This is a genomic window from Alginatibacterium sediminis (assembly GCF_003610775.1).
GTDB classification, from domain to species: domain Bacteria; phylum Pseudomonadota; class Gammaproteobacteria; order Enterobacterales; family Celerinatantimonadaceae; genus Alginatibacterium; species Alginatibacterium sediminis.
On record NZ_RAQO01000004.1, the window covers coordinates 1,024,194 to 1,081,864 of the forward strand.

General features: G+C 43.2%; 54 protein-coding genes (2 of these 54 cut by a window edge). 21 read left to right on the forward strand and 33 right to left on the reverse strand.

The genetic code is table 11. The features are described 5' to 3' along the window. Both DBZ36_RS07640 and DBZ36_RS07645 read right to left on the reverse strand, forming a co-directional pair. A protein-coding gene (locus DBZ36_RS07640) for a LysR substrate-binding domain-containing protein (RefSeq protein ID WP_120354309.1) crosses the window boundary here: on the reverse strand, positions 1-364 show its 5' end (the start). The gene continues 578 nt to the left of window position 1, outside the view; the window shows 364 of its 942 coding nt (coding positions 1-364); it begins with the start codon at positions 362-364; the stop codon falls past the left edge of the window. Next, a complete protein-coding gene (locus DBZ36_RS07645) occupies positions 364-825 on the reverse strand; it encodes a GNAT family N-acetyltransferase (protein ID WP_120354310.1) in 462 nt (153 codons plus the stop codon). The genes DBZ36_RS07640 and DBZ36_RS07645 overlap by 1 nt, the downstream gene beginning before the upstream one ends. A gap of 208 nt (positions 826-1,033) precedes the next feature. Here DBZ36_RS07645 and DBZ36_RS07650 point away from each other — a divergent pair, with 208 nt between their 5' ends. The 3 genes from DBZ36_RS07650 (at position 1,034) to DBZ36_RS07660 (ending at position 5,141) form a co-directional block, all read left to right on the forward strand. Then, a complete protein-coding gene (locus tag DBZ36_RS07650) occupies positions 1,034-3,112 on the forward strand; it encodes a glycoside hydrolase family 52 protein (protein WP_120354311.1) in 2,079 nt (692 codons plus the stop codon). A gap of 82 nt (positions 3,113-3,194) precedes the next feature. Further along, entirely contained in the window at positions 3,195-4,271 is a 1,077-nt protein-coding gene (locus DBZ36_RS07655; RefSeq protein ID WP_158589045.1) for a LacI family DNA-binding transcriptional regulator, read from the forward strand. Positions 4,272-4,388: 117 nt separating this feature from the next. Next, positions 4,389-5,141: an SDR family NAD(P)-dependent oxidoreductase gene (locus DBZ36_RS07660; protein ID WP_158589046.1), complete on the forward strand. Its 753-nt coding sequence runs from the start codon at positions 4,389-4,391 to the stop codon at positions 5,139-5,141. Between the two features lie 53 nt (positions 5,142-5,194). Here DBZ36_RS07660 and cynS read toward each other — a convergent pair whose 3' ends face one another. The 8 genes from cynS to DBZ36_RS07700 all read right to left on the reverse strand — a co-directional run bounded on the left by cynS (position 5,195) and on the right by DBZ36_RS07700 (position 16,488). Continuing rightward, a complete protein-coding gene (gene cynS / locus DBZ36_RS07665; protein WP_120354314.1) occupies positions 5,195-5,635 on the reverse strand; it encodes a cyanase in 441 nt (146 codons plus the stop codon). A 36-nt stretch (positions 5,636-5,671) separates the two neighbouring features. After that, positions 5,672-7,405 (reverse strand): bifunctional protein-serine/threonine kinase/phosphatase, encoded by a 1,734-nt coding sequence (locus tag DBZ36_RS07670; RefSeq protein WP_233558102.1) that lies wholly within the window; start codon positions 7,403-7,405, stop codon positions 5,672-5,674. Positions 7,406-7,441: 36 nt separating this feature from the next. Next, entirely contained in the window at positions 7,442-8,284 is an 843-nt protein-coding gene (locus DBZ36_RS07675) for a formate/nitrite transporter family protein (RefSeq protein ID WP_120354315.1), read from the reverse strand. 502 nt (positions 8,285-8,786) lie between these two features. Continuing rightward, positions 8,787-9,794, reverse strand: coding sequence for a LacI family DNA-binding transcriptional regulator (locus DBZ36_RS07680; protein WP_120354316.1), 1,008 nt, complete (start codon positions 9,792-9,794; stop codon positions 8,787-8,789). Positions 9,795-10,027: 233 nt separating this feature from the next. Next, positions 10,028-11,029 (reverse strand): ABC transporter permease, encoded by a 1,002-nt coding sequence (locus DBZ36_RS07685; RefSeq protein ID WP_120354317.1) that lies wholly within the window; start codon positions 11,027-11,029, stop codon positions 10,028-10,030. Between the two features lie 14 nt (positions 11,030-11,043). After that, the gene (locus DBZ36_RS07690) at positions 11,044-12,594 is read right to left on the reverse strand and encodes a sugar ABC transporter ATP-binding protein (protein WP_120354318.1); all 1,551 of its coding nucleotides are present in this window, start codon (positions 12,592-12,594) and stop codon (positions 11,044-11,046) included. 89 nt (positions 12,595-12,683) lie between these two features. Beyond that, positions 12,684-13,610: a sugar ABC transporter substrate-binding protein gene (locus tag DBZ36_RS07695; RefSeq protein ID WP_120354319.1), complete on the reverse strand. Its 927-nt coding sequence runs from the start codon at positions 13,608-13,610 to the stop codon at positions 12,684-12,686. 676 nt (positions 13,611-14,286) lie between these two features. Further along, the gene (locus tag DBZ36_RS07700; RefSeq protein WP_120354320.1) at positions 14,287-16,488 is read right to left on the reverse strand and encodes an endo-1,4-beta-xylanase; all 2,202 of its coding nucleotides are present in this window, start codon (positions 16,486-16,488) and stop codon (positions 14,287-14,289) included. 287 nt (positions 16,489-16,775) lie between these two features. On the opposite strand from DBZ36_RS07700, the gene DBZ36_RS07705 reads away from it, so the two are divergent. The 5 genes from DBZ36_RS07705 (at position 16,776) to DBZ36_RS07725 (ending at position 22,300) form a co-directional block, all read left to right on the forward strand. After that, positions 16,776-17,864, forward strand: coding sequence for an ABC transporter ATP-binding protein (locus DBZ36_RS07705; RefSeq protein WP_120354321.1), 1,089 nt, complete (start codon positions 16,776-16,778; stop codon positions 17,862-17,864). A 64-nt stretch (positions 17,865-17,928) separates the two neighbouring features. Further along, positions 17,929-19,185, forward strand: coding sequence for an ABC transporter substrate-binding protein (locus DBZ36_RS07710; RefSeq protein ID WP_120354322.1), 1,257 nt, complete (start codon positions 17,929-17,931; stop codon positions 19,183-19,185). A gap of 78 nt (positions 19,186-19,263) precedes the next feature. Next, entirely contained in the window at positions 19,264-20,259 is a 996-nt protein-coding gene (locus tag DBZ36_RS07715; RefSeq protein ID WP_199711802.1) for a carbohydrate ABC transporter permease, read from the forward strand. A gap of 6 nt (positions 20,260-20,265) precedes the next feature. Beyond that, positions 20,266-21,099: a carbohydrate ABC transporter permease gene (locus DBZ36_RS07720; RefSeq protein WP_120354323.1), complete on the forward strand. Its 834-nt coding sequence runs from the start codon at positions 20,266-20,268 to the stop codon at positions 21,097-21,099. 115 nt (positions 21,100-21,214) lie between these two features. Further along, positions 21,215-22,300 carry a CobW family GTP-binding protein gene (locus DBZ36_RS07725; protein WP_147395010.1) on the forward strand — a complete coding sequence of 362 codons (1,086 nt, stop codon included), beginning with the start codon at positions 21,215-21,217 and terminating at the stop codon, positions 22,298-22,300. Here the strand turns inward: DBZ36_RS07725 and DBZ36_RS07730 are convergent. Beyond that, on the reverse strand, positions 22,297-22,524 hold the full coding sequence (locus tag DBZ36_RS07730; RefSeq protein ID WP_120354325.1) for a cysteine-rich CWC family protein: 228 nt from the start codon (positions 22,522-22,524) through the stop codon (positions 22,297-22,299). The genes DBZ36_RS07725 and DBZ36_RS07730 overlap by 4 nt on opposite strands. Before the next feature lie 61 nt (positions 22,525-22,585). Beyond that, entirely contained in the window at positions 22,586-22,969 is a 384-nt protein-coding gene (locus tag DBZ36_RS07735) for an SgcJ/EcaC family oxidoreductase (RefSeq protein WP_120354326.1), read from the reverse strand. Positions 22,970-23,410: 441 nt separating this feature from the next. Between DBZ36_RS07735 and DBZ36_RS07740 the strand changes: the two genes are divergently transcribed. Then, positions 23,411-23,974, forward strand: a complete 564-nt coding sequence (locus DBZ36_RS07740; RefSeq protein ID WP_120354327.1) for a dihydrofolate reductase family protein — start codon at positions 23,411-23,413, stop codon at positions 23,972-23,974. Between the two features lie 42 nt (positions 23,975-24,016). Here the strand turns inward: DBZ36_RS07740 and DBZ36_RS07745 are convergent, their stop codons facing one another. The 7 genes from DBZ36_RS07745 to DBZ36_RS07775 form a co-directional block, all read right to left on the reverse strand. Further along, positions 24,017-24,427, reverse strand: coding sequence for a VOC family protein (locus tag DBZ36_RS07745; protein ID WP_120354328.1), 411 nt, complete (start codon positions 24,425-24,427; stop codon positions 24,017-24,019). A gap of 30 nt (positions 24,428-24,457) precedes the next feature. Then, positions 24,458-24,913 carry a GNAT family N-acetyltransferase gene (locus tag DBZ36_RS07750; protein WP_199711803.1) on the reverse strand — a complete coding sequence of 152 codons (456 nt, stop codon included), beginning with the start codon at positions 24,911-24,913 and terminating at the stop codon, positions 24,458-24,460. Positions 24,914-24,965: 52 nt separating this feature from the next. Next, on the reverse strand, positions 24,966-25,247 hold the full coding sequence (locus DBZ36_RS07755) for a hypothetical protein (protein ID WP_120354329.1): 282 nt from the start codon (positions 25,245-25,247) through the stop codon (positions 24,966-24,968). Between the two features lie 251 nt (positions 25,248-25,498). Next, on the reverse strand, positions 25,499-25,873 hold the full coding sequence (locus DBZ36_RS07760; protein ID WP_120354330.1) for a hypothetical protein: 375 nt from the start codon (positions 25,871-25,873) through the stop codon (positions 25,499-25,501). Positions 25,874-26,024: 151 nt separating this feature from the next. After that, complete coding sequence (locus DBZ36_RS07765; RefSeq protein WP_120354331.1) at positions 26,025-26,561, reverse strand: hypothetical protein; 537 nt, start codon at positions 26,559-26,561, stop codon at positions 26,025-26,027. A 68-nt stretch (positions 26,562-26,629) separates the two neighbouring features. Next, positions 26,630-27,658, reverse strand: a complete 1,029-nt coding sequence (locus tag DBZ36_RS07770) for a S66 family peptidase (RefSeq protein ID WP_120354332.1) — start codon at positions 27,656-27,658, stop codon at positions 26,630-26,632. 63 nt (positions 27,659-27,721) lie between these two features. Continuing rightward, the gene (locus DBZ36_RS07775) at positions 27,722-28,639 is read right to left on the reverse strand and encodes a LysR family transcriptional regulator (RefSeq protein ID WP_120354333.1); all 918 of its coding nucleotides are present in this window, start codon (positions 28,637-28,639) and stop codon (positions 27,722-27,724) included. Between the two features lie 95 nt (positions 28,640-28,734). Here DBZ36_RS07775 and DBZ36_RS07780 point away from each other — a divergent pair, with 95 nt between their 5' ends. Next, positions 28,735-29,703, forward strand: coding sequence for an aldo/keto reductase (locus DBZ36_RS07780; RefSeq protein ID WP_120354334.1), 969 nt, complete (start codon positions 28,735-28,737; stop codon positions 29,701-29,703). Positions 29,704-29,790: 87 nt separating this feature from the next. Here DBZ36_RS07780 and DBZ36_RS07785 read toward each other — a convergent pair whose 3' ends face one another. Both DBZ36_RS07785 and trmY read right to left on the reverse strand, forming a co-directional pair. Further along, positions 29,791-30,081: a putative quinol monooxygenase gene (locus DBZ36_RS07785; RefSeq protein WP_120354335.1), complete on the reverse strand. Its 291-nt coding sequence runs from the start codon at positions 30,079-30,081 to the stop codon at positions 29,791-29,793. Between the two features lie 141 nt (positions 30,082-30,222). Then, complete coding sequence (gene trmY / locus DBZ36_RS07790; protein WP_120354336.1) at positions 30,223-30,819, reverse strand: tRNA (pseudouridine(54)-N(1))-methyltransferase TrmY; 597 nt, start codon at positions 30,817-30,819, stop codon at positions 30,223-30,225. Positions 30,820-31,112: 293 nt separating this feature from the next. Between trmY and DBZ36_RS07795 the strand changes: the two genes are divergently transcribed. From DBZ36_RS07795 to DBZ36_RS07810, 4 genes are all read left to right on the forward strand, one after another. Continuing rightward, positions 31,113-31,697 (forward strand): hypothetical protein, encoded by a 585-nt coding sequence (locus DBZ36_RS07795; protein ID WP_120354337.1) that lies wholly within the window; start codon positions 31,113-31,115, stop codon positions 31,695-31,697. 386 nt (positions 31,698-32,083) lie between these two features. Continuing rightward, positions 32,084-32,440 carry a ribosome hibernation-promoting factor, HPF/YfiA family gene (hpf, locus tag DBZ36_RS07800; protein WP_120354338.1) on the forward strand — a complete coding sequence of 119 codons (357 nt, stop codon included), beginning with the start codon at positions 32,084-32,086 and terminating at the stop codon, positions 32,438-32,440. 416 nt (positions 32,441-32,856) lie between these two features. After that, on the forward strand, positions 32,857-35,373 hold the full coding sequence (locus tag DBZ36_RS07805) for a beta-mannosidase (protein ID WP_120354339.1): 2,517 nt from the start codon (positions 32,857-32,859) through the stop codon (positions 35,371-35,373). A gap of 271 nt (positions 35,374-35,644) precedes the next feature. After that, entirely contained in the window at positions 35,645-36,325 is a 681-nt protein-coding gene (locus DBZ36_RS07810; RefSeq protein WP_120354340.1) for a PEP-CTERM sorting domain-containing protein, read from the forward strand. A gap of 31 nt (positions 36,326-36,356) precedes the next feature. Here the strand turns inward: DBZ36_RS07810 and DBZ36_RS07815 are convergent, their stop codons facing one another. Further along, positions 36,357-37,232 carry a LysR family transcriptional regulator gene (locus tag DBZ36_RS07815; protein ID WP_120354341.1) on the reverse strand — a complete coding sequence of 292 codons (876 nt, stop codon included), beginning with the start codon at positions 37,230-37,232 and terminating at the stop codon, positions 36,357-36,359. Between the two features lie 143 nt (positions 37,233-37,375). On the opposite strand from DBZ36_RS07815, the gene DBZ36_RS07820 reads away from it, so the two are divergent. Then, the gene (locus tag DBZ36_RS07820) at positions 37,376-38,455 is read left to right on the forward strand and encodes a linear amide C-N hydrolase (protein WP_120354342.1); all 1,080 of its coding nucleotides are present in this window, start codon (positions 37,376-37,378) and stop codon (positions 38,453-38,455) included. Between the two features lie 131 nt (positions 38,456-38,586). Here DBZ36_RS07820 and DBZ36_RS07825 read toward each other — a convergent pair whose 3' ends face one another. Continuing rightward, positions 38,587-39,021: a MarR family winged helix-turn-helix transcriptional regulator gene (locus DBZ36_RS07825; RefSeq protein ID WP_120354343.1), complete on the reverse strand. Its 435-nt coding sequence runs from the start codon at positions 39,019-39,021 to the stop codon at positions 38,587-38,589. Positions 39,022-39,237: 216 nt separating this feature from the next. Here DBZ36_RS07825 and DBZ36_RS07830 point away from each other — a divergent pair, with 216 nt between their 5' ends. Beyond that, the gene (locus tag DBZ36_RS07830) at positions 39,238-39,642 is read left to right on the forward strand and encodes a DUF2798 domain-containing protein (RefSeq protein ID WP_158589047.1); all 405 of its coding nucleotides are present in this window, start codon (positions 39,238-39,240) and stop codon (positions 39,640-39,642) included. Between the two features lie 214 nt (positions 39,643-39,856). Continuing rightward, complete coding sequence (locus DBZ36_RS07835; protein ID WP_120354345.1) at positions 39,857-40,852, forward strand: threonine ammonia-lyase; 996 nt, start codon at positions 39,857-39,859, stop codon at positions 40,850-40,852. On the opposite strand, the gene DBZ36_RS07840 is transcribed toward DBZ36_RS07835, so the two are convergent. The 3 genes from DBZ36_RS07840 to recR form a co-directional block, all read right to left on the reverse strand. Further along, complete coding sequence (locus DBZ36_RS07840; RefSeq protein WP_120354346.1) at positions 40,841-41,770, reverse strand: homocysteine S-methyltransferase family protein; 930 nt, start codon at positions 41,768-41,770, stop codon at positions 40,841-40,843. The genes DBZ36_RS07835 and DBZ36_RS07840 overlap by 12 nt on opposite strands. Before the next feature lie 157 nt (positions 41,771-41,927). Next, a complete protein-coding gene (htpG, locus tag DBZ36_RS07845; RefSeq protein ID WP_120354347.1) occupies positions 41,928-43,847 on the reverse strand; it encodes a molecular chaperone HtpG in 1,920 nt (639 codons plus the stop codon). Positions 43,848-44,033: 186 nt separating this feature from the next. Beyond that, on the reverse strand, positions 44,034-44,636 hold the full coding sequence (gene recR / locus DBZ36_RS07850; RefSeq protein ID WP_120354498.1) for a recombination mediator RecR: 603 nt from the start codon (positions 44,634-44,636) through the stop codon (positions 44,034-44,036). 305 nt (positions 44,637-44,941) lie between these two features. Here recR and DBZ36_RS07855 point away from each other — a divergent pair, with 305 nt between their 5' ends. Continuing rightward, positions 44,942-47,647 (forward strand): nitrate reductase, encoded by a 2,706-nt coding sequence (locus tag DBZ36_RS07855; RefSeq protein ID WP_120354348.1) that lies wholly within the window; start codon positions 44,942-44,944, stop codon positions 47,645-47,647. Positions 47,648-47,872: 225 nt separating this feature from the next. Continuing rightward, the gene (locus DBZ36_RS07860) at positions 47,873-49,246 is read left to right on the forward strand and encodes a PAS domain-containing protein (RefSeq protein WP_120354349.1); all 1,374 of its coding nucleotides are present in this window, start codon (positions 47,873-47,875) and stop codon (positions 49,244-49,246) included. Between the two features lie 109 nt (positions 49,247-49,355). Here the strand turns inward: DBZ36_RS07860 and DBZ36_RS07865 are convergent, their stop codons facing one another. The 6 genes from DBZ36_RS07865 to DBZ36_RS07890 all read right to left on the reverse strand — a co-directional run bounded on the left by DBZ36_RS07865 (position 49,356) and on the right by DBZ36_RS07890 (position 55,261). Beyond that, positions 49,356-49,997: a hypothetical protein gene (locus DBZ36_RS07865; protein ID WP_120354350.1), complete on the reverse strand. Its 642-nt coding sequence runs from the start codon at positions 49,995-49,997 to the stop codon at positions 49,356-49,358. A gap of 75 nt (positions 49,998-50,072) precedes the next feature. Continuing rightward, a complete protein-coding gene (locus tag DBZ36_RS07870; RefSeq protein WP_120354351.1) occupies positions 50,073-50,576 on the reverse strand; it encodes a GNAT family N-acetyltransferase in 504 nt (167 codons plus the stop codon). A gap of 80 nt (positions 50,577-50,656) precedes the next feature. Continuing rightward, on the reverse strand, positions 50,657-51,253 hold the full coding sequence (locus DBZ36_RS07875) for a DJ-1/PfpI family protein (RefSeq protein WP_120354352.1): 597 nt from the start codon (positions 51,251-51,253) through the stop codon (positions 50,657-50,659). Positions 51,254-51,563: 310 nt separating this feature from the next. Beyond that, a complete protein-coding gene (gene gltS / locus DBZ36_RS07880) occupies positions 51,564-52,763 on the reverse strand; it encodes a sodium/glutamate symporter (protein ID WP_120354353.1) in 1,200 nt (399 codons plus the stop codon). A gap of 266 nt (positions 52,764-53,029) precedes the next feature. Then, on the reverse strand, positions 53,030-54,109 hold the full coding sequence (locus DBZ36_RS07885; RefSeq protein WP_120354354.1) for a DUF3179 domain-containing (seleno)protein: 1,080 nt from the start codon (positions 54,107-54,109) through the stop codon (positions 53,030-53,032). A gap of 456 nt (positions 54,110-54,565) precedes the next feature. After that, complete coding sequence (locus DBZ36_RS07890) at positions 54,566-55,261, reverse strand: pseudouridine synthase (RefSeq protein ID WP_120354355.1); 696 nt, start codon at positions 55,259-55,261, stop codon at positions 54,566-54,568. A gap of 213 nt (positions 55,262-55,474) precedes the next feature. Between DBZ36_RS07890 and DBZ36_RS07895 the strand changes: the two genes are divergently transcribed. Together DBZ36_RS07895 and DBZ36_RS07900 are read left to right on the forward strand one after the other, a co-directional pair. Continuing rightward, positions 55,475-55,663: a hypothetical protein gene (locus DBZ36_RS07895; protein WP_120354356.1), complete on the forward strand. Its 189-nt coding sequence runs from the start codon at positions 55,475-55,477 to the stop codon at positions 55,661-55,663. Positions 55,664-55,687: 24 nt separating this feature from the next. Next, a complete protein-coding gene (locus DBZ36_RS07900) occupies positions 55,688-56,131 on the forward strand; it encodes a hypothetical protein (protein WP_120354357.1) in 444 nt (147 codons plus the stop codon). Positions 56,132-56,247: 116 nt separating this feature from the next. On the opposite strand, the gene DBZ36_RS07905 is transcribed toward DBZ36_RS07900, so the two are convergent. Then, positions 56,248-57,671, reverse strand: the 3' portion of a protein-coding gene (locus DBZ36_RS07905; protein WP_120354358.1) for a M3 family metallopeptidase. It continues 424 nt past the right edge of the window; 1,424 of the gene's 1,848 nt are visible here — the last part of the coding sequence; its start codon lies beyond the right edge, outside the window; it ends in the stop codon at positions 56,248-56,250.

Sequence of the window (57,671 nt, forward strand, 5' to 3'; positions counted from 1 at the left end):
CAATTAACTGCGGCGCTAACACAGATTCAACCATTTTAGGTGCACAAATGACAAACTGCTGCTCTGATTGACGACAGTCAAAATCAGTCTTTGCCATGAGTTCGCCGCTAAGTCGCTCCAACATTGGACGCACAACATCCGATAGTTCAAGCGCATATACCGTTGGTTCAATGCCTCGACCGACTCGAATAAATAGGGGATCGTCAAATGCGCTGCGCAAGCGGTCCATATTTTTACTGACACTAGCAACCGAAACATCTAGCGTTTCTGCTGCTTTCGAATAACTGCTTTTGCGCATGACCGTTTCAAAAACAATCAGTAAATTAAGATTAAAGTCATGAAGAATTTTGGAGTCAATTGGCACTATAGTTTACGCTCCATCGCAAAACTATCTTCGAGGTCTTTATCAAAACAAACACTGCTGGTTTGAACTAAATAAAAGCCTTGTCCTTCAAAAAACGCTTTAGCATGCTGACTTACGCGCATATGCAGACAATTAATTTTACGATGCTGAGCAACCCCAAGTAGTCGTCTAAGTAGCCGTTTAGCTATGCCATTGTCACCAATTTGTAGGCAGAAAAAGTGTTCTATGCTTCCGTCAGGATTTAAATCAGCAAAACCAACAATTTGCCCGTCTAAAGTAGCAACATAAGGTTTTACTTGAGCTAAGGTTTGTTGCCAACGTTCTGGATGAAACAGTTCGACATTCCATGGTTCTACTTGCAGCGGTTGTTTACTTTTTCCTGAATTTGTATCCATGGTTTCAAAAAATAAACTCCAAAGCTCTTGCTCGTCCCCATTTTGATATGCGCGAATTCGGATCATAGTTAATCACTCGTTTTAAAGGCTACGACTACTTTAGAAAGCATAGACCTTGGGTGCAAGACTTGTTTTAATTCTAAGCTAATTCTTAAAAACGTGAAGAAGCTCAATGTTAACGCTAACACTTAGTGATTCAATTACTAAATAGGCGTTTAAATTAACTACTAATGGTAATTAGACCAATTAATGTTACCGCTAATATGGAGAAATCATGTCACAGCATTCAAACTACTTCCATGCCCACCACTCCCCTATGGGGGCTCTTGCAAGTTTTACTTTGGGAGCCCAAGGTGAACAAGGCGGCTTAGGTCTAGAATTAGGCACTCCCTATCCTGGTAACGTTCACATTGGTTATCAAGATGATCATGGTACGATTCATCAGCTGCCTTTCTTTAAAGGCGCTTGTAGTCAAAGCGAACGCTATGTTCAAGATGCTGGAGCTAATAGCAGCCAAGAACATATTCTAGAGCTGAGTCAGCGTGAACTTAAATGGTCAAGTGATCGGTTTGTGGCTCAAAATCTAGAGCTTAAAATACTATCACCATTCTTTAGTATTCCAGAGCCCGAAATAGCCAATGATGGTGAATTAAAAAACGCATGCCGCCCTGCTGTATACGCGCAACTCACTGTAAATAACCCCAGCGACCATGAATGGGTCGGTTTTTTTGCTCTTCAGGGAGAGGACTTACGCTGGAATGCAATTCAACAACCAGGACAAATGGTTGGGGTTAGCGCTAAAGATGAACTAGGACTTGCAAGTAACAGTAACAATGTGAGTAGTTTTAGTCACTTCTCAATCGCAAGTTCTTTATCCGGCCTAGGTGATACTGAGAATTTTGGTCTTGGTCCCTGCGCTGGTCTCAAATTCACAATTCCTGCCGGCCAAAGTAAAACAATAGATATTGTTTTAGGCGTTTATAAAGAGGGAAATGCAACCTTCAATCGTAAAATGCAGTATTACTATACCACTCACTTCGCCAATCTAAATTCAGTCTTGATTGATGCCATAGAAAATTTTGACACTGCACTGGCAGTCACTCGCAGCAAAGATCTCGAGCTTGAGCAAAGCAATTTAAGTCCTGACCAACAGTTTTTGGTTGCCCACGCAACGCATAGTTATTACGGTTCGACTCAATGGTTAGTTGAAGCTGGTAAGTCGGTATGGGTGGTCAATGAAGGTGAATACCTGATGATGAACACCTTGGATTTAACTGTCGACATGTTATTTTTTGAGCTTAAGCTAAACCCCTGGACAGTTAAAAACACCTTAGAGCACTTTGTAAATCATTATCGCTACTACGACAAAATATTTTCTCCAGAAGAACCTGAGCAATTACTTGAAGGAGGCGTAAGCTTCACCCACGACATGGGGGTTAGCAATAATTGGAGTTCAAACGGCGTAAGTTCATATGAAATTTCTGGATTAGATCGCATTTGTTTTAGCCACATGACCTATGAGCAACTCACAAATTGGGTCCTTTGCTGTGGTGTATATGGTCACAAAACTCAAGATTACAATTTTTTAAAACGTCATCAGGGAGTACTCAAAGATTGCCTGCAATCTCTTTTGAATCGCGATCATCCAGTAGCAGATAAGCGTAACGGGATCATGAGTTTTGAATCGTCTAGAACCCAAGGTGGTGGCGAGATAACCACCTACGATTCACTAGATCATAGCCTCGGACAAGCCCGCGCGAACATCTATTTGGCTGGCAAAGCCTGGGCCTCTTACTTGGCCTTAGAGCAAATTTTTACCAAACTTGGCGATAATATAAGTTCGGTTCAAGCTAAGAACGCAGCTCTAATGTCTAGTGAGCTACTAAGTAACAGTTTTGATGAAACCTTAGGTTTTATCCCTGCAGTTTTAGAAAATGGAAATCAAAGCGCAATTATTCCGGCCGTTGAAGCCCTTGTGTATCCTTATGAAATGGGCTTATTCGACGCCGTAGATGAAAAAGGTCCATATGGTGCGTATGTCAGCACCCTAAAACGTCATCTGCAGTCTGTACTCGATTCAGGTATTTGTTTATATCCAGATGGTGCTTGGAAGCTCAGCTCAACCGCTGATAATTCTTGGGCTAGTAAGATATTTTTGAATCAGTATGTTGCCCGTCAAATATTAGGGCTAGATCTAAGCAACAACAGTCAACTGGCTGATAACGCACACGTAAGGTGGCAGCAAATTGGTGCAGCTGCCAGCGCTTGTTGTGACCAGTTTAGCTCGGGTAAGCCTATAGGCAGCCTCTATTATCCGCGCTGCGTTAGTAACATCTTGTGGATGCAGGAATAACTCTTCGGTAGAATCAGTGAGCTGCGGATTTAAGGTCTAAATTCGCGGCTCTTTTTAGCATTCAACAGATGAGGGAATTTACTTGAATTCAGGTCATAGCGTTACTTTGAAAGATGTTGCTACTCGGGCGGGAGTTTCACACCAAACCGTAGCTCGCGTTGTTAACAATGCAGGGAAAGTAGCCGCTGAAACTCGAGTTAAAGTAGAAAAAGCGATCGCTGAGCTTAACTATGTACCCAATCGTTTAGCACAACAGCTAGCGGGTAAAAAGATACTAAGTATTGGCTTTGCTTCCATTGATATTTCCTTACATACTATATCGGCGATCATGGCCGGCATTAAAGACCAAGCACAGCAGCATGGCTATAGTCTAGCCGTATCGGTAATGGACGGAACCGATCACCAAAGCTGCGTGCGCGCTGTTAACGAGTTGGTCGAACAGCGGGTAGACGGTATTATCATCAATTCTTTAGCTACCCACATGAGCACAGAGGAATTTAAACAGCTAAACTTGTCAATCCCGTGTGTATTCTTAGATGCAGATCCCAACCTTAATGCCAGTCAGATTAATCATGATCAAAGCCAAGGCGCGTACTTAGCTGCAAAGCACCTATTAGATTTGGGTCATAGAGATATCGCAATTATAAATGGGCCTGATCAAATCCGTGTTTGTGAGCTTCGTTTACATGGTTGGAGACAAGCGCTAACCGAAGCGAATATTGAACCAACAATGGTTCTCAACGGTGCTTGGGATGCTCAAAGCGGGTATGACTGCGCGTCACGTTTGTTATCTCAAGGGAACTCACTAAGCGCAATATTGGTTGGCAACGACCAAATGAGTCTTGGTGTACTGCGTGCTATATCAGACCGAGGGCTGCAAGTACCGCACGATATCTCGGTAGTCGGTTTTGATAATCAAGATGACTGTGCTTTTTACCACCCTCCTTTAACAACGATTACTCAAGATTCTGGTGAACTGGGTCGGCAAAGCGTTCGCTTATTGCTTAATCAAATCAGCGAACCAAGCTTAGATCAACATCAAAAGCTTGCCAACAGTATTGTGGTTCGAGGCTCCACCAAAGCCTTGGGTGAAGAAAATGGTAACAAACAGTTGATCGAAAGCTTAATGCGTCAGCTTAATTTGGCCTTACAACGTTAAATCGTTTGGTATAAACCTAAATTGATAGCAACAGCGTTTGTCGGCTGCGCGCTATGATCTTTATGGCTTGTTACGCCGTTAGTAATCGAAAGCAATCCGATAACAACAAGGCTAACCTTGCGATCTGTACAAGCATTTCATCGTCAACAACACGTAAAACATTATGTAGTTGTTGGGGGCAGCAGCACCATAGCCCAAGCAATTATCAGTGAATTAATTGAGCAAGACTCTTCGATAAAAGTCATCGTAATATCGCGCTCAAGTTGTCCCGATAAATTAAACATAGCTCAAGTTCACTGGACCCAATCCCAATACGATGAACAATCTCTTAGCCAGTGGATAAAGGATTACCGCGACCAAAACATCGTCGGCGTATTCATTTGTAATGGTCAGTTGCAATCGACAACCAAGCGTGCCGAAAAATCATTAAGCGAGTTTAATTGTGATAGTTTTTTGCAAAGCATGACAATTAATTGTGCTATTCCTCTACTTGCGCTACAACAGGTCATTCTACAAATTTCTCCCCAACAAAGGACCACAATCGTGGTGTTCAACGCTAGAGTGGGCAGTATTTCCGATAATAACTTAGGTGGCTGGTATAGCTATCGAGCAGCCAAGGCGGCGCTGAACATGGCCTTAAAAACTGCAGCGATTGAATTTGCTAGAACCCATAAACATCTAAGCTTAATTAGTTTTCATCCCGGAACTATCGACTCTCCTCTGAGTCGTCCTTATCAAAGCCGACTAAAGAAGGGTCAATTACGCTTGGCCAGTGATCTTGCAAAACAATTGTTGTTAATCGTGAAACTAAGTCCAGCCAATGGTGAGCTCAGTTTTATCGATTGGCGCGGGGATACCATTGGATGGTGAGCAAACCCAATGGATTCCAAATTTAGCGGTCTCAACTAGACGAGCGTCAGTGATTACCATTTTTTATACGGTAAAAACTTGCCGTCAAAGGTAACTTTTACCCTATCTCCTTTTGGGTCTTCAACTTTGTCGATTGCCATTGTGAAATCAATTGCGCTCATGATGCCATCGCCAAACTTTTCATGGATGATGGCTTTCATGGGATAGCCATAAACCTGCATAATTTCGTAAAAGCGATAAATCAAGGGATCGGTAGGTACACTTGGGCCAAGACCCTTAGATTGGCTTTGGCACAATGACGGGAACAAGTCCAAGCTCAACCCCAATACGCCCAAGACATGCTTAGCTTCGGTTTCATTGGCACTGGCCTGGCCGTAGCAAAGCGCAGCTATCCAAATCTCATCTCGCCCAATAGCTTCTCCAATTTGAGCGAAACTGAGTTTGCTGCGATATTTCGCATCTAGTAGCTTTTGGCTAATTTCATTGATGGTCATTCCGATATCCTTATCTAAGTTTAAAAAAAAATTAGTTTAATTAGTCAGTAAATACACAAGCGCTAGGGCTAAACCTAAGCTGGTACATTTCCAGAACAACAGCGGATTGCGCTCCATAATCGGCAAATGTTTACGTTTCAGAAAGTCTTCGCTGGGTTGGCGAAGTTCAAGCAGAAACTCTGATATCTCTTGATAACGATGGTTAGGTTTCGGATGCAAGGCTTTGCGCAGGGTTTCGTCAACCCAGATAGGAATTTCTCGTTCGTCATCAAGTACCGATACATACGCCAGTTTGTTTTGCGCTGCACGGGTACGGCTTTTTGGGACTTGTGCACCATATGGCAGACGCGCACTCAACATTTGATAGCAAATAACTGCCAAGGAGAATAGATCCGCATTTACTCCACCGGGTTCCCCGAGAAAATACTCAGGCGCCGTATACTGAACACTGCCGTTTATTTGATTTGCGCATGTAGAATTCATAGCATCACTGACGCCTGATACATATGCAGCGCCCAGATCGATTATTTTTACTCGCCCGTCTTTATCAATAATAATGTTCTCAGGCCGAAGATCTTGATGCAGTATTTGAGATCTGTGCAAGGACTGCAGCCCCCAAGCAACTTGCTCAATAATGTCACGAACTTGCTCAAGCTTAGGCTCAGGGTGATCGCGCATCCACTGCGCTAAACTCTGACCCGTTACATATTCCAACACCACGTAAAGATAGTTACGTTGGTGATTTAAACTAGGAGCACTCTGCACATATTTATTACTGACTTTGCGCGCAAGCCACTCTTCAAGTACCAAACGCTCTAGATGTTCAGGGTCATTTTCTTGCTCTATAGATGGTGCTTTTAGCACCAAAAGGGGACTTTTCTCATCGTCGGCTAACTGTGTCAAGTAAACATGACTTCGAGCACTGCTATACAGTTTCTTGATAATTTTATAGCCGTCAAATTCGCAAGGTGTTTCTAGCACCGGGGGAATTTCTAGCTGATTAAGATCGTCTATAAACCGACGTGCAGCACTAGCAGGAACAGACTTAACTTTGATGATCTGCAAGCTCAAATTGTCATCGCTACCGTTATCAACGGCCAAATTAACCAAAGTTTGGGCAAGTTGCTCGATGTCTTTAGTTGTGTTTTCTAAGGTTTGGATATGTTGCGCTAGATCCAGAAACTCATATACGCCGTCGGTGGCAAGAACAAAGGTATCACCGACTTCAATTGCACAACTATCGCTGTCTATCGTGAGCTGTAAGTCACAACCCATTGCACGGCTAAGATAGCTTTGTTCGGAAGACTCCCATACTCGGTGATCATGGGTTAATTGTTCAATGGCGCCAGCGCGAATCCGATAAATGCGCGAATCACCAACGTGGAACCAATAGGCAGAGCGTTCATGAAGTACCAAGCCACTAAAAGTACAAACGTAACCCCGATCACTTTGATAACGACCCGGCCCTTCTTGAGAGCGAGCGTATAGGCGAGCATTAACCGCTTGTAAGGCACTTTTAGCAGAACTTTGAATACTTGAGCTTGGAGAAGTGGCGTAATAGTCGTCGAAAAAATCCTCGACACAACATTGGCTTGCAATAGCGGAATACTCACTACTACTCACGCCATCTGCAATAGCCCAGCTTAACCCCTTAATACTGGCAGCCAAGGGTTTAGGCCGATAACAATCAACATAATCTTGATTACTTGCTTTACGACCGGCCACGCTATAGTGACCTGAAACAACTTTAAGTTGCGTTTCTATCGGCATAATGACAAAGCCCACGCTACACGTGGGCTATCAACCTTAGGCCGTTTTAGCGTTAATTGGGGCCGAAGTTTTAGCAACGCGCTTCGGCGCAGTGCGTACATGCGTGGTATAAAGCGTTAAGCCAGTAAATGCCAAACCACCCACTAAGTTACCTAATACGGTTGGAATTTCGTTCCAAACGAGGTAATCCATAACTGAAAAGTCACCACCCATGATCATGCCTGATGGGAACAAGAACATGTTTACAACAGAGTGCTCAAATGCCATATAGAAGAACAACATAATAGGCATCCACATTGCGATAACTTTGCCACTTACATTGGTTGAAATCATTGCTCCAACAACACCCATGGAAACCATCCAGTTACACAACACGCCACGGAAAAAGATTGTCATCCAACCTGCAAATCCATACTCCGCATAGCCCAAGGTACGCGCTTCACCTACCCCTGCTATTTTCTGGCCAACAGCACCCGGTTCAATCGAGAAGCCGTAGGTAAATACAAAGGCCATAATAAACGCAACCGTTAGTGCGCCGGCAAAGTTACCTACAAATACTAATCCCCAATTACGCAATACGCCATTAACCGTTACCCCAGGGCGTTTATCTAGTAAGGCTAAAGGTGCCAATACAAAAACCCCAGTTAGCAAATCAAATCCCATCAGGTACAACATGCAAAAACCAACCGGGAATAAAATTGAACCGGCTAAAAACGACCCCGTTTGCACAGAAACGGTAATCGCAAATACTGCAGCTAAGGCTAAGATAGCGCCAGCCATAAATGCACGAATTAAGGTGTCTCGAGTGGACATAAATATTTTGGATTCACCGGCGTCAACCATCTTTGTAACAAACTCTGCGGGGGCTAAATATGACATAGCAACACTTCCTTATGTTTAAAACTCAACGCTTTATATGCGCTGAAAAAGTAGACCTACATCACACTTTGCAACTGGCGTTCCATAAATTTCACATTTACCTACAAAGAGGTGTGTTTTTTTAACAATTATTGTTTAAATAGTCTATTTTGCGGTGTTATTAACCATTTTTTTCTACAAAAGGGTGCAGAATTTACGCTATCAATGTGTTGAACTGCTCCTGAACAGTGCTAACACGCACCATAGTGGACACGGTTCTCAAATTAAGAGAGTGATTTTTAGCGCGCTTTGATGTTACAGAGGAGAAATTGCTGATGCTAAGCTTAAACTAAGTGTTGTTTACTTAGAATCGATAAGGTCTGCCATTGACAAAAGGCTAAGGCTCAATCAATAGACAAACACTACTAACCAAGGTTTACAGTTCAGAGCTCAGTTTCAGGTTTTGGTCAAATCAATAAGAAACTGTAATTACAAAATCGCAATTCACAACTGGAAATTATGCTTAGGCTTTGAATTCGCATGTCGACTGCCGAACCACTAAGTTAGGCTCGATCATAACCACTGTTTCGGTTTCAGATGAACCCAAGATTCTCTTGATAAGTGTTTTGACCGCCAGCTCAGCCAACTCAGAAATATGTTGATTCACTGTAGTTAACGGGGGATTGAAATACTCTGAAAGCGAAATATTATCGTAACCCACTATCGATAAATCTTCAGGGATACGTAACCCCATTTGAGACGCAACACTAATTGCTGCCATCGCCATGACATCATTAGCCACAAATACAGCTGACGGAGGTTCACGAAGGCTCAACAGTTTTTTAATCGCCGCGGCCCCGCCTTCACATTCAAGGTCGGATTCGATAACCAAATCGCGATTTATGGGTAAGCTTGCATCGCGTAAAGCCTGACAATAGCCATCGAAACGTTGCTTTGCCGGTAGTTTGTTTTCAGGTCCTCCAATGTGGGCAATTCGAGTATGACCTAAGTTAATTAGATGCTCAGTGGCAATGAGTCCACCTCGGTAAGAATGGTCTTGAATTTTATCAATGTACTTAACCGTAGGGCCTGAATCGAGAACCACCATTGGTAACTTTTTCTGTCCTGCAATTGTTGAAAATGTGACATCGTCATAAGTGGTGCACAGAACAAGTATTCCGTCTACTTGCCTCTGACTGAGAACCTGAATGTATGATTTAGTTTTTATTGGATTTTTTTCGGTGTTACAGAGAATTAAGTCATAGCCTATTTCATGGCAATATTTTTGTGCTGCACTTATTATTTCGGCGTAAAAGGGATTGTCTGTTGAGGTTACTATCATGCCTAAACTTTTGGTCGTTTTGACCTTTAAGCTTCTGGCAACAACACTTGGTTGGTAGTGAAGAGCTTCCGCAGCTTCTTTGACTTTACGCTGAGTTTCACTGGAAACAAAACGCGTATTATTGAGAACATGCGAAACCGTAGATTTTGATACTCCAGCTAGTTTTGCTACGTCAAGGATTGCTGCCACTCTAATTCCCTTTGTTATCGTTAACTTTCAAACCAATAAAGCATTATCAGCTTGTATTTAGCTATATCAATCAGAACAAAGTCAGCCCGATTCTGATTCATTGACCCCAACTCTACACCATGACTTAAAGCGTAAAATTCAGTTAATGCTAACACGAACTAGGGTGGTGTTTGAAACGAAGCAAAATTATAAGGCAAGCTGCTTCAACTTGCCGCATTAACGTTATACAAAAACTAAGACCCCGTCGTCATCTTCTCTCGATAGTGATCTAAGACGACGGCAACAATGATGACCACCCCTGTTATCATCTGTCGCATGAAGTCATTTAGGCCTAATAAAATTAGACCATTGGCTAGGACACCAATGATAAATGCGCCCAGTAAGGTTCCATAAACACTGCCCCGTCCGCCCATAAGGCTAGTACCCCCGATTATAACTGCAGCGATTGCATTAAGTTCGAAACCAATACCCGCAATTGGGCTTGAAATGTTAAGCCTTGCCATATATACAATGCCCGCAATACCAGCCATTAAACCACAAATGGTATACGCCATAACTTTGTACCAAAATACCGGATGACCCGCTAAGCGAACAGCTTCCTCATTGTTTCCAATTCCATATATCATTCTGCCAAAAACTGTTTTGTGGAGAACAAACCCAGCAATACCGACCAGTAGCAGAGCCACCAAGAACACCACTGGAATACCAAATAGTGAGGCGGAACCAAAATCATTGAATTGTTCAGGGAATGAATAAATAGTCTGGGCTTCAGAAATATGTAGGGCTCCTCCTCGAGCAATATTCAGCATACCAAGCGTGATTATAAATGAAGGCAAGCCCCAATAAGCACTGATCAAACCATTTAAAAGGCCACACAAGGTTCCTGCAAGCAAGGACGCAATAACTGCCAGAAAAATTGCAGTATTAGCATCTAGCCCTTCGATGGTTATAACTTTTCCTGCAACTACGCATGCAAATGCTAAAACCGACCCGACAGAAAGGTCGATTCCGGCAATAAGAATCACAAAGGTAAGACCTACAGCTAAGATTAGATTGATTGTAATTTGAGTAAGAATGTTGGTTATATTATTGGGCGCTAAAAAGTGTTCGGTCGTTATCGAAAAGATTAAAATTAACACTAACAGCGCTATTCCAATCCCTGCATCACGAACTATCGCTTTCAATGACATTTTCTTGTGTTGGGCTGGCATATCAATTTTCATTTCACTTTGCATTTGTTGTCGCCTTATCACATATTCTTGTATGCTAATTGGAGTATTTCTTCTTGGCTAAAGCTTTGCTGCTCAAGCTCACCAGTCACTTGATGGTTAGATAAAACAAGGATGCGGTCGCAAAGTGTCATTAATTCCGGAAGTTCTGAGGACACAACAATTAGCGCCATACCATCAAGAGCTAAACTACGTAAAATCGAATAAATTTCGGCCTTTGCACCGACGTCAACACCTCGTGTAGGCTCGTCTAACATGAGCAACTTGGGGTTTGTCGAGAGCCATTTTGCTAGGACTACCTTTTGTTGGTTTCCCCCCGACAAACTTGCAACATTGTCTTTAAGTTTTCCAAATCTCAATCCAAGTTTTTTGGCAAAATCAGCGGCCAACTGATTTTCTTTTTCAAAATCCATTAGACCCGCATTAGAAACCTGAGAAATACTTGCCAATGAGCTATTAGTCGCTATTGACATATCCAAAATCAAACCTTCGTCTTTGCGGTCTTCGGTTACGAAGGCGAGCCTTGCATTGACCGCATCGCGGGGGTTTTTGAACTCAACCGGAAGGCCATCAATAAGTACCTGTCCACTGATTTTCTCTTGAAGAGCAAAAATGGTGCGTAAAATCTCCGTACGCCCCGCCCCGACTAGTCCAGCGATTCCTACGATCTCACCTTTGCGCACACAGAAGTTAATGCCTTCGGCATTTGGGGATTGAGGAATGACTAGATTTTTTACTTCGAGGGCAATTGACCCAAAATGCTTTTGATTGGATTGTTGGGCCATTACTTGCTCTAGGGCTTTACCTACCATCAAACTCACGACATCTTGGGGATTGGTGTCCTTAATCTCTTTAGTGGTGATTGTTTTTCCATTTCTAAAAATAGTAACGCGGTCACATATATTAAAAACTTCATTAAGATGGTGTGAAATAAAGACAACAGTGACCCCACTGTGCTTAATTTTTTCTAGAATGGTGAAGAGTTTCTCAACTTCTCGCTGTGTCAATGTTGCGGTCGGTTCGTCGAGAATTAAAATGTCGCTTTTGAATTCTAAAGCTCTGGCTATCTCAACAAGTTGGCGATGTGCAATGCCTAGTTCACTAATTTTTGTGGTCACCTCAATATCGCCAAGACCTACGGTATCCATTGCCAGACGGGCACGTTGATGCATCTTTTTTTTGTCCAAGGTCCCCAGTTTGGTTTTTGGAAGGGACTCAAAACAAATATTCTCTGCAATACTTAGATAGGTCAGTAAATTAAACTCTTGATGGACAACTTGAATGCCAGATTGTTTAGCCGATTTAGGTGAGTTTGGCTTGTAAATGTTGTCTTTCAAGATAATGTCACCATCATCGTAATGGTAAACACCAGTGAGAATTTTGGTAAGCGTTGATTTTCCAGCTCCATTTTCTCCGACCAAGGCATGGGTCTCCCCTTTAACAAGATCGAAATTGACACCCTGAAGGGCTTTTACCCCACCAAAGTTTTTACAAAGGTTTTTAACACTAAGAATTCTTGAGTCATTATTTTCTTTGCTTGTAGCTAATGTTTCTATAGATGCTGCCAACATAACTAACCCTTAAAACATCTTAATTGCTTACATTCTGTCCTTGCGACTTACACAGCTCAATCGATCCCATGCAAGTCGCTAATGTTCTGCTATTTACTTGCTTCAACAAGTTTTATATCAGTTTTAATCCAACCGCTAAGCTCGGGCCCGCCACGGTGAACGGCTAGTCCTTTCTCAATAGCATTTGCTGCCATATCTCTACCAAACTGGTCAACGGTTGCAAGTAGGCGTCCGTCGGCAAGCATTGGGCCAACCGCGGGAATGTTATCAAAAGCCACAACTTGAATATCCTTCGCTCGACCAGCGGCTTCTAAGGCTTTAATAACGCCAATTGCCATTGAATCATTGGCTGCCATAACACCTTGAATATCAGGATTTGCAGTCAACATATTAGAAAATACAGAGTTTGCTTCTTCTGTTTCCCAATGTGCTGTGCTGCTAGCGAGAAGCTCTAGGTCATGTTCTTCAATTGCATCCATAAACCCTTTTTTACGCTCAATCGCATTGTCAGCACCTGGGTTACCTTCAATAATGACTACTTTGCCACCTGCTCCCAGTTTGTTAGCTAAAGCTACCCCTGCCAATTTTGCTCCACTGCGATTGTCGGGTCCCACAAACGCCAATTCTAAGTTTTGCTTTTTCTTTGCGTCTGCATCTAAAGACACATCAAAGTTAATAACAACGATACCGGCTTCGATTGCTTTTTTAAGAGGACGAATCATCGCGCGAGAATCAGCAGGTGCAACTACAATAATATCGACCTCTTGCGTGATAAAGTTTTCTACCGCGTTTATTTGAGATTGAAAGTCGGTTTCATTTTGCATGCCGACAGCTTTCAGAACGTAGTCGCCTCTGCTTTTCTCATGCTCTTTAGTCCCTTCGAGCATATCCCTAAAAAACTCATTCGCCAGAGACTTCATTATCAAGCCTACAACTGGTTTTTCTTCCGCATATGCAACACCAGAACACAGCGATGCTATTAACATTAACGAGCCTATATTTTTTAACATTGTCATAATAAATATCCATTTCATTTTAGCGTTATCAGGGTACGTTTATTTTAAAGTTCATGCTTTCTGACGACATCTTACTCAGAAAACCGGTTGCGCGACCGGTTTCCTACATTAAACTTCGACAAGTCACTGTCAACACACTTTGCTTTTCGCTATATATTTTTGTGATGTAAACGACGAATTTATTGCGTATTTGTTAACTTCCACCTAAATACTGTGAGTAAGAACAAGGCATAAATTTCTTTTACGCTTCATAAATCCTGTTCGGAAATTTTCTTAATCTTAAACTCAAGTTTGTTGATAAATGGCTTTACCAAAGAATCCTTTGGGCTGTTGTAGAAGTACCTATAAGGGGATTTTTTCGGTCGACAACGACGCTAGTAAGCTTTAGCCCATGGAGGGCATAATTGGCTGACGTGGGCTCGGGGCTAGCATTTTGGATACAAGCTAACGTTAACTTGTGAAGCTCAAGAGATTGAAACTTGATTATCTCAATCTAGATTGATGACTTGATTAACGTTAATGGAGTTATTTTACGATTGATCATTTAAATGAATTTCTCATCTCATGACCCGTTTGAAATTCTGTACTGCTTTAACTAAGCAGGCTATGACCTTGAACCACCCTATAACAACGAACAGTAGATGCAGCTCAAGGCACATGTGTTCTTCAAACAGCTTTACATGAGACTTAATAAACTCAAGTTATCGGTAATCAAGCTTTGTGCTTCTCCTGTTACCGGCGATAAACGCCAATTCTTATGCCGTAATTCAATATTCCATGGGATTTGTGAAGGCAGTGTCTCGTTGTCAGCCAGTACTAGTTGAGCTTCCAAGCGACTCGCGTCGTCGCTCCATTGCCCTTTTAACCAACGCCCGTGCCCTAACTCTATTTCCAAAACCTGATCTGAAAAGGCGAGCTCCCGACTCTGAACCTGATTGCCGTCAGACCATGCTAAAACAATGGTGCTGTCTTTTAAGTACAGTGATGGGTCGAGCTTTTCTTGAAGTACGCTTAGGAACAGTCGATTGTCTTTGTGAGCTAGCTGCCATCTAGCCCTGAGGTCAACCGCGTTTAAGCTTTGATCGTATCGATGACTAAGGTTAAATCCTAAGGGATATAAATTAGCTTCGCGCCACAAACTGCGTTTATGTTTGTCGATAGAGGGGCTCTGTGTCAGTTCTGATGCGATAAAAGTCATCGGTCTAGCATTTATCGTTGATGACAATTCACGGTTTTGCGCAGGAAAATACAACTCAGCAAAACCTTCGCCTTGCCAGCCCATGTTTTTCCCAGGTACTGGATACAACTGCAAGTGCCGCGAACCACCAGCTTGGTCTAAATCAGATAATGCGATACTAAAGCCAATATTTTCGCCGGCAAGTTCTTCAAGATCTTGAACCACAATTTCAAATTCAAACACACGATTGTCATCAAACCATTGTCCATGAGCGCGTCCAGGAAACGCATGTTTAGCGAAGTCTTGTTCGAGCAAGGCACGCAATTGATAAAACTGCTGCTTCAGTTGCACAAATACTTCTATCTGGTCATTTTCATGCATATCACTGCGTGCTCGGCTGAAATCTAAATCATCACGGCGTTCTACCCGCCCATAAATACGGTTACCAAAGTAACTAATCGCCCAGCGACCGGACAGGTCGTCATCCAAGCCTGGGACCTGTTTCACTCCCCCTAGTTGATTGTAGGCAAAAGGATAAAAACGGGCATTGCCCCACTTTTCCAACTTGCCATCAAGCTGCATTTCACTGCTTAAACGATTAGCAACAAAAGGATGAAAATATCGAGGAGCATTTGCATCGGTCTGAGTTTCACGAAAGCTGAATTGACCATTCACAAAAGAGTCTAACTGCTCTGCAATAGCATCGAAAGCCGGCTTGGATTGAAAGTTTTCATCTAAAATTAACGCTCGCCCCTGTCCCTTAAACCAACTTGGGATCCATGAGTACTTGTCGCTCACACCCCACATTGTCATGACGTCTATATTGTCATAGTGCAGTGCGAACTCGATCAATTCTTGATAAATCTCAGCCTGTTTGTCTAAGGCGCTTACCCCGGCTGAATCAGCGATTCGCACATCAACTTCGGTAAAGTGAAACGTTAATCCTAGCTCTCTAAAACGCTCAATGTTTTTAGCCATCGGCCCACGACTAAGCGGGTAACGACCATCAAAGTGAGCTTGAGTACCGACACCATGAATAGGAACACCTTGGTCTAATAGTTCATTAACAAGCCGATATACAGCGTTCGCTTTCGGGCTCATCCCCTCTGTTGAATAATCGTTGTAGAACAATAATGCCTCAGGATCAGCAGCGTGAGCGTATTGGAAAGCTTTACTTATATAATCAGGCCCAATGACTTGATACCAAATCGTATCTCTATAGCCGCCTTGGTCATCAAAAGCTTCATTCACAACATCCCAATACTTAATCTTTCCCTTGTATCGTCCCACTACCGAGTGAATATGTTGCTCTAAAGCTAACAAAAGTGAATCCCGAGTCCACTGCGCATCCAATAACCATTCAGGGTTCTGGATATGCCAAACCAATGTATGGCCTCGCAGTTCCATTTGATTAGCTTGGGCAAATTCAACTATTTTATCCGGGCCCGAAAAATCGAAACGATCAGGTTCAGGGTGCACGCTTTCCCATTTCAATTCGTTTTCAAAACTCAATTGTCCAAAGTGTTGCTGCAAGCTGCTAGCAAATTGAGCATCTTCCAAATGCTTTGATTCCAACGCAGCTCCAAGCAAGACCCGAGTGTCGGCTTCATATTGTCGCAAGTGTGGTAGCTCTTGAGCTGAGATTGATCCACTAAAGCCAATCGCAAAAAAAACGCCAATAAGTTTCCTATAAATAACCATCACAATTCCTTTCTCAAAACGGGTTAAAACGCGCTGTTAACGATAACATTTGCATGGTGTTTTTCGTTCACACCTAACCGTATCTATTGTGGTTAAATACTATCCTTGAAATTGCTTGCTAGCTTTTACGTTTTATAACAACCCTTTTAACAATGCTGTTTTAAGTGTAATTTTTTGAGATCCCTATCATATCTTTACGTCTAAACATTTGTGAGAACAAAAAATAAAGCATAGCGTAACGGCAAATGTTAACGGTAACCACACCCAAGTAACTCGCGGAGGACTGCATGGCGCAAGTCACGTTTAAGAACCTACAAAAACGCTATGGTCAAACAGAAGTAGTTAAATCGTTTGATCTAGAAATTAAAGATGGGGAATTCGTTGTTCTCTTAGGGCCATCTGGTTGTGGGAAGTCAACCACATTGCGAATGCTCGCCGGCCTTGAAGAGATATCAGGTGGCGAAATATACATTGGTGACACGCTCGTAAATGACCTTCACCCCATCGAACGTAACATCGCTATGGTATTCCAAAGCTATGCTTTGTACCCCCATATGACCGTACGTGAAAACATTGCTTTTAGTCTGAAAATTGGCCGGGTTGATAAGGCTCTTATTGAAGAACGCGTTAAATACGCATCCGATATGTTAGAACTAACACCGCTACTTGATCGTAAGCCTAAAGCCCTCTCTGGTGGGCAACGTCAACGCGTAGCGATGGGCAGAGCCATGGTTCGTACGCCTGAAGTCTTTCTATTTGATGAACCTCTATCCAATCTTGACGCTAAGTTACGCGGTCAAATGCGCGCTGAAATAAAAGCCCTGCATCAAAAGCTGGGGACCACCACTATTTACGTCACCCACGACCAAGTTGAAGCAATGACACTAGCGGACCGAATTGTCATCCTTAACGGTGGGATCATTGAGCAAATAGGTACGCCTAAGCAAATTTTCGAAAAACCCAACAATCGTTTTGTAGCCAGCTTTATTGGCAGTCCTGAGATGAACCAGCTTAGTGCTGAGCTTACTTCTAGTCAGCAAATTGCACTTGGCAACCAGTCTATTTCTACCAAAGCTCAATTCAGCTGCAGTGAAACACATTGCAACTTTGGTATTCGGCCCAGTGACCTTCATCTTCAAGAAAGCAGTGTCGATGCACCGACGGTCCATTCTCTTGAAGCTCTGCTCAATAGCCAAGAGCTGCTCGGTTCAACCTACCATTTACATTGCACCATAGGGGACGATCGCTTTGTCGCCGAAGTTGCTACTTCTGAGCATTTAAACACCAAGGAAGGCGAAACCCTTCGTCTCTACTTTGATGAAGACCGCATGCACCTTTTTGACCATCAAGACAAGGTCATTCTCGCGCAGGCATAAGTACCAAAATAATGATTAGTCAGGGATTAACCCGATAGAAAGTACACCTACTAGGAGCAATTGAATGCAAACTCGTAAACTTACATTGATAGCTGGTGCCACCATGATGGCGCTATCAGCAAACACCGCTTGGGCTGAGAAGATAACCCTTACCGTCGCGTCATTTCCAAGCTTTGATGCGGCTGTAACAGCGGCAATTCCCCTGTACAAAAAGATTAATCCAGACGTCGAAATCAAGTTGGTTTCATTGGCTTACAATGACCATCACAACGCGATGACGACGGCACTTGCAACCAACTCCAACCTTCCCGATGTGATGGGTGTTGAGGCCGACTACATGGGTCGCTTTGCAAACTCTTCAGGGCTCTATGACTTGCGCCAGGCACCATTTAACTCAGGTGAGATAGAAGCCAAATTTTCTCCATTTGCGGTACCGCTTGCTGCTGGTGAAAAAGGACAACTGTCAGGTATGCCCGCTGATATCGGTCCAGGAGCCATGTTTTACCGCAGCGACATCATGGAAAAAGCCGGTGTAAGTGTAGAAGACTTAACCAAAGACTGGGACTCCTTTATTGAAGCAGGGGTAAAGGTTCGCGAAGTGACCGGCCAGTACATGATGTCTAATGTTCAAAATATTGTAGACATTGTTATTCGTTCCGGCATTGAAGACGGCGGTGGCGTCTACTTTGACGCTGAGGGCGAAATTTTAGTTGAAAGCGAGCGTTTTCAAGAAGCCTTCCGCCTAGCAAAAAAAGCTCGAGAAGCAGGACTTGATGGAAAAATTGCAGCATGGAGCAACGAATGGTCTGAAGGGCTTCGCCGTGGCGATATAGCAGTTGAGTTTATGGGCGCATGGCTAGGTGGCCATTTAGCCAACTGGATTGCTCCTGATAGCGCAGGTGATTGGGCAACAGCAAATCTACCCAACGATTCTTGGGCCAGCTGGGGTGGTTCTTACTACGCTATTCCAAAGTCGACCGAACACCAAGCAGAGGCTTGGGAGTTCATTACCTTTATGACGACCAATAAAGAAATGCAGTTACTTGCATTTGAAGAAATTGATGCTTTTCCAGCGTTGATTGAAGCGCAAGATGGGCCTTTCTTTGACCAACCTTTGCCTTACTTAGGAGGGCAAAAAGCACGTCTTCAATACAAAGAAGCTGCCGCTCAAATTCCAGCAATATCCGTGAATAAACTTGACCCCGTGGCCAAGCAAGTGATTGCAGATGCGCTCGAATCAGTACTTGAACGTGATGTTGCTGTGGATAAAGCGTTGGCGGATGCCGCCAAATTGCTTAAACGCCGTGCTCGTCGCAAGTAGAAGTATAAGTAAATGGTAGGTCTTTTGGGCCTACCTACTGACCCTCTTTGTTCGACCCTATACGATCTGGAGCTTTAGATGCCAAGCGTAGTTGCCAACCAACCCAAACCACTCGAAATGAAGTACCGGCAGGGACTTTTACGTAAGCTTTTCGGAGCTAAAGCCTATAAAGCGGCGCCGTATATGTTCATTAGCCCGTTTTTCATCTTGTTTTTTATTTTCGGCTTATTTCCCATGCTGTTCTCTATTTACTTATCCTTTCATGCTTGGGATCCAGTTGACGGCTTGGGTGCAATGGAATGGATTGGTTGGGAAAACTACACTTTTGCCTTAACCGACGAATGGTTTCATACCAGTATCTACAACACTTTTTGGATAGCATTTGCCTCTGGCATCCCCCAACACGTTTTAGCCATTCCACTGGCATATTTTATCCATAGCTCACTAACAAAGATGCGCAACAGCGTTGTTGGCGTGTACTTTGTACCTTATATCACCTCTTCGGTAGCAATTGCATTGGTGTTCACCAGTTTGTTTTCCAGAGACTTTGGGGTGATCAACTTAGTACTGACGAGTATTGGAAACTTTAGTATTGGCGAGTTTCAACCATTAGCTTGGTTATTCCCAACCGAAAATGTCGATTGGCAGCGCCCGGAATACACCAAACCGATGATTTCTTTTGTGGTGTTCTGGCGCTATGTCGGCTGGAATACAGTGCTTTATTTGGCTGCCATGCAAACCATACCTAAAGACTTGTACGAAGCGGCTACCATTGACGGTGCAAGACGCCTGCAACAGTTTTGGTACATCACCTTACCCATGCTAAAACCGATGATGTTTTTAGCCGTCACCTTAACCATCATCGGAAATCTGCAGTTGTTTGAAGAACCATTCATCATCACTGGCGGCACGGGTGGCCTTGAGCAAGCAGGCAAAACAGCTGCGATGCACATGTACATTACAGCCTTCACTGAAAGCGATTTTGGTACTGCCTCAGCAATATCATGGATTCTATTTATGGTTATCGCAGGTCTTACTTGGATTAATACCAAACTTCTTGGATCAAAGGACTAAGCTGCCATGCACAATAAACTAAGCAAATCGCATATCACAGCCTACATTTGCATCGCATTTGGTGCGGTTATTATGCTAGCCCCCTTCTACTTCATGTTTGTTTATGCAACACATGACAACTCGTCAATATTGTCGGTGCCGCCACCTATGTTCTTCGGCGATGCACTGGCAGAGAATTTTGCTATTCTTATCGAACGGCTGCCCTATTTTTGGCATAACTTAGGTTTGAGCTTTTTTGTGGCTATTGCTGTCACTATTGCCAACTTGCTTCTTTGCTCCATGGCTGGCTATGCATTTGCAATTTTCGAGTTCCGTTTTAAAGAAGTGTTATTTGCGATGGTCATGGCCACCCTAATGCTACCGCCATTTCTAGGTATGATCCCAACCACCATGATCATGTCGGCTATTGGTTGGATGAATGACCCTAAAGCGCTCATCATTCCAGCGGCTTGTGGGGCTATGGGTATATTTTTGATGCGTCAATACATCTCAAGCGCGATACCACGCGAATTAGTGGAAGCGGCGCGAATGGACGGTTGCAGCGAATTTGGTATTTATTGGCGCGTGATCGTGCCCTTAATTACACCCGCAGTTGGAACACTTGGTCTGATCACGTTTATTGGTTCGTGGAACAACTTTATGCAGCCGTTGGTTGTGATGAACGATATGAAAATGTTCACTATTCCGCTCGCGCTGCGTGCGTTGCAAGGTACCGGTCAGGTTCCTTGGGGTGCGATTAGTGCTGGCGCTGCAATTGCAGTATTACCTTTGCTCATTCTATTCATTATAACCTCTCGACAACTTATAGCCGGTCTTACCGCTGGCGCAGTGAAAGGATAAACCTCCCACCTTCCAATCACGTTTTGGCGCTTCAGAAATGAAGCGTCTTTTTTTGCCGAAAACAACCACGGTTTGTTAGACTCGAGCTAACTTCGAAGACCAAAGAAACAAGGCCTTGAAAATTCTATCTTCAATTCCAACACATATGCTGACCGGATTTCTTGGAGTCGGTAAAACTTCAGTGATTATCGAGCTGTTAAAGCAAAAACCCGAACATGAAACTTGGGCTATTCTGGTCAATGAATTTGGCGAATTAGGAATCGATGGCAGCTTATTTGCCGCCAATTGCAGTGAAGAGCACGGTGTGTTTATTCAAGAAATTGCCGGTGGCTGCATGTGTTGCAGTGCAGCCCTCATGCTACCGGTTGCTCTCAATCAATTGCTCAAGCGATCAAAGCCTGACCGACTGATCATTGAACCCAGTGGCATTGGTCATCCCAAGCAAGTGGTAAAGGCACTTACCAGTGGTCACTACCAAGGCGTGTTAGACCTAAAAGCTGTTATAACTGTTCTCGATGCGCGCCAGCTCAGCGATCCCCGCTATTTAGAAAATGACATTTATCAGCAGCAATTACAGGTCGCAGACCTATTGCTAGCGAACAAATCTGAGCTTTACAGCGACACAGATTTTGAAAACCTGAAGCGCTTACGTGAGAGCAATAGTAAATTGGGAACCGTAGAACTACTTGTCACTCGAAACGCCGCATTAAGGTATGAACAATTTGCGGTAACAACTGCTAGCAAAAGCATAGCAAAGCCAGAGTTTAGTGCCATTCAAACCCAATCGAACCCACTAGCCCTCGGCTTAGCTAGCAAGCAAGCTGAGGCGAGTGTCCCCAAAGCTAGCCCCATAAATTCAGTTGGCTATATGGAGCAAGAAAGTCAGCATGATGGGGTAAAGTCCAACTCATGGCGTTTTGACAAACGATATGTTTTTGATAGTCAACAGATCACTGAACTTCTAACAAAAACAGCAAGTTTGCGTCTAAAGGCAGTGATTATCACTCAAACAGGCTTGCTAAGCCTTAACCGCATTAACGATGAACTATCGCAGAACGTACATCCAATGATGACACCAAGGTCAGCGTCAGAGCCTCAAAGTGAGAGCAAAATTGAATTCTTAGTTGAGAACACGCAATCACTGATGTTAAACACCCAACAATTGTTGGCTTGCCGAATAGAGCAAGCTGACGAAGACTAGAGACTGGTGAGTTGGCTTAGTGATATAGCGCAAGCCTGACAAATACAGGCTTTGTTTTTTGCATCTTGAGGCACTTGGCTAAGCATGGCTTGGGTAAATTCGATTTGTGGCGATTGACACCAGCAATCTAGCGCTTGCGCTTGAGACAGTTGACTTGCACAGCGATTATCTTTGTTGCATAGCGGGCACAGGTTTGGGTCGATGTCTGGCTTTGAATCTGTCAAAAGTTATCTCTTATTCGCTCACAAAAATGTAAAGCTCTAACTGCAAATGTGACCTTAGGGATTAAAGCTCCGTGGGCACAGCCGAGGAGTGATGTTCAACAATCAGCCAACCACGGTTTTGTTTACGATAAACGATGCTAAACCTAGCTGAGGTTGTGAGTGTTTTTCCATCCTTGTTCCAATGCAAGGTGTATAAACCATTACAAATGGCCACATTACCAAAAATACGGATGTCGCTACTGTTAATCTGAACTTGTCGATCCTCAAAGGTGAAGATCTGGCTAAAGTAGTCCTTGATCAATTCAGGACTATCGCGTTTTCTCGACGATACAGTGCCCCATAACGAGGCATTATCATCGTACAAAGCACATATATTAGCGGTTGTTAGATCTGCAAATGCTGACGCCCAACGTTCAAGTTTGGCTTGGACTTCTTGCTGGCTCAATGTTCAACACTCCTTTGTCCTCAGAAGAATATAGACTGGCAACCCTTCCCTGCGCGCCCAATTCACAATCTAGCTTCGTTTTCTAAATACTTAGGTATTATGCCTGCAGCTGATAAAATCTCCTAAAACCAAAACCTTAGTGTCTCATACTTAAAACACTAAAAATCTTGGCTTGTTTGGCCAGTGCGCAAATACTATCGCATTAGCTTGTCCTAGATTCGTGATAGCTTCAATCGTACCTTGGTGGTAGTCAGAAACAGATAAGCTGGTTTTTTGCTTTGATACGCATTTTGGGCAAACGGCAGGCGAATCAAAACTAAAACAACTAACGATTGGATTTCATCATTATCAGAACTAGTATCTTAGCTAGGTATTTATATTTTGCTGCCGGCACAATAATCCGGTGGGTTCCCACTACATTTTTCACTGAAGAGAGCTGACATGAAATGTTCTGTATACATCGCCGCTAGTTTAGATGGCTTTATTGCTAAAACCGACGGCAGCGTTGACTGGCTGCATACTACTGGTAAACCAGAAGCTGACTTAGGCGAACACGCAGATATGGGCTTTGGCGACTACATGGCGTCAATTGATTGCATGATTATGGGCCGTAAATGTATGCAAAGCATTGCCGCCATGGAGCTGACAGCGGAGCAGTGGCCTTATGGGGATACCCGAATTATAGTGCTTAGTAACACACTTACATCTGCACCTGACAGCCTTAAAGACAAAGTAGAAATGTATTCTGGTGACCTAAAGGACTTAATCACCCAACTTGATAAAGACGGTCATAAACATGCCTATGTCGATGGTGGAAATACTATACAGGCCTTTATAAACCTACAACTTATCGATGAGATGACGATTACTCAACTACCGATATTAATCGGTGAAGGTATTCCACTTTTCGCAAAGACGAACCAAGATATCAAGCTTGAGCACGCGCAAGCTACAGCGTTTGCAAATGACTTTGTCCAAGTAAAATACAGCTTGAACTACAGTTAAGCTGCGCTAAAGATCTAAAACAACAGCCGGACTAGTCGAGCGTTAAGAGGGAGGATTGAATTGTAGTAGATCCCACTTGTTGCCATATAAATCCTGAAAGACAACGACAGTGCCATAGCTTTCAACACGAGGGGCTTCGTTAAACGCGACTCCCCTCTCGCACATCGACTCGTAGTCAGTCCAAAAGTCGTCAGTTTCTAAAAACAAAAATACTCGGCCACCGGTCTGATTGCCAACAGCTTGGGATTCGACTTCATTTTTGGCTTGCGCAAGTAAAATACTACTACCGCTGCTGTTTTGGGGGGCAATCAAAACCCATCGTTTTCCAGCGCCTAAGTCGGTGTCTTCAAGCAGCTCAAATTTAAGCTTGTTGGTATAGAATTCTATGGCGTCGTCATAGTTGTCTACAACCAACGCAACACTGGCTATACGCTGTTGGGTTCCGCGCCCCATTGGCTGTCCTTGTTCTTTTATCGATGCAGCCTAATCTATCGTCGCTAGGCTATAGTTCAAATAATCTTGGTCTTTAACAAAACCGAGCTTTTCATAGAGCGCCTGGGCAGTTGAGTTCGTTTTTGCTGTCGACAGATCGACACGAATAGACCCTGTGGATTTCGCTAAATCGATAGCGCAATCAATTAATCGATTGGCGATGCCTTGCTGGCGATGTGACTCAATAACAAACAAATCATTTAAGACGATCACTTTACCCAACGATACCGACGAGAAGCAATGATAGTTTAAGACAAAGCCCACGGGCTCATGTTTTGGGTTATACGCAATAAATACAGTGGCCTCTTGATTGCTTAGACGCTCACTTAAATAGCGTTTATATTTGGCCGGATCTGAGCGCTGCTGATAAAACACCATGTACTGATCGAAAACAGTAAGCAAATCATCTATTTCGTCCGTTGAAATTTGTTTGGTGTACACGCTCATTGCGATTGATTTCATCCTTGTCTGTTTAGCCTATTAGTTGGTGCTTTTTGCCTTAAACAATTTTTATCGCTTCAGCTTCTAATACGCTTACTGCACCAGCGCGTTCTATCACCTTCAATAAGGTGGTTTGGATTTGCTCATCATGTCTAGCATCGCCTTGACAGGCAAAGCGTTGTTCTTGAGCAACATCGCCTTCTTGCAACGTAAACTGAAGCAAAACCGCGCTTGCACAGTCATCGGATTGTCCTTCATAAATAATTTCGATCTGCGGGTAGCCATGAAAACCCTTTTTGACGTGTTTCGCGATGCGTTTTTTCGCTTTATCTATATTCATAATTAACCTTTGAGTCTGCAATCTATACGCAGCAAATTGATAGATACTAAAATCCAGTGCTGAGCTTAAATTGTTAGCCCAGAGTTTATACCAGTCCTGATAATTATTTAGTCAGTCTAGCCGACTACAATCACTTATATCAGCGTCAAAAGTCTTGTCATTAGGTCAACTAGTAACTGCGATTTTTTCCTTGATCTAAGCAATTTTAGATACGACTAATAAAGACCAACAAATTAATAGGAATGGTATTATCACTCGTCGTTTTTTTCTAAATCTAGTTGCTGTCGTTCAAATTTGCTGGTTTTGTAGCTTTGGAAAAAGAACGCCGCAGATAACAGATTAAACCAAGGAAATAACTGCAGCACAGCCAGCACAACTAAGTGTTTGCTCTTTCGTTTACATATAGCCCAAGTTGCCCAAATTGCGGTAAACAAAAACCAAATTGTTAAACCGAGTAATAGCTGAGGCGAAAACCCCAACTCGGTTTGCATAATCTCAGGATAGAGCAACCAAACTAGGGCGCCAGATGTGAATATGCTGGTGCTAATCCAGATCAGGGCGATAAATATTTTGCGCCAAACGCCTAGCGAAGAATAGCTAAAATCATTGTTTGTATCCGTTTTCACTAGACGCCCTCAAAGTAAAATATAAATAGCGTTAGAAGTAACATACCTCACAAGCTGAAATAGCAGCGTTGAGCAACATGGTTGACCAAGCTTAACTACGATAGATTTTGTGCATGGTCTATGTCGAGCTTTTTCTACCTTATCGCAAAACTTAAGCTATTTTTTCAATGTATTGCGCGTATGCCTCTTTATCAAAGTTAGCTGACAATGCATTCATAAAGCCATGCAAATAGTTCACTTGCTGTATCTTAACGTTGGGTTTGGTTACCAGCGCTTCAATAAGCATGTTTATCTCGAAATGATGCTCAAAAACAGGAAAAATGAGTTCAATCGCAAAGGCTGGAATAATATCAACATCATATCGAATTTGAGAGCCATAAAAGCACTGCGCATGGGACACATGTTTTAGTCCACTATTGTCCGATATCTTCCAAATAGCTGAAGCACCGACACTGAATCCAATAATGGTTAGCGGTACAGAAAACGACTTAATAAAAGCTAGAAGCTGTTGAGCGTAGTTATTTAACCCGACATGCTGGTTAAAGTGCTCATAGGCTTGATTCTGGCTGGTAAAGCCCATAAACATTGAATCATAGGGGTCGAAAATAGTAACTGGACCTTTTAACGCCCCGACAAGGGATTCAAGTTCTGGTGTTCGTCCAAAAATATCGGATACAACAAGTTTCATCAAAAGTTCTCGCGATAATAGTCTATTGCTTTGTCTCGCATCATGTCAGTGAATCGAGCAGCTTTGGGTTAAATCAGGTGCTGCGCCACCAAGGCTTCACTTGCGAGTTCAAATCGTGCAAATGCCCCATTGATCAGGGTTAAGTTGGGAGGGACGTGACCGATATCAACATCAATTAGAATGGGGATTTTTAGTTCGCTTAGATGGCCTTGTAAAACGTCTAAATAACGTAAGTCATCTTCAAGATCCGAATCACTAACAGCACTTCGACCAAGTACTAAGGCATTAATGCTGTCAAACACCGAGCGCATTTTCATGCTAACAATGGTTCTCGCAAGTTCAGCTGGCGACATCTCTGCATTTTCCAAGTACAAGATAATGCCTTCGGGATAACGGCTTGCTAAGCTCTCTAAGTCTAAGTATTGCGTGCCAAAAAGGTGCTTTAATACATCCCAGCAGCCTCCGATTAAACGCCCATCGATGGTCCCTCCCGTTTTAGGCTGCGTTAACCACCTCCATTTACTGGGCGAGGTATAAACATAGCCCGCTTCAGGCTTACTCACGAAATCGGGCCAAGCATGGGTGTGCATTTTTGATTGGCTTTGCGTGAACTCTGCCCCCGTTTCGCAGCTTAGATGTTTAAGGGTATTTCGCGTTAGAGGATCATCTGAAGCGTCCACTAAATCCATAAGGTTGGAGCAATGCACACTTGCCCACCCCAACTTGCAGCACAGAGCCACAGCAACAGTGCTGACATCAGAGAATCCCAAAATCCATTTGGGTTTGGCTTGTTTAAGTTTTTCGAAATCTAAGCGAGGCAACAACTCAATAGCTAGCTCCCCACCCCACGGGGGGTAAATGGCATCAATTGAATCATCCAGAAGAAAAGCCATAAGCTCATTTGCTCGCTCGGCTGCAGGGGCGCTTACCTGTTTTGCTTGCCCGCGCAAACATTTGCCGACAACAATATTAAAACCCATAGCCTTAAGGTTTGCACAAACCAGCGCAAATCTGGGCTCGTGTTCAGGGCCTATGCCTTGTGAAAAAGCGGTGATAGCAATGGTACTGCCCGCCTTGAGTGGTTTGGGATATTTCACGGCAATACTCTTAAAGATGAATACTGAACAACAATAGACGACGATGCTCAATAAAACAATGACTTAAGAAGGGTTCGCCTGATCTTGTGGCTTCGATTTTTGCTGTTCCATCTGCGTCAATAAAAATTCAACCAAGACCTGTACCCGTTTTAGTCGGTAGCGACTCGGTGGATACAAAATATGGACCGGTCTATACACCGTTGACCATTGTGGCAGTAACTCTATCAATGCCTTGGAAGCGAGTTGCTCTTCTACATAAATAGATGGTAAGTGGGCAATCCCTAAACCTTGTAAACACCCTTGCAGCATTACTTGTCCATTCCCACACTTTAAGCTCGCTTGTGGTGTATGTTGATAGTGCTCACCACCCTTACTAAAAGCCCACTGCCTTACCGAACCGGTGATCAAGCGAAAATCATTTAAGTCGTGGGGTTGTTTCGGTGAGCCATACTTCTCAATAAAATCAGGGCTAGCAAGTAATACTGGGCGATAGTCGATAAGCTCTCTTGCTATCAAGCTTGAATCCGATAACTCGCCAAAGCGAATCGCCATATCATAGTGCCCCTCAACTAAATCAACGACACTTGAACTAAAGTCCAGCTCAAGCTTAACCTGTGGGTGTAGTTGCAAAAACTGATTTACCAACGGCGCGATAAATTGCTCGCCGAAGATCCCACCAACACAGGCGAGTCTGATCTTACCGCTTAGGCTTTGTTGCTCATCTTGAAGCTGCTCCTGCGCGTTAGCAATGGCCAACAGCGCAGGTTTACACTGCGCGACAAAACTTTCGCCAATCTGAGTTAATTGCACATTACGAGTGGTTCTTATCAGCAACTGGGCCCGATTTTGGGTTTCTAGTAGTTGGATTTGCTTACTTAAGAATGCTTTTGAACAACCAAGAGCTGCTGCAGCCGCTGTAAAATTACCGTATTGAGCGATAGCCACTAAGGCTTGAATTCCCTTGAGGTTCATTGTTTTCATTTGGAAACAATCTTTCCATAATTGCGGTATATATGAACAATAAGTTTGCGACTACACTACTTGTGAGTCAAGTTTAACTCGATTAAGGATAAGGTATGCAAACTAGACAAATTGGCCCTTGGCAAGTAAGTCCCCTTGGAATGGGGTGTTGGGCAATCGCAGGTCCGTTTTGGGATGGTGAAAACCCTTTAGGATGGGGGGAAGTCGACGATAGTGTTTCAATCCAAGCTATTCATGCTGGTTTAGACGCCGGTATCAATTTTATGGACACCGCCGATCTTTACGGAGCAGGCCATAGTGAGCGGGTCATTGCTAAAGCTTTGCAAGGCAAGCGCGATCAAGTAATCCTTGCAACTAAATTTGGAAATACCTTTGACGAGTCTAGCAAGCAGATCACCGGCCAAGCTTGGGATCGAGACTATATTCAAAGCGCTGTTGATGCCAGCTTGCGTCGCCTAGAAACGGATTACATTGACTTGCTTTGGTTCCACATCAATGATTTCGCAGCTGATGAAGCACAAGAGGTTGCGCTTTCACTCGAAGCCATGGTTGCAAGTGGCAAAATTCGCAAGTTTGGATGGAGTACCGACTATCCGGAACGGGCGGCGGTTTTCGCAAAACATAAGAACTGCGTTGGCTTTCAATTTGAGTTTAATGTGGTGACCCCAAGCCCAATGCCAGCCTATTGTGATCAACATGATTTTGCCGGCGTGATTCGCGGCCCATTGGGCATGGGATTATTAAGCGGCAAATATCAAAACGCTCAAGTTCTATCCCCCAAGGATATACGCAGCGTAAGCCCCGATTGGATGAAGTACTTCGACAATGGCTTGGCAAAACCCATACTGGTTAAGAAAATTGATGCGATTGGTGAAATACTGCGTAGCGAAGGACGAAGCTCGGTACAGGGAGCATTAGCATGGATTTGGGCCACCAGCCCCCGACTAATCCCCATACCAGGTTTCAGAAACACCAAGCAAATCACTGAAACAGCGGCAGCAATGGAATATGGGCCGCTTAGTGCGGAACAAATGGCTGAAATCACCCGCTTATTGAAGGATTAGTCCTTAACGGTGTGCCATAAGTAAAAAGCCAACATCAAAAGATGTTGGCTTTACAGCAACAAATAGTCACGATTAAGGCCGCTTGATTTAAGCTATCTGCGTCATTTCGTTAAGGATGAACTGGTCAACACATCCATCAGTGGCCTTCATGTACTGCGCGAGATGCTCGTTGCCCATGTGAGTTTGCCAAAGCTCGCGAGACTGCCAATTCTCGTAGAACATAAAATGCGCTGGGTTTTCGTTATCTTGATGAAGGTCATAGTTGATGCAGCCTTCTTCAGCGCGTGTAATGTCGATAAGTTTTAGCAGCTCTCCTTTTACTAAGTCAATGCTGTCATCTTTAGCGATAATGTTGGCTACTATGGTCAATTTAGTCATGGTGTGTCTCTCTCATTCGTTGAATTGTGTCTACGGGATAAATACTAGCCTATCTAACCCACTCCAAAAACAGCCTAAAACAAGAATATTTATCAAATTAAATTTGATAATAACCAAATCTTCAAATCCTGAGATTTACCATTACTGTCTATAGTCCAGCTCATTATGGATCAACACCACGCACTGAGACGCAAACAGCATTTTTGGACCTAAGCTTATATTCTGCGTACCCAAACGCTTTAAACTATTGAAGCTCTTTTTAGGCATAGGTATGTGATCGGTTAACAAAAAACAAGGATTCTCATCAAAGTCTTGCTCGCGAATATTGGTTCCTTTTTTGTCCATCATATACAGCTGATAGTCTTGCGCTAGCTCTTGAACTAATTTCTCAAAGCTAAGGGTTCGAACACTAATACCTTGCTCAACCTGCCGTTGCTGCTCTTTACCCATGCCTTTAGATACATCTAAAGCATTAGCGACTTTCTTTAATAAAGCCATCTCATGAAAGCCAGAAAAATCGCGAACTTCATTGGCATTAATGCAAATGGTTCGCGAGTAGTCAGCAGTACTTTCAAGGACCAGATAAACGACAACATCCTCTCGGTGTGATTGCGCAACAAAAACACAATTCATAATCGTATGCGCTAAAATCTCAGCGTGTGCCGATTGACCAATGGCAGCAAGTAATTGTTGGCTGTCGGTTGAAGCAGCTCGGGCTCTAAGCACAAAGGTGCGCATGGTAGGTTTCCTGTCTAGATAAACAATGCTGTTGCAGTACTGCAACTGGCGGCATTATCACAGTTTTTGAGCTATAAGTAACGAGAGTCGAAGCCAAAACGGCTAATAGCACTACGTTTACAAACACCAGGTTTTACCTGCTTTTTCACAGCCACGCCTAAATAGGCGCGCTTCCATCTGCAATAAACCCACGTTTTCTAGCTGAATTCTTGTCTCAAATACGGCACTATCTGCGCAGCTCATTTATTGAGAGCGTTCGAACAGATTCAAATAACACTTAAGGATGTACATTAATGTTTTCTATCAGGTCGCCTCTCGCGCTAGTTCTTTTTATTTGGGCTAGCCTATCGTTTTCTGCCAATGCAGCCCTCACGAATATGAAACAGTTAACGCCATATCTATCCAAAGATAAACACGGCATTTACCATATCAGTTCCGACGAAGACCTTGATTACGACCGTTTTGTCATTGAAGACGGCGTGCTTACCTTAAGTGGGCCAAAGAAAACCACTAGTTTCGCTATAGAAACCGATTTAACCAGCGCTCAGCTTGAAGGTGTCTGGTTTGAATATTTAAAGACTAACAGTGACGAGATTTCTACTAAGATCACTCGCAGAGCAAACGACTATGACTACGACACTGTAGAACTTGATCATACTAATCGCTCTTACTACGTTTCGACGCAAGACGACATGCAAATACCCTATGCAATAATCGATGGTGCTATTTTAGATGAAGATACTGATTACTATTATTTTGTTCTGTCGGTTAGCAGTAAGGCCGTGCAATTTGTAGATATATATGGTGGCACGTTTATGGAGAAAAAGTATGCGGGCGAACCCTTGCTAGAAATTCCTTCAGGTTATACCGAACAATAAACAAGCACTTTTTGCTTTGTTTAGTGGCTGGGTAAATTGGCTAAGGCCGACACTAATTTAGCTTAGCTTGAAACTAATGGTTCGCAGTTACGCAAATTTAGCATAAGCTAAATGAATCAATTCTCTGTATTGCTAAGCTGATTAAAACAATTGTTCTGACAGCTTATAAAAGACTGAATTGGTAAGGCTTGATTACTTCATAGCCAATGGCAATAAAACACACATTAGCTGGCCCTAAACATTGTCTCTGAGATGGCTGTTTTCAAGGTATTTAAAAAATATATTTGATAACACAGAACTCAATCACACATGTGCAAAGATACACTTTGTCTTCGTAGTCGTTGTTTGCTACGTTTAGAGACACAGTGATTGGAAAGGTAAATTATATGAAAGTAAATGTTCAAACACATCACGTATCAATCAACGAAGACTCACGCAAAGATATCGAAAGCAAATTTGAGAAGGTCTCCGCCCACTTTCCACAACTGATCAGCTGCGACATCATTATTACCAAAGAACACGGAGAACATGAAATAGAAGTTTTCACCAACTATGAAGGTGTCCGAGTTTCAGCTAAGTCAAACAATGCTGTGATGTATCCTGCCATTGCAGCCGCATTGAAAAAACTAGAAGCAGGCCTTAGTCATCGCAAAGGACAATTGAAAGCAGATCTACACCAAAAACCAACGAGCACTAAGCCAGAGATTGCTTCTGACATCATCCAAGAGATGAAACTGCTCTAATATTCTGCCCAATATCAGATTAAACAAGCCAGCATTTACGCTGGCTTTTTTGCAGATTAAACTCGAATAGCTCTTATCGAATATATAGCTTTGACTTATTTTTTTAATCTTAAAGACTACCATCGCATTACTATGACAGCCAATCTCATTTATGCACTTCCAGCTTAGGTACCGTTATCTAACCTAGTTCAAAGCCACAATAATAACGATAACAATTTTATTGATCGTTCAAATAACTAATACTGATTTAAGTGTAACAACAATGACGCTGTATTCGATGCCACAAAAATAGAAAAACTCTTAAAAAACACCTTGCCTTAGAAATTTCGTAACGTTACTTTTTATGCAGATTAAGTTGCCATCCATCCTGAAATTAAAACTGATCAAGTTTTGGTATTTCTAATATAGGACCCCATATGCGAATAGATTTAGGCGGAGCTTGGACTTTAAACCATTCCCAACGTAGCGACTTTCAACAAATAGCAGCTCAGGTACCAGGAACCTTATATACAGACCTCTTAGCCGCCGAACTCATTGACGACCCACTTTACGGTGACAATGAAGCTAAGCAATACTGGATTGGCGAATCTGACTGGAGTTATGAGCGTCACTTTCAATTAACTGAAGCCCAGCTCGACCTACGAACCACCCTTGTTTGTGAGGGATTAGACACCCTATGCGATATTTTTATTAACGGGCAACTCATCTTGTCAGCCAATAATCAATTTCGCCGATGGACAACTCACGTATCCCAAGTTCTTATCGTCGGTGATAATCATATTCGCATCGAGTTTCGCTCTCCATTTACTTACGCAGCCCAACAAGAGAACACACATGGCAGAGTGCTAAATCAAACCGGCATAGGATTGCATCGCCTCAACGGAGGTGGTTGGCTGCGCAAAAGCCCCTGCAATTTTGGCTGGGACTGGGGACCTCGCTGTGTTACTTGTGGCATTCCAGGAAATATCTACTTAGAAAGCATATCGACAACAAGCATTGCGACCGCTCATATCCATCAAGACCATTTACCAAACGCCGGTGTAAGACTAGTACTTAGTCCTGAAATGGATTTTTCAAGCATCAGTCCCAATATGACAATTCAGGTGCGCTTAACCAGCCCTGACGGTGAAGTATTTGAAAGCTCCACCCATGTCACCCCTAAATCAAGCCAACAACTAGCGATTGAAATCCAAAACCCCCGTCTATGGTGGCCAAATGGGATTGGTGAACAAGCCCTATATCATCTAGGTTTGACATTATATAGTGACAACCAAGAGATTGACCAATGGCAAAGAAATATCGGTCTTCGGAAGATCGAGCTTAATCGAAAACCCGATCAATGGGGCGAGAGTTTTCAGTTTCATGTCAACGGGCTCCCTGTCTTTTCAAAAGGTGCAAACTGGATCCCCGCGGATGTTTTTCCAAGTCGCATTGAACCTGAGCTATACGAGACATTGATACGTGATACTGCAGCGGCAAATATGAACATGTTGCGGGTATGGGGTGGTGGAATTTACGAACCCGATCTTTTTTACGATTTATGTGATAAGCACGGCATCATGGTGTGGCAAGATTTCATGTTTGCATGCACCGCTTATCCAGCCTTTGACCCTTCATTTATTAGCAATGTCAAAATTGAAGCGGCCGAGAATATCAAACGCATTCGACATCATGCTTGCTTAGCACTCTGGTGTGGTAACAATGAAATAGAACATATCTCCGACTTAGGTGAGAAAAAAGATAACTCCAAATTGCTAATTGGTGATGCTAACGACGGCAAAATGACTTGGGAAGAATATTGTTACCTCTATGACGATGTATTACGAGAACAGGTACAAACACACAACCCCCAGACCGATTACTGGCCTTCAAGTCCTCATACGCCTCGTGGCGACCGGCTAAACCACAATAGCGAGCGTTCAGGGGACGCCCACTTGTGGGAGGTCTGGCACGGGCGACAGCCCTTTGAGTACTACCGTGATTGCGAGCATCGCTTTAACAGTGAATTTGGTTTTCAATCGTTCCCAGAGCCAGCTACCGTTAACACTTATACGACAGCAGGCGAACACAACATAAGCAGCTACGAAATGGAGTACCACCAACGAAGCCCTATTGGCAATAGCACCATAATTGACTACATGTTGTCGTGGTTCCAACTCCCCAACAGCGAAGAACAGACCTTATGGGTCTCGCAAATCGTTCAAGGTATGGCAATAAAATACGCAGTTGAACATTGGCGGCGTTCTATGCCTCGCGGCATGGGCACATTGTATTGGCAACTTAACGATTGCTGGGGAGGCCCTAGCTGGTCGTCTATTGACTACTTAGGACGTTGGAAAGCCCTGCACTATATGGCCAGAGATTTTAATGCACCGCTGCTTATATCTGCGCTTGAAAATAAAGAAACCCTTAGTGCTGACATCTATATTAGTAATGACAGCCACCACGCTTGTTCGGGAGAAGTTCGACTTTACTGGTATTCCTGTGCTGGCAAACTAATCAACTCAAGCAATCAACACGTTGAAATAAAAAGCTTTGGTACGCAATTGGTTTTAAATACGGGCTACGAAGGTAAACTAAACCATCGTGATTTGATTCTCTATTATGAATTGTATGTGGGCTCAGAGCTAAAAAGTAAGAATCTTTCATTATTTGGTCGCCCCAAACACTTGAAACTCGAAGCACCACAAATAACGTTGGAATTAAGTCATCAGACCGAGCATAGCGTTCTCACACTGCGTGCCGATAAACCCGCATTATGGGTTCGAATTGAGCAAAATGTTGTCGACTCAGTTTCTGATCAGTTTTTTCATCTTCTTCCTAATATCAAGCATGAAATACATATTCCTAAAAGCCAACAGCAAGGCCGACATTTAGAAACGACTGACTTTGAACTCATAAGCCTGCGAGACAGTTTTATCCAAAAACCATAGCTGATCCTTTAAAATTGCTTAAATTTTGGAAGTGCTGTAATACCAGCAGTTTAAGAACTTAAGCCCATCAGTTGTGAGTAGCTAAACCATGCGCGACATAAGGTTTGCGTATGGTTTCCATGGGTCGCAAGTATGTAAATCTATCGTTGCGCAACAAATGTAATCCATTTGTTAAATGTGTATGGAATTAAGCGTAAATGATGCAGAATTACTTCTACTATACGATGGTGCTAAATCGCGATCTTGTTCAATAGCGACTTAAGGATAAATCATGTTTAACCTCATTAGAAATACACTAACGAGCAGTCTACTGTTCTTCAGTTTAAACGCCAATTCTGCTTTTATAACCATTGATGAAGCTGCCTTTGATGCGGTTTTCTCTCAAAACAGCTTTGGGACTAATCCTGTAGACATCCGTATTGGCAAAGCTAGTGAGATGGTCTTTCCTGATTTACTAAACATCGATAGCTTTAACAAAATAGATCAATTATTTGCCCAACATTTGGGGCCTGCCAATGCCGTTAGTTTATTCTTTGTCGATACCGTTAATTGGTGTGGTTATACCAATTATCGCTTTGTGGGGTGTGGAGAAAGATTCGGTAATGATTATGTGGTTGAGTCTATTGAAGCAGCTGGATGGCGAGGTACTGAGCTTCTGGCCCATGAGTTGGGGCATAATTTAGGATTAGACCATACGGGTGGCGGCAACCTAATGACTTCAAATTTGAATGGCAACACCTCACTTTCAAACAATCAAGTTGCCCAAATTCTAAATAGCCCATTAGTCCAACAGCAAAACGACTACCGCTGGATTGATATAAATCCTATTTTAATTGTATCGCAAGCAACACCACAGGTTAGCGAACCCACGACGCTGTTTTTGCTCGCTGGTGCCTTGATGTTGTTGTTTAGGCGTAAAATTGCATGTCATATGGTGACAATAAAACGCTAGTCCCTCAGATTAATATCTAACTGACTCACTGTCATCGATTCGGCAGTAATTGCACTGCCTGTATCAAGGATTGCATTGCTGGGTTAACAGCCCTTTCTTTTTGCCAGACTAATTCTGCATTCCAATTTGAAAACTGTTCGTCTGTTTGTTGGTTTACTAACACATCCCCGCTTGCTAGTGCTTCATCGCAAATAAAGCGAGGTAAGTGTGCCCACCCCACACCAGCTTTAACCAGATTAAGCAATTGCATTGCGTTATTGCACAGCATATAGCGGTGTCCCATAACATCAGCATCACGCATTCCTATGTCCTGTAGAAATGAATAACTAAGTTGCAGTCTCTCGCGTAGTTCTCGCGGCTGCGCCGGACTAGACAATTGCCAGCTTGCAGGGACAACTCTCACCACTTCAAAGCTATAAGCATTGCTAAGCATGATTTCTGTGGGCATATGGATCGTGGATAACATCAATCCGATATCAGCTTTACCAGCTAAAACCCAGCCTCTGATTTGCAAGGTATCGCCATTCAAAACTTTTAAACTCAGATAGGGGTAGTCTTTTAGTAGCTGTGAAATTAGTTGGTCTAAAGCCGGATCAATTAAACTGGTATCAATCGCAATCGTTAGCTTATCTGGAATGCCTTGCAAGAGACTCTCAACTTTAGCATCGAAATGATTGGCCTCGGACAACATCGACTTGGCAAAACTATAGAGCTGTTCGCCATTGGCAGTGAGTTCGAGAGAACGAGGATGACGCACGAATAAACATAGACCGGTATCTATTTCTAAATTGTTAACCTGCTCTCTGAGCGTTGATACATGCTTCCCAACTCGCCGCGCCGCCTGAGCAAGACCACCATTTTCTACCGTTGCAACAAAAGCATGTAGCTGATCAAGTGACACCGTCATTGCTGTTCCTTTTCATTCGCTCAAGTGTTGTGGGGAAATACCTATGCTCAGACACTTTGAGGATAGGTAAAAATATAGATAATGAATCCATCAAGCAGAAACATCAACTATTGAATCAGAATCTAAACCCTATGAGGCTAAAGATGACAAACTTTAAACTAAACAAATTGGCAATCGTTGCTATCGCGGCAGTATCAACGCTTGGCGTCTTACAAACCGCAAACGCCTGCTCACGAATTACTCTAGATACGCCACATGGCATCTCAACAGTACGTTCTTTAGATTGGGGCGATCAATTAGGAAATGTTACACAGGTTAATCCAATAGGTATAAAACGTAGCAGCGAAACACCAAGCTATCAAAATGCGATGCAATGGACCACCAAGTATCACAGCGTGGCCCAAGTGGAGTATGAAGTATTTGACGGAGTAAGTTCAGATGCTATCAATTCAGAGGGTCTCGCTGCATCGCTTTTGTATTTAGCTGACAGCGCCGAATTTATCAAAGACTACCAAGATACAGGCGCCCCTAGTCTAAGCTTCTTAGACGTAATCTCTTATATCACAGAAACGTATGCAACAACTGAAGAAGCAGTAACAGCATTTAACAATAATGAATGGCAGATTGCTTGGAAAGATGGCTTACATGGCCAGCAACATGGCCTGCATATTTCAATACACGATAAGTCTGGTGACATCGCCTTGTTGCAACTAAACGAAGGTGGGGAAATGCGGATTCACCGTGGCGATGTTACGTCAGATCTACGGGTCATGGCAAACGCACCGCTACAGCAAGATCACCGATATTATGTTTCTAAGGTTAACTTAAGCGATCTGAGCGCAAAAGAAGTACCGACTTCAATTAGCTCTCTTGACCGTAACTTACGAGGTTTATTCCATACCTCCCATGTAACGTTCCAGCAAGATAAAACTTGGGCTCAAACTCGTGGAAAACTACTCAGTACGTTTAACGCTGGTAATCTAGTGCCTCAAGACTTAATTGATCCAGTGAATGGTGAAACTTATGCGTCATGGACACAATTTGTTTATAACCACGATAATGGTGACTTTTTGTTTACCAACTATGATACGCGTGAGCAGATAGGCTATAACTTCAACGATACGCTAGCCTTCACCCAAACTATGTGTGCAGATACCGTTGAACAAGCAGCGCAAGGTAAAAATACCCTTAGTTTTAGCGCTTGCGAAAACCAACAAGGCTAAGCTGCTAACTATTTCGGGTCACTCACCTTGTTTCTCATCTTTGGGCAAGATGCTCGTCTGACCCGAGAAGATCAAATTCACTCTTTATATCGGTATGCTTAGATTATTTATCGAGTGAGTTTGCTCTCCCACTACAACTCCCAAGGCTTTTGGAAAAGGGCTTTGGCTCGTTCATAATCGGTTTCGCCGATCGAAGCTATAAGCTGACTTTCCATGTCTTGCTTAACCTGATTTATTTTTGCACTCGCCTTTCTACCCGTTTGAGTGAGAACGATGATCTTGTCTCGTCTATTCTTCTCCGAGCTACCAAGTTCAATATAACCGAGCTCGGATAAACGCTTAACTTGTTTGTGCGCCGCTTGGCGACTGACATTCATATATCTCGCGGCTTCGCTCACACTCATGGGGCGATGGTTTACTAATGAAATAAGGTAAACATCCATTTGTGAAAAGCTATCTGCAAATATAGCTTCAATTTTTTGCATTACTGCCTGGCGCAAGCGCTTGTGCTGCTCACTGACAAGATCAATTAATCCCAGTGAATTGGTAAACTCCAAATGATCCATAGCTATTCCTCTGAGCTTTAGCACTAAACTAAATTCAAAGCTTCTTATTGTCAATTAAGTTGACAATAACTTAAACATCTTTATTCTTATCGTCAACCGGGTTGACGATATAGCAACCCTTTCGTTACTCACTTTTTAACAGAGGAAACTATGGGTAAAAATAGATACGAAAATTTCATTTTTTCACTAATCATCTGCTTCTTGATGGTACTTGGTATGACGGTCTACAACTCCGTTCTACAAGTGGGAGTCGCAAAGTCCTTAAGCGCTTTGGAACTTGGCACATTTGCGATGATTTTTATTATCGCCCTCACCATTGACTGGTTTATTGTGGCCCCCTTAGCCAAAGCGATCGTCAAAAAACTAAGCTCTGACAAGCTATCGTTTATCCAAATGATCATGATGATGTCAGTTTTGATGGTTTTGTTTATGTGTACAGCGATGTCATTTATCGCAACTTTATTAGAGGGCTATCAAGGCTCATTGGCCACTGCTTTTGCCCACACATTTATGTTGAACATTATGGTTGCGCTCCCCTTACAGGTTTTGGTCGCAGGTCCGCTCGCACGAAGTGTCTTTAAACGGATGTTTCCTACACCCACAACCGCCTTAGCAAATTAAACAATAAACTGCTGAAATTCTCCGATTGATTCATGAATCTGAGAGCCCCTTAACCATACATAGTAGTTGACCGATAGTTTATGCAAGCAACTATACTTTGCACTTGCATATACTAAGAAACACAACTAAAACTTGCTTGTACTCATTGTTAACTTGTAACAAATCGACGCGAGTCAGAGTTAACACTTAATGCTTATAAGGAGAATTTCAGCGCATGGATAACCTACAGCAACATCCGATATCCTTATTGGAAATGTATAAAGCAAAACAGGTGGTAAGCAGGTACATAGCACCATCAGCTTTGATCAAATATGACGACTTATCGAAATTGCTTGGGTTCAATGTTTATATTAAACATGAGAACCAGAACCGTACCGGAAGCTTCAAAATTCGTGGCGGAATTAACCTTATGTCACATTTAAAAAGCTTAGGGGTAAATGGCGTTGTTACCTTTTCCACCGGTAATCATGGTTTATCGATTGCCACGGCAGCAAAATTATTTGATCTTCCGGCCATTGTGGTTGTGCCATTGGGTGCAAATCCTCTAAAAATGAAGCTAATCCAAGCTGCCGGTGCTGAAGTGGTTGAAGCCGGCAGCAATTTCGATGAGTCGTCCTTAGTCGTCTCGGAAATAAGTCAAATCAAAGGGTACTACTATGCTCACCCAGCCAATGAACCGCATATCATTAATGGGGTTGGTACGCAGTTTGTAGATTTGATGGATCAACTGCCGGATATGGATGCAGTAATCCTTCCCTTAGGTGGTGGTAGCGAAGTAGCCGCGGCTGTTACTAGCTTAAAACCGATCAATCCTGAGATTGACATCTATGCTGTTCAAGCCGAGCTTTCCTGCGCGGCTTATCACAGTTGGAAGCAAGCTGAAATTTTACATCGCCCTAACCAAACCTTTGCTGGTGGATTTGCCACTGGCATGGCCTATCAGACAACCTTCGATATTTATAAGCAGTCGCTCTCCGATTTTGTATTGCTTTCTGAACATGAGATTTTACAAGGAATTGCCCTCGCCGCATATTACACCCGTAATGTAGTTGAAGGTGCCGGAAGCTCAACCATAATGGCGGCATGGAAACTCAGAAAACAACTTGCCGGTAAAAATGTGGTGCTGCAGTTTAGTGGCTCAAATGCCTCAGTTGAAGAGCTAAACCGAGCCTATGCTCTTGCTTGTTTTTCCAATGGTTTAATCGATTAAGTGACAGGCAATAGCATCCAAGTGTTCAGACCACGTACCGCAGCAGCCGCCCCAGATGTCCATGTGTCCAAAGCGCTTTGCAAATATTGCAACCTGCTTGCCCAGGGCTTGCGGATCACCGGCATGTAATTGATTGCTGCAAAGTAAGCTTATTTTGTCTAAAGCTACGGCATTAGGCCGAATGCCGCGAACTCGTTGAATCCATTGAGCGCTTTCCAGCCAAGGTTGATACTCTTGCGGATGTGAGCAATTAAGCATGAAAAACTCTGCACTGCGATTCGTTTGAGCGTCAATCATGGTGATCGCTTGCTCTAAGCTGAGACCACCAGCCAATCGCCCTTGCTCATTTATTCTCAGCGATATCGCAATTGGAAGTGAGAGTTTAGTTGCTGCGCGCACCATACCGATGGCTTCTGCTACGTGATGCACGGTCATGCCTGTTACCAGGGTCAAACCCGCCTGCTTATGCACTGCGAGTTGAACCGTATGGTAACGCTCGGCTTCTAGAGCTGTAATATGACTGTTGCTTGCATAGGCGTCTTCTTTGGGTCCAAGTAGCCCTTGGATAACCAAGTCTGGAATTTCACGGCTGTATTCAGTTTGCAGCTGGCGCAAGAACTCAATACTTGCAAGGTTTGCCTGCTTTATAGCGGCTGTTGAGTAGCCTATTTTAGCTCCCCATGCGTTGCTAGCTCGGTAGTCTAGCCCGCTAACCAATGCGCATTGTTGGTGTTTGGCAACAACATCTAAATAACGGCGATACATCCCCAATAGACAGTCCATCGCTTTGGGCTTATCCAATACGCTAAACAACGCAAACTCAGGCAAATCGACCCCATGCTTGTACATCAGTTCGGTTTCAGGACCGCCTTCACACAAATAGATTTGGCCATTTTTCAACTTAGGGAGCGCAGGCATAATAATTATCAAACATAGTGGGATACTTTAGACTAGGAAATCAGCTGACCAAACGCAAATACCGTCCTAAAACTAAAGGTGCGTATACCAACATTTATTACAGGCACAAAAAAAGCCAGACATTTGCGATGCCTGGCTTATCATTTACTGGTTTAAACTATACTAGCAAACGGTTTACACGACGGATGAAGTCAGATGGGTCTTCTAAACTACCACGCTCCGAAAGCTCCGCTTGTTGATGTAATAACTCAATCCAATCGGCAAACACAGCTTCGTCTTGCTCGTCTGAAAGTTTGGCAACCATTGGGTGCTGTGGGTTGAGCTCAAAGATATACTTTTGCTCTGGTACAGCTTGACCGGCAGCTTCCATCAATTTTTGCATTTGCGTACTCATATCATTGTCATCAGAAACAATACAAGATGGCGTGTCGATTAAACGATGCGTTAAACGTACATCTTTAACTTTGTCGCCCATCGCTGTTTTAGCGCGCTCAACAAAGCTTGCGAATTCAGTTTCTGCTTTTTCTTGCTCAGCTTTTGTTTCTTCATCATCAAGCTCACCTAGATCTAGGCTCCCTTTAGATACTGATACAAGCTGTTTGCCATCAAATTCTGACAAATGCGAAATCAACCACTCATCGATGCGATCGTACATCAATACCACTTCGATGCCCTTCTTCTTGAAGATTTCAAGATGCGGGTTATTTGCAGCGGCTGCATAGCTGTCAGCACTTACATAGTAAATTTTGTCTTGTGACTCACCCATGCGCTCAACATAATCAGCGAAACCAACGGTTTGGTCTTTGCTGTCAGTATGCGTGCTGGCAAAGCGTAACAACTTCGCAATTTGGTCTTTGTTAGCAGCATCTTCAGCAGGGCCTTCTTTCAATACTTGGCCAAACTCTTCCCAAAAACCTTGGTATTTCTCGGCATTATTTTTCGCCATACGCTCAAGCATAGTCAATACACGTTTGGTACATGCACTGCGCAAGTTTGACGTCACTTTAGTATCTTGTAGAATTTCACGCGATACATTCAAAGGCAAATCGTTTGAATCAAGAACACCTTTAACGAATCGAAGGTAGCTTGGCATAAATTGATCCGCGTCATCCATGATGAATACGCGTTGAACATACAATTTTAAGCCATGTTGACGTTCACGGTTCCACATATCCCACGGTGCTTTAGCCGGGATATATAGCAAGCTGGTGTAGTCTTGTTTACCTTCAACTTTGTTATGAGACCACTGAAGGGGATCGGCAAAGTCATGCGATATGTGCTTATAGAACTCGTTATATTCTTCGTCAGAAATATCATTTTTGGTGCGTGTCCAAAGTGCAGTGGCTTTGTTGATTGCTTCCCACTCGCCTGGCACTGCAGGAATTTTTTCACCCTCTGGGCCATCAGGACCGTCACGCTCAGGCTGTTCTTCTTTGTACATTTCAACCGGAATTGAAATATGGTCAGAATACTTAGTAATAATTGAACGTAATTTCCAGTTGTCTAGAAACTCGTCTTCTTCGTCACGAAGATGCAGAATTACGTCTGTACCGCGGCCAGTTTTCTCAATATCTGAAACTTCGTAGTCACCTTCGCCAGCTGAAACCCAGCGAACACCTTGACTTACTTCAGTACCAGCAGCACGCGTTTCAACGGTTACTTTGTCAGCAACAATGAATGCTGAGTAAAAACCAACACCAAATTGACCGATAAGCTGAGAATCTTTGGCTTCGTCACCACTGAGCTTACCAAAGAATTCTTTAGTACCTGATTTAGCAATCGTACCCAAATGCTCGATAACTTGGTCGCGGGTCATACCGATACCGTTGTCAGACAAAATAACCTGACGCTTATCTTTATCGAAACTAACACGGACTCGAAGATCGCCATCGTCTTCAAACAAGCTTGAATCTTCTAAGGCTTTAAATCGTAGCTTGTCAGCCGCATCGGCTGCGTTAGATACGAGTTCACGAAGAAAGATTTCTTTGTTGGAGTAAAGGCTGTGAATCATCAACTTTAGTAGTTGTGATACTTCGGCAGTAAAACCGTGCTTCTCTGTATGTTGCTCTTGCGTCATTGACTGATATTCCTCATCTTAGACCGATTTGTGACCGTTGCTATCATCTCTCAATAGCAAACAGAAGACTCAAGCTTATACTTGAATCATAACTAACGTAGCAATGAGATAGGGTCGAGACAGAGTATTTTCAAGCGAAGCCAACAAAAAAATCGACTTCTGTAGGTAAATATTTGTAAAAAGCGTCTAATCGACGCTTTGGCGACCAATAAACGAATGAGATAGGGTTGTACCGTCGACACTGTCCAGCTCTCCACCGAGTGGCACGCCATGGGCAATTCGAGATACTTTAATCGCTAAGTCTTTGGCAATATCAGCGATATAAAAGGCTGTTGCTTCACCCTCTACGGTTGGATTCGTTGCGAGGATTAGCTCGGATACGGCTTGGCTTTTCAGCATGGTTTCGAGCTTATCTAAACCTATTTCTTTTGGGCCTAAGCCATCTAACGGTGACAAGTGCCCCATAAGTACAAAGTAACGACCTTTAAACTGCGCGGTACTTTCTATCGCTGCAACATCAGCCGGACTCTCAACCACGCATATTTGCTCGCTAACTTGGCGCTTAGGATTACTACAGATCCCACACAATTCACCTTCGGCATAATTACGGCAAACGCTACAGTGTCCAACATGTGTCATCGCAGACTCAATTCGAGTTGCTAGCTTTTGTCCGGAGGCTCGCTCAGCCTGCAGTAGGCTAAATGCCATACGCTGAGCACTACGCGGACCAACACCAGGCAGTATTTGTAATTGTTCGATAAGGGCGTCTATATGCGGAGAGTATTTCATAGGTCTCAAAAGTCGGTTCAACTGAGCGCAATCTAGCATGACTTGCAGCCGATACCAATATCGATAACTAGATAATCCCAAGAAGTGGCAGGTCTTGTCACGCTGCTTGTCGTGCACAACGCTGGGGCAAACAATCAGCTTAAATGCACCGCTGTTTAACAAGCTATTCCTAAAGAGATATAGTTCGAAAGCAATTCGAATCAATTAAAATATATATATAACAACACGTTAGCTGCAATTCAACACTATAGTAAACTTGGTTCTACTTTTGCTACTTAAGCGGTATAGCAAAAGGAGTTTCTCACATGCCAAGCCCAAATCCTGTATTCCAGCATCAAATCAAAGCCAGTACCTGTGCCTATTGCGGCGTAGGCTGCGGTATCATCGCTAACAACAGCGCAGGTAAAGTGAGCATAGCAGGCGATCCTAATCATCCCGCAAACTTTGGTAAACTTTGCTCGAAAGGTTCGACTTTGGCACAAACCATAAGTACAAGCGGGAGACTCATAACCCCCCAAGTAAATGGCCAAGTTAGTAGTTGGGACCACGCTTTGGATAGTAGCGCGGCAGCGATACAAGATAGTATTAAAAAATATGGGCCCGACTCAGTCGCATTTTACGTATCGGGTCAATTGTTGACCGAAGATTATTACGTCGCTAATAAGCTAATGAAAGGCTTTATTGGTAGTAATAACATCGATACTAATTCTCGCCTTTGTATGGCGTCAGCCGTTGCAGGACACAAACGCGCTTTTGGTGCCGATCTTGTCCCCGCCTGCTATGAAGACTTAGAACATTGCGACCTATTAGTGTTATGCGGGTCTAACTTGGCATGGTGCCACCCTATCTTGTTTCAACGCGTCAAAGCAGCCAAACTCAACAATCCCGAAATGCGAGTCGTTGTGATTGATCCGCGAGAAACTGCAAGTTGCGAAATTGCTGACTTGCACTTGGCCATCAAGCCCGGTAGCGATGTTGCCTTGTTCAACTACCTAGCAACAGCGATTCTTAACAATGAACCCTTAGATCAGCACTTTGCCAAAGAGCATTGTGAAGGCTTAAATGCGCTTTCCCATGATTTAAACTCACAAAACCTAAGCCTAAGTAGCACCGCAAAAACCTGTGATATAAGCGGCGAGAACTTAAGCTTGTTTGTCGATTGGTTTTTGAAAACTCCGCGTACGGTCACCGCCTTTTCACAGGGTGTAAATCAAAGCAGTCAGGGTGTGGATAAGGTTAATAGTATAATTAACTGCCATCTACTTACCGGTCGCATCGGAAAGGTAGGTGCAGCACCATTTTCGATTACCGGTCAGCCAAATGCGATGGGTGGACGTGAGGTCGGTGGCTTAGCCAACACACTTGCTGCGCACATGGATTACCAAAATTCGGAGCACCGTCAGATTGTGGAAAATTTTTGGCAATGTGACGCACTGAGTCAAACACCGGGTTTAAAAGCACAACAACTTTTCGAACACGTTAAGGCCGGGCAAGTGAAAGTCATTTGGATAATGGCGACCAATCCAGTCGTTAGTTTAGGTAATTCTGATTTGGTCAAACAAGCTCTTGAGCTATGTCCGACTGTCATTGTTAGCGACTGCATTGAAAACACCGATACCACGCGCTACGCAAACATTTTGCTTCCCGCTATGGGCTGGAGCGAAAAAGATGGCACGGTCACGAACTCCGAACGCTGTATTAGCCGCCAACGTCAAATCGTACAACCATTAGATAATGTAAAAGCAGATTGGCAGATCATCTGTGAACTGGCTGCTAAAATGGGCTTTAGCGAGCAATTTGACTACCAAAATGCTCACCAGATTTTTATCGAACACGCGGCTTTATCAGGCATTTCAAATAACGGTAGCCGTGCTTTCGATATTAGCGCAATGGCTGATTTGAATGCTCAACAGTATGAAAATCTAAACCCTACACAATGGCCACTTACCACGACGGATAAATCTTCGCGCAGCCGTCTGTTTAGTGACGGCCGTTTTTATACCGCGAGTCGCAAAGCTCAGTTAATTGCGGTGCAACATAAACAAGCTAAACACCTATGCGATGAAAACTATCCTTTTATTCTCAACACAGGGCGAATACGAGACCAATGGCACACTCAAACCCGTAGTCGTCTTAGCGCACAGCTAAACAATCACCAAAGTGAAGCCTATCTTAGTTTACACCCTAACGATATCAATCAGTTGGGTTTAAAAAACGAATCGATAGTCACCATTAAAAGCCACTGGGGACAAGCTCAAGCTCGTTTAATATCTGACCCGAAACAACGCGTAGGTGAAGTATTTTGTCCCATCCATTGGAGTGATAGTAACTCAAGTCAAAGCCGAATTTCCGCAGTTGTCAACAACGCAACAGACCCTATCTCTGGACAGCCAGAGTTTAAATACACACCCGTTTCCATCAGCCAAAGTCGGTATCAAAGCGAAGCCGTGTTGCTAGTAAAATCATCCATACTTAAGCAACTTAAATCACTTAAGGTTGGGTATTGGAGCGAACAAGTACTCGCGAATGGCTTTGCATATCACATTAGCGATCTATCTAGTCCGCAACAGCTTTTTGAACGTTTAAAACCATTAGCATTACTCAACAGTAAGGGGCTATCGCTGCAACATGAGGATCTAGAGCAACACAAACATCACTGGGTAGCCTATAGCGATATGCGACTCAACATGTGCTTAACCTGTGCTCCCCAAATTCCAATTAGTAAACGTCAATGGTTAGCAAACGCCCATGGACAGTTACAAGCGAAGGAAATTCGCTCGTTACTCACTGACGAGGTTGCAGGAAACCTTGCCAAAGGTCGGATTATTTGTTCGTGTAAACAGGTTGGAGAAAATCAAATCATTGAGCTATTACAAGGCGATGAGATTAATGACTTCGATGGTTTGCAACTTCGGACACAAGCGGGTACCGGCTGTGGTAGTTGCGTATCCGAGCTACGCACCTTCGTCGACCAACATTTAGTTATAAGCAGCCAATACCTAGAAGAGTAACTTAAGGCTTAGACGCTATAATCGACTTATGTTTGAGAGAAGACTAGTTATTTAGGCGGTTATGACTAGCTTTGCAAGCCACTTTCAACATAGCGCAAACCTGTCGATTAGTAATCATGTCAAGAATCTAATACAGAGCTCAAAATAAGCGAGTTAACGGTTTGATATTGCAAGGACGATTAGTTTATTATCAACGGCATATAAAAAATTGAGCAGGGAAAAGCCATGCTGGCGCTCTTAGAATATTACAATTTGCCTATTATAATAGGCCTCGTGGTCCTGATTGTAATATTACTTGGCATCCTTGTACTTCGTAACTCGCGAGATAGTAAACTGGCGCACATAAGCGTTTCGGATTTAAGCGATCCCAAATTCTTTGCCGCGCACCGTGACGCCTTTGCTGCCAACAAATCTTGCCTTCCTTTGCTTGAGCTTCGTGATGCTTTAATTGCGCAAGTTTTACAAGAGCAAGATTTAGCCGAACAAGCTAAACATAAAACCCACCTGAGCGACGAACTAAACCGGCAACTACTGCTGAGCAACAGCCAAATTTTTGAAGCAACACCTTCGGCAATGATGATTATTGATGAACAGCTTCAAGTTTTGGACATCAATCAATGTTGCTTACGTCAATTTGGTCTCAAGAAAAAACATAGCAGTTTGAATTTATCGCGCTTGCTTGACGCTTCAAAAATTGAAAACTTGAAAGAACAATGCAAAACCGTATTAGAAAGTCCTGAACACTTTTTGTTACCTTTGTCTCCGATCGGCTTTGCAAAAGCTCAACAACCGGGTGTCAGTTATCAATTACAGAAAATTAGCTTACAAAACCAAGATTTATTGCTGTGGACTTCTTGTGTGACCAAACCACCAAAAAGCATCGCTGATCCTCAGCAAAATGTGGCTTCAAAATCGGTGGCTGGGTTAAATCCTGCCGGTGCCGAAGGCATAAGTAACGCACCAACAACAGACAAATCTGAGCAAAGTAGTAGTGAAAGCGAGAAACTCGTGTATGTGAAACCACTTAATAGTGATGAGCAACGTCACATGCAATCAAACCGTGCCATTCTTGAAGCAATTGATAAACTAAATTCTCCACACCGCAGCTACGCGCTGGTTAAAGATGATGACAAACATTCTGAACAAGAGGCTATCGATATCGAAGTCTCTGCTCATCTGGAAAACGCAACTAATGTGCCTTCAACTCATCGTCCGGCTTCCATAGATCGAGCTCATAGCAGCCATATGCCTCAACCCTTATTGGATGAAGGCGCATTGAAAAAAGCCCTACAAGGTTTAGAGAAACCTTTACAATCAAGCCTGATTAGTTTGCATTCACACGAAATGCGACAATCCTTTCGTTTAATCGAACGACAGCTGCAGAATCAGGATTTCACCGCGGTTCATATTCAAGCCCGCGCAATTGCTGGTATTGCTCAGCATTATGGACTTGCCCAAATAGCTCAACACTGCGAACAATTTGAAAACATTTCTGAAGCCACAAAAGATGAGCAAAAAAACCAAATGATCGCAGACTTTGCCAAAACCTTGGATGAGTCTATTAGTCAACTCAATCAAGAACGCAGTCTTCAGTCTTAATCATTAAAAGGCGGCACGATATCCGCCTTTAGGCTTCAACCTTGAACAGACAGTCATCAAACTTATGTTCTCGGTTTAAAGACACTTTTAACTCAACATAATTTCAAACTTAATAGTAAATCATCTTATCAATATCGCTTAAGTACAACTCGGTGTTACCGGGATAAAAACTATCTAAACGGGGAATATCATCTAGTTCGATGGTGAGTTCATGGCTTTCGATATTAGGAATTTCACCCTCTCGACAGGCTTCATTAACGTCTGTATAAATGGCCTTTCCAGTCACTATATTAAAATCAAAGTTAACGTATTCGCACTCGAGTAAACCATACTCAATAGTTGCGCCAATGAGATCCCAGTTGCCATCGTTAAAGCGAAATCGATGCACATAACTCCATTTCTGCATGCTGCCACCAAAATGGTTTATCACCAATGCCCCACGCTCAATCTCGATTCCTAGAAATGGGTCGCCAAACATCCCGCCATGTGCGCTGGATAATACGCCCTCCTCACTGTAGAACCAAAGCCGCCATTGCTCACCCACGTTTTGATAAATCAAAACGGCACGTTGAGTGCCAAAATCGCTAGCAAGGCCAGTATCGAGAACCACTACCTTTTCAGCTATCCCGTCATTATCTAGGTCGCCTACAGCTTCCGTTATTACGGTTGCAGCAACATCAGTTGGTCGCTCATCTGCCTGGGCAGATAAGCCTAGGTTAAGCAGCAAAAAAATGACCATTCGCGTTTTCATACTGATCCTTCTTTGAGGTCATTCTATAATAACAAGAAAACAAAAATCTCCGACCTTACACGTTAGGCTTTAGGTTTAGGCTTTAGCGGCGAAGTCAGGTCGGATCCGTGACATTAAATACATGTTGCTATATTGACCCGCTTTAAATGTACTCAGTTGTTTTTCCGCTTCAATCTCAAAACCAAGACTTGTATATAGCGCCACAGCTCCATGATTGTCGCAATGCACTTCTAGCTCAAGTCGAATCAAGTTCAACCAATTGTCCGCTTGGTTAATCGCTTCCAATAGCAAGGTTCTACCAATTCCTTTCCCATGCGATTCAGGATGCACGGCTATACCTATACCTGCGACATGTCTGTCTCTAATTTTTGGACTTAGAAACAAGCTGACATGCCCTACAACTTTGGTGTCATTCACCGCAACCAGAGTGTAGTCATCAGAATTTAGAAATAAACTACTGACTTTATCACTGCTTAAATAGGGTAACTGGGAGGTATTCTCACTGACACTCGGAAAGCTATAAATGTCGAATAACGCTGGAATATCAGTGGCTTCCAGATGCCTTAAATGTAGGTCCAAACGATTTCCTTATATAAATGTTAATAAACCACAACTAGTGTTCTGGGTTTTAATAGTGATTGAAACGGTAAAATGCAAACCTAAATATATGGGGAGATGACCGACCAACAATGTTCAAACGTTTGTTCTTTTTCTCCCACAGGTGCAACATAGTTAATCGCGGCTTCGCAGGCACTTTGTCCTGCCAATTTAGCAATAACCCAGGCAGCTAAATATTGAGAAGACAAGCATCCCCCTGCTGTGGCGAGTTGGTTTTTAGCATAAAATGCCTGGTTAATGACCTCAACGCCTGATTCAACAAGCCAAGGTTTTGTAGTCAAATCTGTACACGCAGGCAACCCATGAAGTAATCCTAATGCAGACATCAGCAATGCTCCCGAGCATTGCCCCGCGATCAATTGCTTTGTAGGGTTCAGTTTTATTCGAGAAAGAATCGCTTGGTTCTTAGCAATATCACGAGTGAGCATACCGCTTCCAAACAAAACTGCATCGGCTGTGTTAGCAAATTCGAGCGCTTGTTGCGCAAATATTTTTACACCATTCATTGATGTGACGAACTCAGAGGGACAGCAAATTTGTACATTCCAAGCCTCACTACGCATTCGATTTAGAATACCAGCAGCGATAAATGAATCGAGTTCATTGAAGCCGTCAAAGGTGAGAATAGCAATGTTCATTGGATCCGCTTCCTTGGTTATTTTTTAAGAGTCCATTGTGCCTTTAGCTAGCGGAAATCTCCGCAAGCTTGGTATTAAACACCAATACTATAGACACATAAGTTACAAGTAATCAATAGCTTACTTGCGACCTAAAAGTGTATGCTATTGTTTGTTTCGCGTCCAAGACTGGTAAAACACACAAAGCTAATCACCAAAAACATTGATTTTTGGCAACTAGGTTGGAATACAAAGTAATACTGTATTTTGTCTCAAAAAAAAGCCACTTCACAGTCTAATGCTGCTTGTCTGTGTTTTTAGATCACAAGGCTTATAGTGCTATAAAAAAGTTAATTGCAACTACATTTATGATGTCCACAAAGAACCCACAAACTAAGGGAACTACAATAAAAGCTTTGTGAGACGCGCCATGCTGTTTACTAACCGCGGTCATATTGGCAATTGCAGTCGCCGTGGAACCTAAGGTGATTCCGCCAAAGCCCGAACAGATAACCGTTGCGTCATAATCTTTACCCATCAAACGAAACACGATCAAAATCGCAAACATCACAGAAATTAGAATTTGAATACTCATAACCACTGAAAGATAAACGACTAAGCCTGATAGTTCCCAAACTTTTAGGTCCATTAATGCCATTACGATAAACATGCCCAAGCATATATCTGATATGAGTGATAAACCTCTATCAGCCCCCTCAACATCTTGTTTGGGAAGTAGCTTGTTGATGCGGTTACCTAGGACAATACCAGCCATTAAACACGACACAAACAAAGGTAACTCTATGCCAATCAAGTCTAGACCTTGATTCAATCCGTAACCAAGCATTAGTGCCAAGTTTAGGCGCAGCCAAGCGTATAGTAAGCTGTAGCTATCAATCATTTCATGAGGCTTTGAGTAGGACTGGCCAACGTCTAGGGGTTTACTTTGGTTCCCGTTCAATTGGTATTTACGCATTAAATACTTCGCAATCGGACCACCAACTACGCATGCGAATATAAGACCAATGGTATTACTCGCGATCCCTAGTTCCATCGCATTCTCTATCCCCAATTTTTCAACGAAGGTAGGTGCCCAAGCGAGTGTAGTCCCTACTCCACCTATAAGAGATATTGAACCTGACATTAATCCAGCTTTAGGATCCATACCAAAGGCGCCTGCGACCAACATGCCAATGCTATTTTGTAATACGATGTAGAACGCAGCTAAACCAACTAAGATCAGCAATGGTTTGCCACCGCGTACTAATGACTTAATGTCGGCATTCAATCCCATTGCCGCAAAAAAATACAACAAAAGAACGTCCCGAACTTGCAGATCAAACGTAATTTTGACATCAAGAACGAAATAAATGAGTGCCACGACAGTGGCGCAGATGAAGCCGCCGATGACCGGCTCAGGAATACTGTAGTTGCGTAAAAGGTCGTACTTTGCCAGAGCCGTTTTACCCATAAACAATAATAAAATTGCTAGTGTGAAAGAAAAAAATCCACCAGCCTCCAAGGCGTCCATGGAATACCCTTATATAAATGAATGCAAATTGCTGTGAATGTGAATCGGAACCAATATGGTGGTGTGTAGTTAGGGCAACAATTGTGATGGGTAATTAGAAACAAAACTGCATAAATACATGCTCATCAAAGCAGTATGTAACAGCTATCGGATTAAATGATAATGAGTACGATAGCTATCATTAATAGAGTTTAAGTCCACCGGTTTGTTCGCAACTAACAATCTTTGAGTATTGCGAACAAACCAGGGTCTTAAACTCAATGCGACTACAATAAAACGTGGGTTGTAGCAAAAAACTGAGTCCAGATCCCATAGTGAACACCGTTATGTGTAGGCACCTGTAGCCCCGTATCAGCATTCAATAAACGAACAATATCGCCATCGCTTTCAATCACTAATGACTCGCCAGCAAGGGTAAATTGGTAACCATCATTAGCGCGTGCAAATTCTGGATCAATTGCTATTTGAGCTCTGCCATTATCGTATCCAAAAATTTCTGTTTTAACGTCCATTCGCGTATCGGTTAGGTCGAGTGTAGGAAATATAAACTTTTCACCTTGGGTACGTTGCATCTTTAAGGGTTCTTCAAACAAATCGAGAAGCAGCTTGTCAATCATGCGAGGCATGCCATATACAAACACCTTTGCATCGGGATACATCGACTTTGCGGTATCCCATTCCATTAATGTATTGGGATGTACCGTTGTAGCGTGGTCAGTAAACTCTGATTGCATAGTGATTTGCTGGATAGCGGTATCATTATTAACATCTTTAAAGATTAAGTTGTTATGTGCTTGTCCTAAGACCTGTAAATTAGGTTGTCCAAGCCCGTAATCGGTTTCCACAACCATAGGCAAATTAGAAAGCCCACAAAAAGTTATCGCATATTCAGTGTTCTCAGACTCCCAACCTGCAACATGAGGGATCTGTACATGGTAGCGTGGGAAAATACGCACTTCATCGTTAAGTTCAACCACATAAACGCGCTGGTCTGAATCAGGAATATGTTGGTCGGCCTCATCCACGTTAAAAAATTCAGCTGTAAACTGTTCAGTAGGGAAAGCTGTTGGCATTGCATAGGATGATGCCCAAAAGGTTATAAGAACCCCAACTGATGCTAAGGACATCAACTTACGATTCCACATTCCCCATTTTTCGCTAAGCAGCCACAAACCACCTAAAGCCATCAATTGTAAGACCATGTATAGACCTGCGTTTTGGTAATACCCCAACACCATGTCTCGTGGAACATTGAGAGATTGCCCTGGCTCGGTCATCAGCACAGCACAAAAAATTGCCGTAGCCGCAAGAGTAGCTGCGTAGACATTGAATATAATTTTTTTCATTATAAACACCTTGTTTAGTTGTTTGTCTTAATCAGAGTCGCCTGAAAAAAGACTATTATTTGAATTTCGGTCAACTTGGTTCCGCATTTACCTTGCTGCGAAAGCCATGTTTGATTTGAACAAATAGATGTTGTGGACTTTGAATTGCACTTAAAATCAAGATAAAAACAATATAACAAGCTACGCATCATGTTGCACAATCAACAATATGAAATAAATATATACCACTTATGTTGCACAGTCAACATAAATTAAATTCTTTAGGCCAACAGATCTCCAAGTGCTAGCCACGTTGATAAAACTATTTTTAATGTTTGGGGTCAGTTGTTGTTTAGATGTTTGAGATATTTGGTGGAGTGACTGTCGTTAAAGCGCAAACTTGTTTCAATGTTAAGCTGCGGCAGGTGTTATGGAATAAAACGGGGATTTAAACGAACATACAAAAACTGGCTAGGGTTAGATTTGATTCGCTAATGCCCTAACCTCGCTACTGCTTAGGCTACGAGAAGCGCGTTCGCCAACATCACACTGCAAATTACCTATTTGTTGACGATGTAAGGTTTGAACCCGGTTTCCGATTGCAGCGAACATGCGTTTAACCTGATGAAAACGACCTTCAGTGAGGGTTAATTCAACCTTGCGCGGCCCCAACACTACTAGTTTTGCTGGTAGTGTTAGCTTGGTCTCCCCTTGTAGCATGAGTCCCTCTTGAAAACGTTTTGCTGCGTTTTTGCATAGGTCACGTGATAAGCCCACTTGATAGGTTTTTTCACAACCATTCTTCGGCGAGGTCAAATTGAATGACCAATGACCATCGTCGGTTACGAGCACAAGGCCTGTCGTATCGGCATCTAAGCGCCCTGCGATATGTAGCTCGTCGACACGTTCTACATCGAGCAGTTTCAATACTGAAGGATAATTCTCGTCTACATTTGAGCAGATCATCCCTGCGGGTTTGTTTAACAAATAGTAGCGAAAGGGTCTGGGTTGTAGCACTAAATCGTCAAGGGTAACTTGATTAGTTTTATGTACTTGCAGACTCGCCTTTGTGGCAAGTTCGCCATTGACCAAAACGCGCTGGCTTTCTATCAAATCGCATGCTTGTGACAAGCTGTACTCGCTACTTTTACAAATATATTTATCTAAACGCATGGTATCCGTTGTTATCAAAAAGCATCGTTGAGGTCAGTAGATTCTCTCCTACAATCACCACATCAGCAAACTGTTACCCGCCTGTAGCGATTAATTTGCGGCTATCAATCGTAAAGCACGCCTTATCTAGGAACATATTGATTGAGCTAACTAAGCTTAGGTATCCAGCTCCAGTTTTAATACTCGGCATCCATTACCAAAAAGGGAATATGCATGAAAGCCAACAAATCATTTCGACCTATTATTGGAACAGTTATAAAACCGCCAAGCCGCGACCAAGCTAAGCCACCTTTCTTTGATCGTTATCTTAACTTGCCTACAGAAGACGTTAAACCAAGCCTAGAGAACAATCCTTGTATAAACCTAGATCCAAGAGATCCAGATTATTTGCGGATAGCTTGAGACTGTCCAATATTAAGCACTCCGGTGCGCCTACCTCCAAGAAAACCAGCAAAAATAGCAAAACCGGACTTAGTGTTTGCGGCGTTTCAAGCGTGGGCTACCAACAATGGCGAAATTCACCACGCATTTACCATTCGCAATATTGGAAATGCAGCCATTGAAATGGGTGTCCAGAATCAAGTTAGCGTTCAATTTTACGCGTCTTTAAATATGCTACTTGACCCAATGGACCACGACTCATACACCGGTGCCGGCGGAAGTATATTAAGAAATAGTGGGCAGTCGCAGCGCTTAGAACCGAATCAGGAACTCGACTTATATTGGCAGGCCAGTGGCGATGGCCGAGTAGACTATCGACTGTTTAGTTACTCGATTGGCAGTATCACCTTGGCAGATAACCACCCGAATAAAAATAGTGAGATCGTGAACAATAACGTCAGTGTTGCGGCTATCTTACTTAACAGCTAGCTTGATAATAACTATCCACTTAGTTTAGCCAACTAAAGGTGTAACAAAATGGATTTCAAACTTAAAAAACGACGTAACTCTAAGCAGAGTACGCCGTTGCTATTAGCCGGCTACAATCAGCGGCCGTATTGGGCAACAATATACTGCTCAAACTGATCGCACATCTCACTATCGGAACTCGCATTGCTTGCGAGCTCGCGCGCACCATCAACTACCCTGATGCTAGCATTTAGTGACGCAGCTTCTACAGGCGGGCGCTTAGCCAAGTTAGCAATTTTAACTAACTCTTTTTCCCAAGCTTGCTCAACACTCTGGGTACAAGCCTCGGCTAAATACTTAGCACTAAAGCCTTCACCCGTTAAGCTTTCAATGGTTTGAGTGTGGGATAAGCTGTTACCCGGTTTCCAATAATGCTCGGCTAACAATGGTCCAATCTTTGGGTTGTCACTTAGATAACCAAAGCGCTCGGTAAAGTAAGCGCGCGTTTGATATACAGCCATGTGCGCCAACAAATAACCTTGGTAGGAACACGCTGCATCATCAGAGAGTAAATGCGGAATCGCCATCAATGGCCGCGGGCTGCATTCCAAACCTAAAATGTTGAATTCACATTCTCGCGCTAATGCCGTTGCACGTTCAGCGCTTAGCTCTTGGTCGCTGAGTTCATATAATGCGCGCTCAAAATATGGCACCACCAAAATACTACGCTCTTGATAAGCAGCAAAGGGCTGTCTACTTGCGATCATAGCTTTGATAATACTGTCTGGAATAACCTCGCCTTGTTCATTTCGTGCATATTGCTTCAACCAATCAGCATCGTTAAGTAGGGAGTCACAAAACATGGACTGGGTTTCGGCGTAAGCCATAGACGTAGGTGCAAACTCTTGTGAAAAACACGGTGCATTTAGTTTTACATTAGCAAAGTGCGCCGCATGTCCGCCTTCATGGAACAAGGTATTGATACCATCAAAGCCACTGCCAACTTGATCAGGCTTTGCGTTACTGGTGAAGTTTACTTGTGCTGCAATCCATTGCCCTTGGTCAAAAAACGAGGGCACAGGGCCGTGGCAAAAACCATTTGGGTACTTGCCTTCTCTATCGAGTAAGTCTAGGCAAAGTTCGGCTCCGGAATAGTCGATATTGAGTCGACCAAATGACTCCACCCAGCGGCGCAATGATTTTGAGAATGGAACATATGGATCCAACTCTCGCATCACATCACCTGCAAAGCTGTAGTTAAAGTTATAGCCTTTAAGAGCGGCCAGCCCTTTTTCTGCGGCTAAATGCTTCAAACTATGTTGGTGTGCAGCGCGGGTGCGCTCTTCAAAGTCATCCAATATAGTAAACAGTGCCGAGCTCGACATGTTTTCCGTTTTTTCAATCGAGTAATCAAAAAAGTTGTTATAGCCTAGCGAGCGAGCAAAACGATTTCGAAGTTTAACCAAGTCTAAAAAGCCGTTGTTCAATAACCATTGTTCAAGTTCAACAAGTGCATTGTGAGCGCTTTGGCGCACCGCTTCAGAACTACTAGCACGTATGG

Excerpts from the sequence above, each read along its gene's own strand:
- DBZ36_RS07645 (WP_120354310.1), bottom strand. The coding sequence starts at position 825 with ATGATCCGAATTCGCGCATATCAAAATGGGGACGAGCAAGAGCTTTGG.
- DBZ36_RS07650 (WP_120354311.1), top strand. The coding sequence starts at position 1,034 with ATGTCACAGCATTCAAACTACTTCCATGCCCACCACTCCCCTATGGGG.
- cynS (WP_120354314.1), bottom strand. The coding sequence starts at position 5,635 with ATGACCATCAATGAAATTAGCCAAAAGCTACTAGATGCGAAATATCGC.
- DBZ36_RS07670 (WP_233558102.1), bottom strand. The coding sequence starts at position 7,405 with ATGCCGATAGAAACGCAACTTAAAGTTGTTTCAGGTCACTATAGCGTG.
- DBZ36_RS07675 (WP_120354315.1), bottom strand. The coding sequence starts at position 8,284 with ATGTCATATTTAGCCCCCGCAGAGTTTGTTACAAAGATGGTTGACGCC.
- DBZ36_RS07685 (WP_120354317.1), bottom strand. The coding sequence starts at position 11,029 with ATGCAAAGTGAAATGAAAATTGATATGCCAGCCCAACACAAGAAAATG.
- DBZ36_RS07690 (WP_120354318.1), bottom strand. The coding sequence starts at position 12,594 with ATGTTGGCAGCATCTATAGAAACATTAGCTACAAGCAAAGAAAATAAT.
- DBZ36_RS07695 (WP_120354319.1), bottom strand. The coding sequence starts at position 13,610 with ATGACAATGTTAAAAAATATAGGCTCGTTAATGTTAATAGCATCGCTG.
- DBZ36_RS07700 (WP_120354320.1), bottom strand. The coding sequence starts at position 16,488 with ATGGTTATTTATAGGAAACTTATTGGCGTTTTTTTTGCGATTGGCTTT.
- DBZ36_RS07705 (WP_120354321.1), top strand. The coding sequence starts at position 16,776 with ATGGCGCAAGTCACGTTTAAGAACCTACAAAAACGCTATGGTCAAACA.
- DBZ36_RS07710 (WP_120354322.1), top strand. The coding sequence starts at position 17,929 with ATGCAAACTCGTAAACTTACATTGATAGCTGGTGCCACCATGATGGCG.
- DBZ36_RS07715 (WP_199711802.1), top strand. The coding sequence starts at position 19,264 with ATGCCAAGCGTAGTTGCCAACCAACCCAAACCACTCGAAATGAAGTAC.
- DBZ36_RS07720 (WP_120354323.1), top strand. The coding sequence starts at position 20,266 with ATGCACAATAAACTAAGCAAATCGCATATCACAGCCTACATTTGCATC.
- DBZ36_RS07740 (WP_120354327.1), top strand. The coding sequence starts at position 23,411 with ATGAAATGTTCTGTATACATCGCCGCTAGTTTAGATGGCTTTATTGCT.
- DBZ36_RS07745 (WP_120354328.1), bottom strand. The coding sequence starts at position 24,427 with ATGGGGCGCGGAACCCAACAGCGTATAGCCAGTGTTGCGTTGGTTGTA.
- DBZ36_RS07750 (WP_199711803.1), bottom strand. The coding sequence starts at position 24,913 with ATGAGCGTGTACACCAAACAAATTTCAACGGACGAAATAGATGATTTG.
- DBZ36_RS07755 (WP_120354329.1), bottom strand. The coding sequence starts at position 25,247 with ATGAATATAGATAAAGCGAAAAAACGCATCGCGAAACACGTCAAAAAG.
- DBZ36_RS07765 (WP_120354331.1), bottom strand. The coding sequence starts at position 26,561 with ATGAAACTTGTTGTATCCGATATTTTTGGACGAACACCAGAACTTGAA.
- DBZ36_RS07775 (WP_120354333.1), bottom strand. The coding sequence starts at position 28,639 with ATGAAAACAATGAACCTCAAGGGAATTCAAGCCTTAGTGGCTATCGCT.
- DBZ36_RS07780 (WP_120354334.1), top strand. The coding sequence starts at position 28,735 with ATGCAAACTAGACAAATTGGCCCTTGGCAAGTAAGTCCCCTTGGAATG.
- DBZ36_RS07785 (WP_120354335.1), bottom strand. The coding sequence starts at position 30,081 with ATGACTAAATTGACCATAGTAGCCAACATTATCGCTAAAGATGACAGC.
- trmY (WP_120354336.1), bottom strand. The coding sequence starts at position 30,819 with ATGCGCACCTTTGTGCTTAGAGCCCGAGCTGCTTCAACCGACAGCCAA.
- DBZ36_RS07795 (WP_120354337.1), top strand. The coding sequence starts at position 31,113 with ATGTTTTCTATCAGGTCGCCTCTCGCGCTAGTTCTTTTTATTTGGGCT.
- hpf (WP_120354338.1), top strand. The coding sequence starts at position 32,084 with ATGAAAGTAAATGTTCAAACACATCACGTATCAATCAACGAAGACTCA.
- DBZ36_RS07805 (WP_120354339.1), top strand. The coding sequence starts at position 32,857 with ATGCGAATAGATTTAGGCGGAGCTTGGACTTTAAACCATTCCCAACGT.
- DBZ36_RS07810 (WP_120354340.1), top strand. The coding sequence starts at position 35,645 with ATGTTTAACCTCATTAGAAATACACTAACGAGCAGTCTACTGTTCTTC.
- DBZ36_RS07815 (WP_120354341.1), bottom strand. The coding sequence starts at position 37,232 with ATGACGGTGTCACTTGATCAGCTACATGCTTTTGTTGCAACGGTAGAA.
- DBZ36_RS07820 (WP_120354342.1), top strand. The coding sequence starts at position 37,376 with ATGACAAACTTTAAACTAAACAAATTGGCAATCGTTGCTATCGCGGCA.
- DBZ36_RS07825 (WP_120354343.1), bottom strand. The coding sequence starts at position 39,021 with ATGGATCATTTGGAGTTTACCAATTCACTGGGATTAATTGATCTTGTC.
- DBZ36_RS07830 (WP_158589047.1), top strand. The coding sequence starts at position 39,238 with ATGACGGTCTACAACTCCGTTCTACAAGTGGGAGTCGCAAAGTCCTTA.
- DBZ36_RS07835 (WP_120354345.1), top strand. The coding sequence starts at position 39,857 with ATGGATAACCTACAGCAACATCCGATATCCTTATTGGAAATGTATAAA.
- DBZ36_RS07840 (WP_120354346.1), bottom strand. The coding sequence starts at position 41,770 with ATGCCTGCGCTCCCTAAGTTGAAAAATGGCCAAATCTATTTGTGTGAA.
- htpG (WP_120354347.1), bottom strand. The coding sequence starts at position 43,847 with ATGACGCAAGAGCAACATACAGAGAAGCACGGTTTTACTGCCGAAGTA.
- recR (WP_120354498.1), bottom strand. The coding sequence starts at position 44,636 with ATGAAATACTCTCCGCATATAGACGCCCTTATCGAACAATTACAAATA.
- DBZ36_RS07855 (WP_120354348.1), top strand. The coding sequence starts at position 44,942 with ATGCCAAGCCCAAATCCTGTATTCCAGCATCAAATCAAAGCCAGTACC.
- DBZ36_RS07860 (WP_120354349.1), top strand. The coding sequence starts at position 47,873 with ATGCTGGCGCTCTTAGAATATTACAATTTGCCTATTATAATAGGCCTC.
- DBZ36_RS07865 (WP_120354350.1), bottom strand. The coding sequence starts at position 49,997 with ATGAAAACGCGAATGGTCATTTTTTTGCTGCTTAACCTAGGCTTATCT.
- DBZ36_RS07875 (WP_120354352.1), bottom strand. The coding sequence starts at position 51,253 with ATGAACATTGCTATTCTCACCTTTGACGGCTTCAATGAACTCGATTCA.
- gltS (WP_120354353.1), bottom strand. The coding sequence starts at position 52,763 with ATGGACGCCTTGGAGGCTGGTGGATTTTTTTCTTTCACACTAGCAATT.
- DBZ36_RS07885 (WP_120354354.1), bottom strand. The coding sequence starts at position 54,109 with ATGAAAAAAATTATATTCAATGTCTACGCAGCTACTCTTGCGGCTACG.
- DBZ36_RS07890 (WP_120354355.1), bottom strand. The coding sequence starts at position 55,261 with ATGCGTTTAGATAAATATATTTGTAAAAGTAGCGAGTACAGCTTGTCA.
- DBZ36_RS07895 (WP_120354356.1), top strand. The coding sequence starts at position 55,475 with ATGAAAGCCAACAAATCATTTCGACCTATTATTGGAACAGTTATAAAA.